The sequence below is a fragment of the Prochlorococcus sp. MIT 1300 genome, assembly GCF_034092375.1.
Lineage (GTDB): Bacteria > Cyanobacteriota > Cyanobacteriia > PCC-6307 > Cyanobiaceae > MIT-1300.
The window spans coordinates 1-57008 of sequence record NZ_CP139302.1; the positions used below are offsets into that span (position 1 = coordinate 1).

Genomic DNA, 57008 nt, shown 5'->3' on the forward strand with positions numbered 1-57008 from the left:
CTTTTTCCAAGAAGTGCGTAGATTCAGCCTCTATGGAACCAGAAGTAGTGGTCAAGGGTGAAGAGCTGTGGGGGAAGGTTCAAAAGACCCTGCAGGACAACCTTAGTAAGCCAACGTTTGAGACTTGGATCAGACCTGCAAGGTGCAAGGGATTTCTTGATGGTGAGCTTTGTTTAATTGCACCCAATACTTTTTCAAGTGATTGGTTGAGAAAGAATTACATAAAGACAATTGAAGATGCTGCTGAGCAAATCTATGGGGAGAAGGTAAGGGTCACAGTTTCTGCAGAAACAGATCAGCAAGGCTCTAACGAGTCGTTGGCGACAGGTCTTTTACCTAATACTTCTCGAAAATCATCTTCTTCTGCCAATAAGGAGAATACTAAACCTCGTAAAGTTTTGCCTGGGTTGAATTTGAGATATGTTTTTAATCGATTTGTAGTTGGACCTAATAGTCGAATGGCACATGCAGCAGCTTTGGCTGTTGCCGAGGCTCCAGGTAGAGAGTTTAACCCCTTATTTATTTGTGGGGGAGTTGGCTTAGGTAAAACACATTTAATGCAAGCAATAGGTCATTATCGATTGGAGATTGATCCTTCTGCGAAGGTAGCCTATATATCTACTGAGACATTCACGAATGATTTAATTCTTGCGATTCGCAAAGATGGTATGCAAGCTTTTAGAGATAGATATAGAGCCGCGGATCTAATCCTTATCGATGATATTCAATTTATTGAAGGCAAAGAGTACACCCAGGAGGAGTTCTTTCATACTTTTAATGCTCTTCACGAAGCAGGTAGACAGATCGTTATTGCAAGTGATAGACCTCCTAATCAGATACCAAGACTGCAGGAAAGATTGATTTCTCGGTTTTCGATGGGCCTTATAGCAGATATTCAACCGCCTGATTTAGAAACTAGAATGGCGATTTTGCAGAAGAAGGCAGAACAAGAGCGGATGAGACTTCCTCGTGATCTTATTCAGTTCATTGCAGGAAGATTTACTTCTAATATTCGCGAGCTTGAAGGAGCTCTTACTAGAGCAGTTGCATTTGCATCAATTACTGGATTGCCAATGACAGTTGAATCGGTAGCCCCAATGCTTGATCCAAATGGACAAGGTGTTGAAGTTACCCCAAAACAAGTCATTGATAAGGTTGCTGAGGTCTTTGAAGTTACTGCTCAGGAGTTGTTGAGTAGTAGTAGACGAAGACCTGTTAGTCAAGCTCGGCAAGTTGGAATGTATTTGATGCGTCAGGGTACTGGCTTGAGCTTGCCTAGAATTGGTGATGCTTTTGGAGGAAAGGATCATACAACTGTTATGTATGCAATAGAGCAAATCGAGAAAAAACTCTCCAGTGATCCACGGGTTGCATCGCAGGTACAACGTGTGAAGGATTTGCTTCAAATTGATTCTCGACAACGCCTTTAAAAGGCCTCAGCTATAGATACTCTTGGCAGCTTTTGATTGGCTCTATATAGGGACCCTAATTTTCCTATTGTTTATTTTAAATTGGTTTCGTTGCAAGATCCCCAAGCATTATTCTTGAAATTATTTGTTTAAATATTCCTAAAAGGTTTAGGGTCTTGGTCGAAACGGTTTCGAGTAGATATTGGAGGCCCTTCCTCTAGACCATCATTATAGGCAGTCGTTTCAAGAGCCTTGCGTAATTCTCTAGCAGCTAGTAATGGCATATCTCTAGGAACGGATATGCGATCTCGGAGATATCGCAGCCCTAAAGCTGTCCCTTTATTAGGTAAACAGGGTTTTTCTAAAACCATAAAGGTCAGAGCGGCTCTCAATGGTTGGTCAAAATCTTTTGAACCAATCGGATTTAAATCTAGTAGACGATTGCGATGTTTCAGTACTCTCCCTAATGCAACTATTTTTGGTTTAACTATTGAGGTTTTTTCTTGGTCAATCCAGGAAGTTTCTTGATTGTCTAATCCATTACCATTATCTATTGAGCTTGAAAAAAGTTTTTGAGTTGAGCTTTTGTTTTTCCAACAACCACCCATCTGAGGAGGAAGGTCATGTGCATGAGTATGGAAGTCCCCTTGAGTCCCTCGATAAACCTCGAGCTTTTCTAGTGCCTTGAACCATTGGTCAATTTGGGGATGCTCTTTGCGAAGATTTAGACCTTTGTAGTATGCGAGTGAGGCATTCATTCTTTCTACGTAAGGAATAAAGATGACATCAGTGCTACCTGGAATAGTTATATCGTTGAGGCTATTGTCTAACCAAGGACCACTAGTAGAGATGATCTCTGCTTCCATTTTTCGAGCAAATGTATGAAAATTTTGCTTGGCTTTTTGTTCTTGTAATGGAATTAAGGCAGGGTAGCAAAGCCAATTACACCAGCTCCTAAATAGCTGTCTTTCTAGGTTGCGCAATTTTAGTGATTTTGGATCTTCTAGTGGAAGTCCAAGTGGACCATAGGCTTTTTCTAATTCAAGAAGTATTCGATCGCTTTCAGTTATTAGATGATTGTCAATCTCTACTGCAGGAAGCATTCCTGATGGTACTTTTCTTAAATACCACTCCTCTTTATTTCCATAACATCTCATTGTGACTTTCTTTATCTGGTATGGAATTTTTTTCCATTCGAGCCATAGCCAAACTTTTTGACAGTAAGGACACCAAGCATGATTGTCTCTGTAGAGAGTTACTCTTATTTTGTTTTCAGGTTGACCAAAAAGACGTCGTGTGGCCTGAGAGTTTGTAGGGCCCTCAGCGTAATTGATCTCCTTAGGCGCAAGCTTTTTAAGATCTTCCCAGTTAAGTGCTTGAATGGAATCCATATAGGCGCTCCTTTTTTTGGATTTGTGTAAATATTCAATGTCTAATCCTTTCAGGGAACCATTACTCTCAGGACATTCATGAACACAAACTAACAACTAACCTGCAGTTGGGTATTTTTGAGCAGGTTTTGGTAAGAATTTTTGGCTTTTAAGAACAGTGATGACTACCTTGGGGCAGAACTTTGAGATTTGTGGAAAATATATGTAGTGAATGATGAGCTTTGAAGGATTTCTTCGACTTAATCGTTTTAGGGGCTGGCTCTGGCGGCCTTGCCGCTGCTAAACGTGCTGCAAGGCATGGCGCAAGAGTTGCAATTGTTGAGGGTGACCGGGTTGGTGGAACTTGCGTCATTCGAGGTTGTGTCCCTAAAAAACTACTGGTTTATGGAGCTTTATTTAGAAAACAATTGGAGGTGGCTTCTAGTTATGGAGTGGAAATTGGCGGGCTGAATTTTCAGAATAATATTTTCTTGTCTAATGTTCGAAATGAGGTTGACCGTTTAAATCGCCTACATGTTGATTTTTTAGCTAATGCAGGTGTTGAATTATTCCAAGCTTGGGGAAGTTTCTCGGGTCAAAATTCTATTGATTTATTGGATTCAAATAGTAAAAAGCCTTCTTTGAATAAAATTCATGGGAAAAGAATTCTTATAGCGGTGGGAGGACGCCCTTGGCGCCCTGAAATACCAGGAGCTTCACTTGGATGGACCAGTGATGATATGTTTCTTCAAGAGGACCTTCCTGAGAAGATGGTAGTTGTGGGAGGGGGATTTATTGCATGTGAATTTTCTTGCATACTCAATAGTTTAGGCGTCAAAGTTAGTCAATTTGTACGTAGTTCAAGCTTACTAAGAAGTTTTGATAGCGAATTGTCCAGCCATCTTGAGCATTCCATGAGAGAAAGTGGAATAGACTTCCACTTTGACACAGTTGTTAGCTCGATCGATGGCTGTCCTGGTGATCTTATTGTGAAGACTTCTAGCGCAACCTTTTTGTCTGGAGGTATCTTATTCGCCACAGGAAGGAAACCTTTTCTAGATAATCTAAATTTAAATGTTGCTGGCGTAGATGTTCACAATGGAAGGATAGAAATCAACAAAATGCATGAAACAAATGTTCCTAACATATATGCACTTGGAGATGTGACAGATAGATGGAATTTAACTCCTGTTGCAATAGACGAAGGAAGAGCTCTTGCGGATCGAATTTTTGGTGGAATTTGTCGTGATGTGAATTACCAGCTAGTTCCTAGAGCTGTTTTTAGTGATCCCGAGATAGCTACAATTGGCCTGAGTGAAGTTCAGGCAATAGAATCCCTTGGGGCATCTAATGTACAGATATATCGCAGCATGTTTAGGCCTATGTCTCAATCCCTTCACAAGAGTGGTCCTAAATGTCTTTTGAAACTCGTTGTTGATTCAAGAGATGAGAAAGTGATTGGTTGTCATATGCTCGGTGAGCATGCGGCTGAAATCATTCAGATGGCATCAATAGCAATAGGCATGGGGGCAACAAAAAAGGAATTCGACAATACTATGGCTTTGCATCCAACAATAGCCGAAGAATTTGTTACAATGGCATAGCTAATACCAAGTCAAATATTGTTTTAAGCTGGCTAGTTCTTTTTCTTGATATTAGAGTTAATTGAATATATGACTGCCTCCTTCGTTGTCTCTATATATGGGTCCTGCTTCTGCGAACCAACTGCCAGTAATCTAGTGTCTTATATATTATCAATACTGTTGAAAGTGGTAAAACCAAGCAAAACATTAATAGCCTAAATTCATTTTGAAGGTTAGAAACGTGTGGAAGCACCTGGTCTGTTAAATAGCAAAAGTATAGTCCCACTAAAAGTCCTCCTTCGAGGCGGCTGATTTGTCCTTTTGTCCAAAATATTGGCATGCATGCGAGTGTTGTAAGCACCATTACAGGCATGTCCCTTTGAATAAGCATCTCTTCAACGAAAAGTCCTTTGCTTCCAGAGACGATTGCGCAGCTACCAAGTACTAGAAGTTGATTTAGAAGACTACTGCCTACAACATTTCCGATTGCCAAGTCGGTTCTTCCTTTTAGAGCAGCCACCAATGAGGTGACTAGTTCGGGCATTGAGGTTCCAGCTGAAACTATAGTTAGACCTATTACAGCCTCTTTGACCCCTAGTTCAATAGCCACTGAGCTGGCGCCTATAACTAAAAGGTTGGATCCAAGGGCGAGCAGAAATATTCCTACTATTAAAAGGCAAATTGCTGGAAATATTCCTCTTTCTGCAAACTTTTCATTGATTTCTGGCTCAGCATTTTTCATTCCTTCTGGTTCTTCTCGCGCAGTACGTATCTCCCAGATGGTGTTGATAATTAATGCAATTAATAAGGCCAAGCCTGCTTGCCAAGTTATGCGACCTGCTGAGGCCATTCCCCAAACAGATGCTGAAACAGCTAGTAATACAGGTATGTCTCTTCGAACGAGACGACTTTCGACTTTGAGAGGAAGCACAAGTGCGCTGCTCCCTAAAACCACCATTACGTTAAAAATATTGCTCCCCACAACATTGCTTATTGCTAGTGCATCAGAACCTTTAAGTATTGAACTGACACTTACGAAGAGCTCAGGTGCGCTTGTCCCCAGAGAGACAACCGTTAGTCCTATGACTAGTTGAGGGATGCCCAAAATTAATGCCAGGGCTATGGACCCTTGTACAAAGAGCTCTCCTCCCCCAAATAAAAGACCTATTCCAATCAGCACCTCTAAAGCTGAGATTAGGAATGAAGGCATAGGAAAAAGTATTTTGGGATTATGTTCCTAGAAGCGACTGGCTTCAAGGATGAACTAATAGGCTAGTAGGAGAAAATCTTTATAGGCAATATGTTTTTGTTTTTGGTGGTGTTGAAACCCTCTGGCAGATTCCTTTATTACCCTTGTGTGAGTCTTCTAAGATTCATTTGTAAACAAGAGATCAACAGGCTAAGGACTTGTTTTATGTCTTGATCTTCCTTCAGGTCGTTTAGCCTTACTAGACATTAGCCTCATACTTTGAGATCAATAAGAGTAAAGACCTTTAAGCCGCATGCCTTTGAACATTCCCCAGGGACACCTCACCCTTCGCCAGCCTGATGACTGGCATGTTCATTTTAGAGATGGCTCTTTGATGAAATCTGTTGTTAGCAGTACTGCGCGAGTATTTAGAAGAGCCATAGTTATGCCGAACCTTTCTCCTCCTATTACTACTGTTGAGGCAGCTATTGCTTATAGAGAGCGCATATTGTCCTCAGTCCCAAAAGGAATTTCTTTTTCCCCTTTGATGACTGTTTATCTTACTGATAATCTTTCAGTAAATGTTCTTAGAGAAGGTTCCCAAAAAGCTGTCTTTACTGCGGCAAAGCTTTACCCAGCTAATGCTACAACCAATTCATCTATGGGTGTCACTAAGATTACTAATATTTATTCAATTTTCGAGACGATGGAAGAAATTGGCTTGCCATTGCTTGTTCATGGAGAGGTAACAGATTTAGATGTTGACATCTATGATAGAGAGGCTGTTTTTATTGACAAATACTTATCTCCAATACTAGAACGCTTCCCAAAACTTCGTGTTGTTTTGGAGCATATAACAACAGAACAAGCCGTTCAATTTGTTCAGACTGCTAGTGAAAATTTAGCCGCAACGATCACGCCTCATCATCTGCACATCAATCGAAATGCGATGTTTCTTGGAGGGTTGCGTAGTGATTTTTATTGTCTACCTGTCGCAAAAAGAGAGCGACACCGTATAGCTTTGCGAAAAGCTGCCACAAGTGGAAAACCTTGTTTTTTTCTGGGAACTGATTCAGCTCCTCATCTTCGTTCCTCTAAAGAGAGCTCATGCGGATGTGCAGGTATTTTTAACGCTCATTATGCGCTTGAAAGCTATGCCGAAGTATTTGAGGAAGAAAATGCTCTAGATCGATTGGAGGGCTTCGCGAGTGTGCATGGAGCAGCCTTTTATGGGATGCCTCTTAATGAGGACTCAATAAATTTAAAAAGAGTCTTTCAGGTGATACCGGAGCGGTTTGCTCTTCAGGAGGAGGCCGAGAAGATAGATCATTTGGTCCCCTTTCATGCTGGAGAGTCTTTGAGGTGGGTAGTTGAACCTATGGTTTAAAGGAAACAGGGGAGTTTTCGACGCCCGTGCAAATTCTCGATTGAAAGAGAATTATGCTTTGGATATCTTTGATGGACTTCCTTCAAAAATGATGGGAGCAGGGGGACTTGAACCCCCACAGTCGTTTAGGACCTGCGGATTTTAAGTCCGCTGCGTCTACCAATTCCGCCATGCTCCCTGAGGCTTAGGCCATCGGCCTAAGTTCCATCTTAGATTTCAATCAGCACTTTCGTCTCATAGTGTTTCTTCAGGAAGTACTCACCCAAGTTATGAACAGCTCTTTTTTGCTACTAGGAGGCTATGGATTGTTAGGATTTTTATATTTGGTTGTTGTTCCGCTTTTGCTTTATTACTGGATGAATAAACGTTGGTACAACATGGGCAAGTATGAGCGCCTAGCAATTTATGGAATGGTGTTTTTGTTTTTTCCAGGATTAATTCTATTTGCTCCCTTTTTGAACTTACGTCTTGATGGTCAAGGAGAGGTCTGACAATTGACACGCTCAAGGGTTATTCAACTAGGTATTTTATTTTTTTTATTAGGTGGATTGGGTTATGGCTCTTTTAGATTGTTTGGATTAAATGGTATTTCTTCAGGTATTGCCTCGGAGGCTGTTCTGGTTGCACTGGTCGTTGTATGGATAGGCTCCTATCTGTTTAGAGTCATCACCGGTAATATGACTTTCATGGAGCAGCGAAAACGTTACCTTAAGGCTTATGAAGAATTAACTACTGCTGAACTTAAGGCTCGATTTGATGCAATGTCTGAAGATGAGCAAATGCAATTAATGCAAGAGCTCGATCTTGAGAACAACAAATCTTCTTCATTCTCAGACGAATAGTCTGTAGACCCTCCTTCTCGATTTCATCTTTACTTAGTTTTGTTGAGGAAGCGCCTTGGAGAATCAATTAAATCAAAAAAGTAAAATCATTAGTTCATTTGAACTTTTGAATGATCAAGGTCGAATTGCTTTAATGCCATTTCTGATGGCTGGGGACCCTGACCTTGAGACTTCTCGCAAAGTGTTGTTAAAGCTTCAAGATGCTGGAGCAGACATCATTGAACTTGGAATTCCATATAGTGATCCGTTGGCTGATGGCCCTGTGATTCAAGCTGCAGCATCTAGAGCTTTGGCTTCAGGTACAACTATTTCAAGAGTTCTTGATATGTTGTCGGATTTACGATGTGAGTTAGAAATACCTATTGTTTTATTTACTTATAGCAATCCATTGCTCAATGTTGGAATGGATTGCTTTTGTGATCGAGCAGCAGAGGCAGGCGTTTCAGGTCTAGTTGTTCCAGATCTTCCTTTAGAAGAAGCTGAGAAACTTTCTCCTTTGGCTTCTGATAGAGGCATTGACCTTGTCTTGTTGGTTGCTCCGACTACTCCCAAAGAAAGAATGAAAACAATTTCTCGGAAAAGTAAAGGTTTTACTTATTTGGTTAGTGTTACAGGTGTTACAGGTGAACGCACTAATATGGAAAGCCGTGTTGAATTACTTGTTCATCAACTTAAGTCATCTTCTTTAAGCCCTGTGGCTGTTGGATTTGGTATATCAGGTCCTGAACAAATAAAACAAGTTAGAGAATGGGGTGCTGATGGGGCAATTGTAGGAAGTGCATTAGTTAAGAGAATTGCTAATGCTCAAAAAGGATTAGAAGTTCAGGCAGCAGGGAATTTTTGTGCTGAACTAAGAAGAGCTGCTGATGAGAAATGAATTCTTGAAAATAACAGTCAGGAGATGTCAAAAAAAAGTCCCGAACTATTGTCGGGACTTTTTTTGATTAAACCTTTGACTTAGAGCTCAACGCTTAATAGTCATTCAATCCAATTAATCTTCGTCATCTCCACCAACAGGAGTTAACTTTATCTGCTTTCGACCAAGCTTGATCTGAAAATCATCGCCAGGCTTTAGATCTTGGAGAGCAGTGTAAGCCTTACCTATTAAAAGATTTCCATTGCCTTGGACTGTAGCTATATAGCTAAGCTTACGGCCACCTTTGCCAACACCAGCAACACCTGTAGCTCCAAGGTTTACACCTTTAGCATCTAGAAGAGCTTCGTAAAAGGCGGTGAAGTTTAAACGCTCACTACCATTTTTCTTGGTTGAGACATAACCACATGCGCGAACTAGATCGGATTTGCTTACATCACCTAGCTCCTTAACTTTTGTTAGAAGGTCACTACCAGTGAGCATAGTCAGTAATTGAAATATCTACTTGAGTAACATAGCGTTTTTTTCTGGATTTGTGCAATCTTTCTAGGGTTACATTTCCTCTTATCTATATCACCCGGCCGAAATGGAGCGCTTTGTACTTTTTGGGACATACTGTGAGAATGCACTTGAAAAGCGTGGCCCTTTTCGGGATCAACACCTTAAAAGACTTAATACTCTTAAGCAGAAAGGAACACTCATCACCCTTGGTCCAACTAAGTGCACTAGATATGTTTTTGGGATTTTTGAGGCAACCAATGTTGAGACTGTTCAACAGCTTGTTGAAGAAGACGTTTACTGGAAGGAAGGCATTTGGACCTCTGCTGAGGTTTATCCCTGGGTCCAGGCCTTTTGAGCTTGACTCCATATCCAATCAGCAACAAGTTGATCACCTCCCTCGCCAAGGACTTCTTCATAGCTAGACATACTTCCTATCCCTTCTCGAGCAATTTTTGCAATAGCTTCTGGGTTATCTAATCCACGTTTTTGTAAAGCTTCAAGTCTAAGGGTTTTACTTCGTCTGATGACATTTCCTCCATTTATATGGCAACCTGAACAGTGTTGTATGAAAAGAGTCTCACCCTGAGAAGCTTCTAAGGCAAGACTGTTGAAGGGAGAGGTTAAAAAAACTGCAATAAATATTGCCAGTCTTAAAGTTTTTAGGAGTTGCTCTTTAAGAGGGATACTTGATTTTTTGAGTTGGTGCATAAGAAAATTGAAAGTAAATGCCTTCATTAGCTAATCATCCTAATGGTCTAATGGGTTATTTTAATGTTATGTATGTGCTCTAATCTAGTCGCAGTGCATCTAGGCTGGTATCTGGCTCTATTTTGAGCTGAAGATAAAAGTGCAGTTTGATCGGGGAATTAGTTGTATTTAACTTTCTTCTTGCTAAGCCTTCTCCTATCCTTAGCAGAGAGCTGTTAGTAATTAATTTTTAAGCTATGTCAGAAAAAGATCTTCAGAGATTTCTTCATAAGGTTGAGCAGCTAAAGCAAATGACTAATTCATTAGATGAAGTTGATGGACGACGTGAGCTTTTAGCTAGTTGCGTGAATCACAATCAAGTGATTGAACTGGCTAGATCTTGGGGGTATGAAATTGGACGAAGGTGGGGTGAAAAAGATCTAATTCCTCAGGAACTTTCAATTGAGGGACTGATAAAGTCTTGTAGAAGACAAAAAGGCGATGAATCAAAACATATCATTCATCAAGGCGATACATGGAGATTGGAATTAGTTCAATCCTTTGCTGCTTCCAGTCCTCAGGGGTTTTGGTATGACCAGTTAGAACATGAATGGATTTTGTTGCTTAGAGGTAGTGCAACAATAAAATTCAAAGACCCTGAGTTACTTTTAGAACTTAATGTTGGAGACCAGCTTCATTTGCCCCCTCATCGCTTACACCGAGTTGAACGTACTGATCCTTTGCCTGGAACATTATGGTTAACACTTTTTTGGGAAGCTAAAAACTAATTTGACTTACTTAACTTTCTTGCATTAAAAGGCTTAGGCCTTTATTCCTTAATCTTATTGGATTGATAATATTGTGTTTTAAATTAATCTTCAGAATTATCACGCATTTCTTGAAGGATTAGATCTAGTTGATCAAATGGATCAGCATCAATTTCCTCCTTTTTAGTAGTAGAGCTTTTGCTGTCTGTCCAGGAAGCTTCTATTTCACACAAGCATTGAGCGACACCTGCAATTCCCTTATGGCAGTACTCTTCTTTAAGGGAATCTAGGATTGAAGACATTCTTGTAGAACTTGATTGAAGGCTTAGCCCTAGGTCTGCTTGAGAACGTCCATGATGCCTTAACCAATCTTTTAGAAAAACTGAAAGGTCTTTTTCGATTTGAGAGGACCAATTAGACATTGCGTAAAAGATCGAAAACTTAGTATTTGGCGGAATAGAAATTTATCTCTAATTAGAAATCGTAAATGAAACCTATAAGACAACTATTCAATAGATATTACCAAGCGAATTGTCTAGTTGCAAGATGATTGATTTCATTAACTGTACTCTTTGATCTTTGTGGGGGCTCTTAAGAAGGGGGGTGAAAAATTGAGATGATAGAAAATACTTTTTAGAGTTTGAGTATTTAGGCGGGTAATGATATCTCTATAAGAAGCATAGGTGACTAAGCCTTTTGGTTCTTAGATTTTAAGCGTTGTTTTCAACAATTCCTCTTTGTATTCCTGTTTTTCTAAGTTTTCTAAGAGCTCTTTGTACCACTTGCCTGCAATACTCCCTACTGCAATTCATATGTCTTGCTACCTCTGCAAGGGTCCTCCATTCATTAGAACCATCTAGTCCAAATCGGAGAGTGACTATTGTCAGTTCTTTGGGAGTTAGGTTCGATTGATTTAGTAGATCCCAGGCCGAAGCACTTCTTTCTGCAATTTCTGCTAGTTCCATTGGAGGAAGTTCTTCGCTAGGAAGTAGATCGACTAGCTCAGAGGGATCAGATTTTGACTTGACAACTCCTTGGAGACTTACGGTTATGCTACGCATCTCACAGGCGAGCAAATCTTCTACTTCTTCAATTGGAAGTCTCAAGGATGTGGCTAATTGGTCTGAAGTGGGAGCCAATCCATTGCTTTGCATGAGTTTGGACTTTGCCGACCTTAGTTTTGTGAGTTTTTCATTGACGTTTACAGGTATACGAATAGTCCTACTTTGAGTGGAGAGAGCTCTATTAAGACCTTGTCTTATCCACCAATATGCGTAGGTAGAGAAGCGGTGCCCGCGCTTGGGATCATATTTTTCTACAGCTCTAGTTAAGCCAAGTGTTCCTTCTTGGATTAGGTCGAGCAGTTCTAAACCTTTACCTTGATATCGTTTTGCGAGATTTACTACAAGCCGAAGGTTTGCAGTGATCATTTGACTTTTAGCTTTTTCTCCTAGACGAATTATCCTTCGCTCTTCAGCTGAAAAGTGCTCTTTCTGGGCTTTCTCCTCATTGGTTTGGTTGCGGTTGGTTATAGCAACCATGGCCTGAACTTTTCGTCCCATTGTGAGCTCTTGCTCGGGCGTTAGAAGTTTATGCCGCCCAATCTCACTGAGATAAGCACTCAAAGAACTTCCCATTAGGAACTCTCGCCTTATTTGAAGTTAGACGCAAAATGTTTTGATTTTTATTGTGTAAGAAAGAGTTCGGAATTCATTATTTTTACTTTATTCAGAGGTTTTACTGGGATTCCTTGTGCCTTCGAGGCCCTCCTCTCCTTTGCGTGAGCACACTAAGTACATCTCTCCATGAAACACCGTGGTTAGAAAGAGCAACTTGTATGTGAAAAAGAAGGTCAGCCGCCTCATTTGCTATTGATTGAGCATCATCGTCTTTGCAAGCCATAACAAATTCGACACTTTCCTCGCCAATTTTTTTTAAGATTTTATTATCTCCTTTGTTCAAAAGGTGGTTTGTATAGCTACCTGCTTCAGGGTTGCAACGCCTTTGTTCAATAAGCTTGAATAACTCACTACATGCATCTGCTGGAGGCTGAAGTGCATTAGATCCTCCATTAGTTCTTTGCTCGCCTTCTTCGAAGAAGCAGCTTCGAGCACCTGTGTGGCATGCAACGGAACCGACTTGATCGATAGTTAGCAAAATCACATCAGCATCACAGTCGTATCTGATTCCTTTAAGTATTTGCTTGTGCCCACTAGTAGCACCTTTGTGCCATAACTCTTTTCGAGAACGACTCCAGTAGTGCACTTCTCCACTCTCAATTGTGCGCTCTATTGCCAATCGGTTCATCCAAGCAACCATCAGTACAGCACCATCAAGCCAGTCCTGTGTTACAGCAGGAATTAGGCCGTCTTGGTTGAAACGGAGTTGGTTGATGAAGCCTGTGCCATATTCCTGCATGTGTCCTCAAATTAAGCTGGATTGTGAATTAGAACTTTTCTTAGTTTCCTCGAGCAACTAATTGATGTCCATACCATCTTTCGGATATACCTGCCGCAAACACTTTGACCGGTACCCTTGTTGTCATAGGCAATGGAAACATCCCGGTCATTGTAGGTTTGTTCATGGTTATAGCCGTAGCTTCACTTTTTGGTTTGCTGCAAGAGAACTTGACGTCTATGGATTTGTTGTCGATTTTTCGAGTCTCAAACCTTTAGAACAAAAACTCAGAAATCAGTTTGATCATACTTTTTTAATTAATGCAGATGATCCGTTGCTATTGGAATGGAGGAAGTTGCATGAAGAAGGTGCATTAGATCTTCGGGTTATGGAAAATGTAGGAATGGAGGCTAGCGCTCAGCTTGTATGGGGTTGGGCAAATTCTCTTTTGTTTGATAGAGATGCTGGCCGAACGTGTTGCTGGCAGGTTGAAGCATCTGAGGATGATATAAATTCTGCTTCTTATGAGGCAATCCCAAGCTGGTTTCAATCTGAGAACCCTTTAATTACAGAAACTTGACTCTTTATTGTTACTGTGGCTGAAGAAGTCAAGGCTTTTGGAAATCGTTTACACCAATATTGCTTTTTCTATTTAATTTCAACTTGGCCCGATAGTATAGGCAATCCCTGGAATACCTTAATGCATTATTTACGAATAAAAGAGAATATTTGAAGGCAGTCTTATGGAAACTAGCTTCTTATATTCTCATACATTAGTCAATTTTTCCGCTATCAGCTAATTCTCAACTTTTCTCCCTCACTTACTACATTTATTCTTGCACCTGGAGGGTAGTTTCCCTTGAGTATTTCTTTAGCTATGGGGGTCTCCAAGTATCTTTGAATGACTCTTTTTAGAGGTCTTGCTCCATAGATAGGATCGTAGCCTTTATTTGATATCCATAGTATGGCTTCTTCAGATATCTCAAGGGTCAAATTCTTGTCTTTTAGCCTATCCCCTAAATTGCAAATTTGCATGGTAACTATTTTCGAAATGTCTGCCTTGTTAAGACTCTGAAAGATAATGGACTCATCAAGTCTGTTTAGGAATTCTGGCTTGAATTGTCTTCGCAGAGCAGTATTTACAAGATCTTGCATTTGAGCATATTTTTCTTGGTCCCCTCCCAATTCTATAATTGATTCGCTACCAATATTGCTTGTCAAAATAATTACCGCGTTTGTGAAATTGACTGTCTTTCCTTGGCCGTCGGTTACACGCCCATCATCAAGTATTTGAAGCATCACATTGAATACATCAGAATGCGCCTTTTCTATTTCGTCAAAAAGGATTACGGAGTAAGGTTTTCTTCTTATGGCCTCTGTTAGTTGACCTCCTGACTCGTATCCAATGTATCCAGGAGGAGCTCCTATTAACCTGCTTACTGTATGTTTCTCCATATATTCTGACATGTCAATTCTGATCATTGCTCTTTCATCATCGAAAAGCTCACTTGCTAAGGCTTTTGAAAGTTCTGTTTTGCCTACTCCTGTTGGACCAAGAAAGAGAAAACTTGATATTGGACGATTCGGATCACTTAATCCAGCTCGGGATCTTTGAATCGCATCTGCAACAGCAGTAACTGCTTCTTCTTGGCCGATTACTCTTTCATGTAATTTGCTTTCTAGGCTTAATAGTCTGTCCATCTCTGATTGTATTAATTTTGAGATTGGAATTCCTGTCCATTTTGCAATAACTTCAGCAATGTCATCTTCGCTTACCTCTTCTCGAAGAAGTGACTTTTCGCCTTTAACGTTTGATAGGGCTAAGGCTGATTCTTTTTCAGTGAGTTTTGTTTGTAGTTCTACAAGTGTGCCATATTCAAGTTGGGCAGCTTCATTCAGGTTATAGTTCCGCTTTGCCTGCTCGACTTGTAATTGGATACGTTCAATTTCTTCTTTTATTGAAGATATGGCATTAATTGCTGTCTTTTCCTTTTCCCATTGAGAATTTAGAATAGTTTGTTGATTAGATAATTCTTTTAATTCAATTTCTAGTTTGAATAGGCGATTTTTACTAGCTGTATCTGATTCGCGTCCAAGTGAAAGTTGTTCCATTTGAAGTTGCAATATCTTGCGGTCAATTTCATCTATTTCTTCTGGTTTTGAGGTGATTTCGGTCTTTAATCTTGAGGCGGACTCATCTACAAGATCAATTGCTTTGTCTGGGAGGAAACGTTCGGTAATGTAGCGATTACTTAAAATAGCTGCTGCTACAAGAGAGTTATCAGCAATCCTTACCCCATGATGAATTTCATAACGTTCTTTTAATCCACGCAGGATAGATATTGTGTCTTCAACTGTAGGTTGATTTATCAGGACTTGTTGAAAGCGTCTCTCTAGAGCAGCATCTTTTTCAATGTGTTGACGATGCTCATTAATTGTTGTAGCTCCAATACAATGTAGTTCTCCTCTGGCTAGCATTGGTTTTAGGAGATTGCTTGCATCCATTGAGCCACCAGTAGCACCTGCGCCTACAACAGTATGGATCTCATCAATAAATAGAACTATTTGTCCGTTAGAAGAAATTACTTCTTTTAGTACTGCCTTTAGTCGTTCTTCGAATTCTCCTCGATATTTAGCTCCAGCTATAAGTGCACCCATATCTAGAGATATTAGTTTTCGATTTTGTAAAGCTGTTGGTACATCTCCATTTACAATCCTTTGAGCAAGTCCTTCTACAATTGCAGTCTTGCCCACTCCCGGTTCGCCTATTAATACTGGATTGTTTTTTGTTCTTCTACTCAATATTTGAATCGTTCTGCGGATTTCTTCATCTCTACCGATAACAGGATCTAATTGTCCATTTTTAGCGGCAGAGGTTAGATCTTTCCCATATTTCTCGAGTGATTCATAGGATATCTCTGGGTTTTGATTGTTTACTTTTTGGCTTCCACGAATCTTTTTAATAGCTCTGTGGAGTTTCTCGTTGTTTAGTCCTTCTTGAGACAGTAGTACTTTGCAAATCCTCTCATCTGCTAGAAGTGCTATTAGTAGATGTTCTACTGAGATGAAACTATCTTCAAGTCTCTTTTTCCCCTGTTCTGCTTTCTCTAGAACTTTTATTAGGGATTTTCCAAGGTAAACAGAGTCGGGATCTCTTTGGAGTTTAGGTTGATTACTGATTTGTTTATCTAGATTGGTTTTGAGAGAGTTTATTGACACTCCTGAGTCCTTTAGGATTTTTACTATTAGTTCGCTCTCTTCAATAAGTGCAAGCATTAAATGCTCACTTTCAATTTGTTGGTGTTTAAGCCTTTGAGCTGCTTGTTGAGCTGAGGTTACTGATGCCCAGGCTCTTTCGGTAAAATCTTCTGCCTTCGGTTGCATGATGGTGTGTTTTCTCTTGGTTTAAACCGTACGGCAAGTTTTTTAAATTCTTACTGAGGTAAACCCATCATATTTGTACGGAGTTCTCTCTAATGTGCGGATATCACCCTTTAAATAATTAATTTAGGGGGCCCTGCAATCTATATAGATAATATTTTTATTCTTAAATAGCAATATAACTTCCTAGGACTTGCTTTGGCTAAAAGGATTAAATGGGTAAAGCCAGTTACGGTGTAGGTTTATTTAGTGTAGGTCTGGCGTATAGGTTTTATGATACTTATAGAGAACCAATCTATTATTCGACTGGCGATTGGATCTTCTTTAAGATCTTTTGAAGTAATTTTGAACCCATATGCTAGAGCTGCCTTAATTATAGAGTCTTCATCTTTGCAGTTTTTAAGTTCTCTGCGTAGTGAATCACTCCTTTCTGCGGATCTTAGGAAATTAGACAACTCTTCTCTGGACATAGGATTTTGGGACCTCTGATAACCTTAATGTTTGCAATTACTAGAAACAGTGTATTCAATATATTGAAGATCATCCAGTTTATTTTGACACTAAAAACAATTATTGCAAACAAAAACCTAGTCAAAGCAACCTCTTAAGTGAAGTTGAGTTTGACTAGGCTTGGAAGAGTATTTGAGTTTGACTCTTTAGCTTAAGTCCAATAAAGGAAAGAGCTAAATCAATTTGAACGATTTACTGAACCACAACTGTGCCTACCATTCCAGCGCCACGATGTGGCTCACAATAAAACTCGTAAGTTCCTGCTGAGGCAAAGGTCTTTTCCCAAGATTCTCCTGGAGCGAAGGCAAGATCAGGATGGCTCAGCTCTTCATGACCATCAAATACAGCATTGTGAGGGGCTAATTTGTTATTGACGAATTTAACGCTGTCTCCTGCAGAAATCGTCACACTGCTTGGTTCGAATGCAAGCATGCCAGCATCGGTTCCGAGCTTGACTTCAACGGTGCTTGCTTGGACGGAGGAAACGCTGAATCCCAGTACAAGTAGTAGTGCGCAGAATCCGGCCGCAAGAGAACGGAACGTAGAAATCATGGTTTTTACTATCTCTTGCAATACTTTAGCGCCTGTTAGGGGCTTTTATGCTTTTGGTAACCCTGAACGATCTAGAACAGTTTCAAGTCTTGGAGCAAAACTCTTTAACCCAAAGGTTTCTGGGGTTGTGAAAGGGTCATGAACAAAATGACGTTGCTTAATGCTGAATCGATCCCAATCTGTTATTTGCAATGGTAGAAACCTGACTAGTACTTTTATTAGCCAGTCGGTTAGTGGTAAGCCAGGTGTTTTTCTAAGACCTCTCCAAGCCCTTAATGTATCTACTGCTTTGTTTAGAGATATGGGTGATTGTCCTAGTACAAGCTTGGTTAAGGTGGGTTGATTCGAATTTTGGAAATGAGGAGGACTGGTTATAGAAAGATGCCCACAAATTGAGGCAATATCAGCAGCATGAATGAAGTGAAAAGTTCCGTTTATACGGATCCACCTGGCTAGCCATAACCATTTACTTGTTTCTATCAGACCTTCGGTGAGATAGCTAGTTGGGAAGATACTTTTCCTATCAACTTTTCCACCAAAAACCAGGGTAGGAAATACAGCAATAATTTTTGATGATAAAGGGTGTTTTTCAAGCTCTTGCAAACATCTGGCTTTTGTTTGAATATACTCGGTCCCATATAAAAATGCTTCCTTTAAGGGTAAAAGCCTTTTGTCCAAGATGCTTGCTGTAGAGAAATAAATTATTTGTTGTATTGCATTTGGGTCAAGATATTTAAGTATTGTTTTTACGGCTAATACATTTACATCATATGCTCGTTTTGGATCCCCCCAAGCTGTTGCTGTATGAATAACCCTAGTTACAGTCTTGAGCTCATTTGCGAAATTATTAGCATCCCGTATATCTCCTATAAGAAGTCTTATGCGAGGGTGATTCTTATCAATGGCTTTGAGTTTATTGGGATCTCTCAGCCATAAAAGGAGGTTGGCTTGGGAGTTTTCAATTAGCCAATGAGCAACATGTTGGCCAACACAACCGCTTGCTCCAGTTATAAGGATTCTGGGGAGGGTCAAGTTACGGCCCTGATTAGGTCATTTACACCTTTGCCTGCCTCAAAAAATACTTTGGCATTTTCTTCAGGGGTGCCAGGAAGAATTCCATGCCCCAAGTTCAGTATGTGTTTGCGACCTTTTGCCTTGAGAACAGCATCAACAATTCTTGAGCGGATAGCCTCTGGAGTTCCAAACAATAGTCCAGGATCAACGTTGCCCTGTATCCCTATGTGTTTCGGAAGCCTGCGACAGCCATCTGCCATGTCAACAGTCCAATCGAGTGAAACAATGTCAACGCCTGTATTACCCATTCGTTCGATCACACCGGCGCTCCCTGATATATAGAGAATCACTGGAGTATCAGGATGAGTCTCTTTTAAGAGCTCTACAACCTTTTTTTGGTATGGAGCAGCAAAAGTGTCGTAGTCGATGGGACTGAGCTGACCAGCCCATGAATCAAACATCTGCACGACTTGTGCTCCTGAGTCAATTTGATATCGCAAATATGTTGCGATTGATTTAGCGAAATGATCTAGGAGCTTGTGTAATAGTTCCGGTTCTTGGAAAGCCATAGCTTTAATGACCGCATAGTTCTTGCTGCTTTTCCCTTCAACCACATAAGCAGCAAGAGTCCAAGGGGCGCCTACAAATCCAAGAACGGCTGCTTTGTTGCCTACGCTATTCCTAAGTCGACCTAGTACTTCCCCTACGAATGACATCGATTGTTGTGGTTCCAGGGGACGAAGATTCTTGATTTGATCAAGAGTTTTGATCGGATCTTGAATTAGGGGTCCCTTGCTTTCAACAATGTCAAATTCAATCCCCATTCCTGGTAAGGGAGTGAGAATGTCCGAGAAAAGAATTACACCATCGGGCTGGAAAGCTTCGAATGGTTGCATTGATATCTCATAAGAGAGCTCAGGATTCTCAGAGCGCTCACGGAAACTTGGGTGGCGGTCCCTTAGCTCTCTATAGACCTTCATATACCGACCTGCTTGTCGCATCATCCATACAGGAGGACGCTCTACAGATTCTCCACGGGCTGCTCTGAGCAATAGGGGATCGGATTCGCTCATTATTTCTTTGAAGTCAAGGAGAAAATTTACTTGAGGCCGTTCCGGATTAAGGCCATTAGTCAAAACTAATGGACAGCTTCGTCACAGGTCTTTTGATTTGGATCAGGAATGAGCCTCATGGTTTGGGTCATGCTGAAAGACCAGAACACTTAGAGGAGGCAGGCAGAGGCTCAATGAATGTTCGTAATCATGACAACCCCATTCATCTGACATCTTCCCTCCCATATTCCCAAGATTGCTTCCGCCATAACAGGAAGCATCTGTGTTGAGAATCTCTTGATAAAAACCAGCTGTTGGAACACCTACTTTGTATTCCGATTGGCTTTGGGGTGTGAAGTTTGCAACTATCACAAGCCAGTCACCACCTTCCCTTTCTCTCCTCATGAAGCTAATAACCGAATTGCTACTGTCGTTGCAATCGATCCATTGGAACCCGTATTGATCGAAGTCGTCTTTCCATAGAGCTGGGTGTGATTTATAAAGGTTATTTAGGTCGTCAAAGAGCTTTTGTATCCCTTGGTGAGGCTCAAAATTTAGGAGATCCCACTGAAGGTCCCCCCAAACATTCCATTCGGACCTTTGGCCAAACTCCATGCCCATAAATATTGTTTTCTTCCCTGGATGTGTCCACATATAAGCAAAAAGGGCTCGAGTATTTGCATATTTTTGCCAATCATCTCCAGGCATTTTATGAAGAATATGGCTTTTTCCATGAACAACTTCATCATGACTTAAAGCCAACATGAAGTTCTCTGTATAGGTATACCAAATTGAAAAAGTAATATTATTTTGGTTGAATTGTCTAAACCATGGATCAAGTTCAAAGTAATCAAGCATATCGTGCATCCAACCCATATTCCATTTTAGGTTGAATCCCAGACCTCCAATATCTGTTGGTTTAGTAACCATTGGCCAGGTTGTGGACTCCTCAGCAATCGATAGGGCTCCTGGAAAATTTTGGAATAGTACGTGGTTTGCTTGCTGGAGGAATTGAACAGCTTCTGTATTTTCTCTGCCTCCACTTTCATTTGGTATCCATTCGCCTTCTGGCCGTAAATAATCTCTGTATAACATTGAAGCAACAGCATCAACACGAATACCATCAATATGAAATTGATCAAACCAATAGACGAGATTTGCAACAAGAAAGTTCCTCACTTCATTGCGGCTATAGTTAAAGATTAAGGTCCCCCACTCCTTGTGCTCACCTATACGGGGATCTGAATGTTCATATAGATGGGTTCCATCAAAAAAAGCTAGGCCATGTCTATCTTTTGGGAAGTGTCCTGGAACCCAGTCAAGGATGACTCCTATCCCTTCAGCATGGCAACGATCTACAAAAACTTTAAATTCATCTGGTGTTCCAAATCTACTCGTTGGTGCATACCAGCCAGTTACTTGGTATCCCCATGATCCATCAAATGGATGCTCAGATATGGGCATTAATTCAATATGTGTAAACCCCCTGGCCTTTACATAGGGAATTAATCTGTCAGCTACTTCTGTATAAGTAAGGAACCTAGCCCCAGGTTTCATGTCTGCGGCAGGTACTGGGGGACGTTTTACACCCTTCGCTTCAGTAAATGGTGCTTCTATCGCGGCATGCATCCAGCTGCCTAGATGCATTTCATAGACAGATATTGGCTGATCAAGAGGGTTAGTTTTATCTCTTTGAATTATCCAGTCTTCATCTTGCCATTCATATTTATCCAGACTTGTAATTATCGAACTGGTCGCTGGCCGAACTTCGTGTTGAAAGCCATATGGGTCAGCTTTTTGATAACAGTGTCCTTCCTGAGTTCGAATTTCATATTTATATAAAGACCCTTCTTGGATTGAAGGTACGAAAAGTTCCCAAATGCCTCCCTGACGTTTTTGCATGGGATGGTGGCGTCCATCCCATGAATTCATATCACCCAATACAGCAACGCTGCGAGCTTGGGGAGCCCACAAGCAGAACATAACTCCTTCCACACCTTGAATATTGGTGATATGGGCACCCATTCGACGCCATATGTGGTGATGATTGCCTTGAGCAAATAAGTGTCGATCTATTTCGCCCATCCATTCTTCACGGAATGCCCAAGGATCTCTTTGCTCGTGCTCTATTCCACCTCTTTTGACTTTGATTGTGTAGGAAGTACCAGGCTGATTATTGAGTGCATGTTCGAATAACCAAGGATGGTGAGGCGTTTTCATAACAGATGGTTTTCCATCAGTTACCAGTTCGACCTGATCTGCTTCTGGCATCCAAATCCGAACAATCCAGTTGTCAGCGTCTTGATGGGGGCCTAATAGGGAAAATGGGTCGTCGTGTCTGCATTCGGCTAATTTTTTTGCTTCTTCAACCATCCAGTTGACTGGAAAACTGGTGGTCATGGAAATAAAGCGAAATCAAATAGAAGTTTAGATCTCCTTGGGTACTTAATGTATTTCCTGTGCTGAGATCAGAGGAGTGAAAAGTAGCTTTGATTCGGAAAGAAGGAGCTGGATAGTTGTCACATTGCACTGTGGCCCAGGTGGTCCTGGCTCAAACCGGGTATCCCCAGGGTTGATTCCAATAGCAGGCCAGGCTGATCCAGCTATTGAGATTCGGAGCTGTTCTCCAGGTCTTATATCTGCAAGTAGTGGTTGGAGTAATACTTTCCTAAGTTGAAGTTCAGTTGAACATTTTCCTATTATTCGTAAAACCCCTGTGGAAAGTTGTTTTACGTTGTTTCCGTTTTTATTTACAACGGAAAGTCCTACTGCCAGGTCAAAGCTTTCCTGATCTGAACTAGCAATTATTTCTAGAGAAGGTCTGCCTTTTAGTTGCTGTAATTTTTGAAAAGGAGAACTAGTAAATGTTGCCACATCTGCTCTGTTATCAATATTGCTTCTATCAGTAGGGCCTGGATTAGGGCTTAAATGACCTCCAGTAGATGGCACAGGTCGCCATGGGTCGTGAACAATTTGTACTATTCCTTCGCCTGTGTCTTCTGGTATTAGCTTCCCATCTGAAGAATTAATACAAGCAAGCCCTGTACTAAATAGACTCCAAGAAATTCCTAAAGCTTCTTCTTTTGCTTCTTCGTTATATACTTTCCATTCCTTCTTCGTGATATTCCAGAGATACTTTTTCTTTCTAGTTCCACTTGAGCTTCCTACTTTATCTTTTAAATGCTTATTAAAGAATCTCAAATGAATTTCCTGAACCTCTTCCCACCATTCAAGGTGAGTGGCTGGACCTATATGTAGCTCAGGACTTCCGCCACATCTACAGGACTCTTGATACATATCGAGTATTCCTAATAAATGAGGATCCCACCAGCCTCCTATTAGTAATAGAGGTTGTCTTAGCCAAGTTGTTAATGGCTTATGTAGTACCCATTCATGGTCATTATGTGGGCATTGATTTAGCCATTTTAATGTTATCCCTTTAGGATCATATTTTTCCAGGATTGATTTGCCTTTAAGTAAATAGCTACCATCATTAAGGCTTTGATAGAGTTCATGCCAATGACTTTCTTGACCTTTTCGCTTGGCTTGAAGTGCTGCTAATTGGATTCCCCAAGCAAGATTTAAGTGCCACCAATGTGCCCCTCCCTCACAACTCCAGTGATCACGTTCATTGAACCCAGTCATGGCAGGTGCCATGCAATCTGGAGGCTGTGCACCAGTAACCGCAGTTAATTGAGTGAGACCCTGATAAGAGAAGCCGTATGTGCCAAGACGCCCATTGCATTCCTTTAGGTCTCTAACCCAGCTTTGTGTTTGGGTTGTGTCGGAAGCTTCTTGTTTAAATCCAATGAAGTCCCCCATTGACTCCCCCTGGCCTCGGACATCTTGGACAACAACTAAATATCCATGGCTTGCCCACCATGATGGATGTGCATAGGTAATAGTTGAAGCAATTGTTCTGCCATAAGGTTGTCTCATTAATAAGGCTGGCCATGGACCACCTCTCTGAGGGGACCAAATTCTTGCTTTGAGTTTGACACCATCTTGAAGTGTCATGGAGGAATCCCTCCATAGAACCAAACCGCTTTCAGTAGGCTTCTTATCGAACATCAGGGCAGTTCATACCTGCTACGTAAGTCATTAAAATCTCTGCATCGAGCATGCTTAGATTTTTTTTGCGAGCGATCTCTTTGATCGCTTTTTGGGAGTTTTTAGAAATTCCTTTTTCGTTGAGGAGTTTGAAGTGTTGACATAGAGCACGAGCTTCTTCCGGGTTTTGTTTGACGTTTTCAAGTAGTGAGGCTTCTACTCTTAGATACTGATTAGAGCCTGTGATGGCTACTAATACTAGTGAGGCCAAACATGTCAAAGCCCTTTTTGTATTGCCGAGAATATATTTCATCTTTCTAAGTGTGGAGTGAGGGTTTGTTGATGAGTTTTAATGTTTGCCTGGATTTTGCTAACTCGATTAAAGCATGAGCTTTGGCCAAATTTAATAATGGTTTTCTTCTAACTCCTAGTTGCCTTTCTAATCTACCGGTTTTTTTAATCAGTTCCTCAGGCGTTGAAGTTGCTAAGACTTTAATTGTAGCTAATCCAGCATGAACTAATAAAGCCGCTTCTTCAAATTTTACTCCTATGTCTAACATAAGTTGAGCAATTCCTCTTAATCGCCTTAAATTTATGGGTGAAGATTTACCTGTTCGGACTAGACTATCTATCTCAGGATTGGTTAGATCTCGTAGTTCTTTCCAAGTAGTGAGTCCTTCCTTGACTAACTGATTATGTTCATCACGAAAATGCTTAGGGAGGGAATCTATATGGTCATCATTATCCATTGTTTTTTTGAGGTACTGGAAGAATTAACTCTTGACTTAGATCTCTTACAACTTCAGTAAGTATCACAGGACGACTAATTCCATCTTCTACTGGTTGAACTTGTCTAAGGCGTACATGTACTATGCCGCCTTTTCGTCCACCTCCTTTGATGTTGCCAGCAATCTTTTTTATAGATGGTTCAATTGCTTCTTCAGGAAAGTCTAAAGATGCTTGAGCAACTACTAGGTCATCTCCGTTGTCAAAAACAACCGGTGCATATATTGCTCCTTCAACATCTAGCGGGGGCTTGTAACTGGCGGCAAAAGCCCAGGTGCTTACTGCTAGCAGGAAAGTGAAAATCGTTGCACCTACTAGTCGAAATTTTGCACCCCAGCCAATTATGAAGGAGATTAAAGTTATTCCACTGAGGGCTAAGGCTCCCCATAAAAGCCATGTGGACGACACTTGGACAAGCTCAGGCAGGTTCATGGGCTGGTAAAGAGCTGGTTCACTTCTTATAGTTCAGATACTCCCTTAAAGATTACAAAAAAGCGATGGGAGTAGGGACTAAATACTTAAATTTGAAAAAATGGAGTTTCAGAGGGACTCTGGTAGTTTTTTTTGGATCTTGTCTTTGGGTTGGTTCTGATTGGACGGCCGGTAAAGCTTTTCGCTTTTTTAAGCCTCAAATTGAGCAAAAGCTTTCTGGTTCAATTGGCCGGCCTGTAAGGATTGGTCCCTATGAGGGACTAAGACCATGGGGGATAGCCATAGGTCATACCAAATTTTTGCCAGGTCTAAAGGATTCCTCTTCCTTAGAGGCATCTGCGTTGACCGTCAACTTTGCGCCTTTAAAGAGTTTGTTGCGTTGGCGACCAGTTGCAATGATTAAGCCTAAGGGCACGGTTTTGAATTTACTTCGAAACAAAGATGGACAATATTGGGTAAAAAGTGATTTGAAATCAGGCCAACCTTTCTCGTTAGACTTGTTTTTGGATTTAAGGGACGCTGCAAGGGTTCGGATAAAACATGCTCAACTTGACTTACTTTTAAGTGGTCAAAGTACGTTCCAAATTGCTGAAAAGAGGGCGGTTGGTTCTGTTTATGTAGGATTGCCGAATGAAGGTAAACTTTTACTTACTGGTAGCAGCTCTTGGGATCAATTAGAACTTAATGCACATGCTAGATTTGAGAGCATTAATTTGCAACCACTTCAAGGATTATTCGATGAGAAATTGTCTTTAGCTATTGAGGGACTGATTGGTGGCGATGTTCAGTTGAATATTAAAGAAGAAGGAAAGTTTTCCTGTAGAGGAGGACTTAATTTGGTGAATTTTAATCTTAAAGGCAGACCCTTGAGGAATTTTCTTTCTTCAAAAAAAGCTACTATTGAATGTAGTAAGGATATCGTGAGATTTAAGGAGAGTCAATGGATTTATGGTCCTTGGAAGATTGGTTTAGAAGGCTATCTTCCAATAATAAAGGACAAAATTTCTAAATTAAATATAAGTGGTTCTGCTTCTTTAAAAAAATTTAGTGAGGATGGACTATCTTTCAGAGCAGGCTTGCCGCTGGAGTTCAGTGAAAAAGGTTTTATTCTTGGAGATTTGAATGCTGATTTAGGTTTAAAGAGTTTTCCTTTAAGTCATCTTGAAGAAATTTTAGGTTTCTCTATGGCTGGAAATCTTTCGGCAAAGGGACAAATTAAAGGCCCCCTTACTGGATTAACTTCTGATTTTTCGCTTCGAGTTTTAAACCCACAAGTTGGAGGCTTTCGACTTCAAGAGGAGTGGATAGGCTCTCTTGCTGGGGAATTAGCTGGTGGTGGCAGTCTTCAAATGAAATCAACTTCTGCAGTTTTACCAGGGACACTTAAAGCGAAATTGAGGAAGAATTGGTTACCAGAAAAACTAACTATTTCTCGTAAAGACGGTACTCTTTCACTGCAGCAAAAGGGTGATGGTTATCGCTGGAAGTTGAAAGATTTTAATCTTGAAGGAGTTGAAATCGCTATTTCTCCAAAAAAGAGTTTTGAAGCTATTTATGGTTTAGTTTCTGGTCAAGGTGGTTTGGGATTAGGCCAGTTTGGTTTTGATGGCCAGATTGCCATGTCTTATTTGAGGTTTATGGGATTTAAGTTGCAGGAAGCAAAGCTTCAAGGAAGTCTTGTAGAGCGTAATTATAAGTTAACAGCAGAACTTTCTCCTCCTACTCAGGGCTCATTCTTGTTAAGTGCTGATGGTCGAATTGGCGGTTCTATAAGATCAATAATCAAAATGAAAGAAGTTAGTCCCCGTTGGATGGTAAACAATGCTTTGCAATTTTCAGTTATCAACTCTGGTGTTAAGCCTGCCTTTGGTAATGCAAAAGATTTAGGTGCTTCATTCATTAATACATTTGGGGGCTCATTAGATGATTTGCTTAGAGCATTGTCCGAATCTGAGAAGTCTCTAGTTAACTCTGATCATAAAAGTCAAAATAAGAACTTTGTTAATACAGAAGATCTTCGAGGAAAGATTGATGCAAGTGTTGAACTGAAAGGACCTGACTTAAGGAAATTAGATCTGAACCTTCAGGTTGGTGGTCATATTTGGAAAAAGGAAGAAAGCGCAAAAGTGGCTCTTAGAAAGAAGCCGTTTTTGGTAAGACTTAAAGGCCCATTAGCTGGGGGGGTAGGAGAGTTTTCGCTTTTGGATTTTCCATCTTCTACCTTGTCCTTATTAGGGCCAATTACTCCTAGATTTAATTCTTCTTTAGGTATTAGAGGTAAATATAAACTTGATACTAAAACCCCTGAATTTAATGGAGAGTTACTATTCAAAGACGAAAGGTCTTCAGATAATGAAATCATTTTAGACAGAGGAAAGGTTTTGTTTCGCAGAAATGTCTTCGAAGTGGATGTAGCGCTTAGAAATGTTTCCTCTAAAGAGGCTGTAAGTTTTAGAGGCTTTCTCCCAATTGATCCCCTTTCACAAATTGACCTAAAGGTTGAGACTAAAGGAGATGGACTAAAGCTACTGAATGGATTAACAGATGGATCTGTTTTGTGGAAGAGTGGAAGAGCTGATCTTGAGTTTCTATTAAAGGGAAGCAGAATAGATCCAAAGTTTGAAGGTTCATTAACTTTAAGTAAAGGTTCGCTAGAGGTTCTTGAAGAAGTCGTAGAGGATTTAGATGTTTCGTTAAACTTAAACCCTAAAAGATTAGAATTGAAGAGACTTCAGGCCAGGATTGGCTCAAATGGCACATTAAAAGGTAATGGTGCTCTTCCAATTTTTCTTGCTAATAAAGAAGATGACTTGTTGAATCTAGGTATTAAAAAGGTAAGGTTAAGGTTGCCTACCGCTAATGTCGAATTGGCTGGTGACGTTAAGCTCAAAGGTGCATTACTTAACCCAAGTTTTGGAGGAGAACTGTCTATAAGTGATGGGTTTATATCTCCAGTTCGTTCAGCATTTGCTACTTCTAGAAGGCCTACCTTTAACTCAAATCCATCAAATAGAACTCCACTAAAATCATCTTCAATGCCTAAGGATGAAATTCCCAGTATGCTGGAGAAATGGGATTTTAATCAGCCTTTAGTTCTACTTAGTAACGAAGGCGAGGCTCCTATGAGCACAAAGATTCGGTCTGCCATGCCAAATTTTCCTAAGCTGAGCTTCGATAACTTTAATTTGCGTCTTGGCCCTAACCTACGTATAACATCTCAGCCTCTGGCGGATTTTCGAACTGAGGGATTGCTGAAGTTAAATGGACCGCTTGACTCAACTATGAAAGCTAGTGGAGTAGTAAGGCTACTAAACGGTCGAGTCAACCTGTTTACTACGACTTTTAACCTGGACCGTAGATCACCAAATGTGGCAGTCTTTACTCCATCATTAGGTTTTGTTCCTTATATTGACGTAGCACTTATTACAAGAGTCTCAGAAAAAAATATTTCTGAGGCAGGTAAGATTACTTCATCAAGTGATTTTTCAAGTAACGGATCTGGTGGTGTAGGTGTTGGTGGATTTCGTTTAATTAAAGTAAAGGTTGAAGCATCTGGTCCAGCTGATCGTATTACTGAAAACTTTAAGTTGAGCAGTACGCCACCAATGCAACGTGATGAGATATTTGGCTTAATAGGTGGGAATTCTTTGAGAGAACTCCTAGGAGGGGAAGAACAAAATATTTTAGCTAATGTGATTGGTAAATCTGTTCTATCTCCAGTCTTAGGAAATATCTCTGGAGCATTTAGTGAGAGATTACAAGTGGCTTTATATCCAGCATATGTAACTCCTGATCCATCCAAAAAAACAACTGAAACTCAATCTGGGAGTCAAGAGCAAACCCCTACTGGTCAGTCTAATCAACAAGCTTGGGTTACTGAAGTAGGTGTCGATTTGACTGAAAGGTTTAATCTTTCTTTTCTTGCTACCCCAAATAGAAATGATATTCCATCTCAGACAACTCTGAATTATCAGGTCACCCCAAGTCTCGGTTTAGTTGGTTCTTTGGACAGAGAAGGCACTTGGCAGAGCCGATTACAACTCTTTTTTCGTTTCTGATCAGTGCTTAGAACTTTTCAACATTTTATAGGGATTGATCTGGGAGGTACTGCTATAAAAATTGGTCGATATGACCAGAAAGGAAAATCTTTTGCAGAGGCTGAGTTTATGACTCCTCAACCGCCTATGCCTGGTGCTGTAACTGTTGCACTTTGTGAGGCTGTTAGTTTTATCGATCCAGACAAACAGGCGAAACATGTAGGCATTGGTCTCCCTGGTCCAATGGACTCAAAAGGAAGGACTGCGAGAGTTTGTATTAATTTGCCAGGATGGGTCGATGTTCCTTTAGCTGAATGGCTGGAGCCACGATTAGGGAGACAAGTCATCCTTGGTAATGATGGGAATTGCGCATTACTTGGTGAGGCATGGAAAGGTGCTGCAAAGGGTTTTGAGGATGTTTTGTTGTTGACTTTGGGAACAGGTGTTGGTGGGGGAGTGATGCTTGGCGGCAAGTTATTTAAAGGACATAATGGTGCGGCGGCAGAGCCAGGTTTAATTGGTGTAAATTCAAATGGTCCAAACTGTAAAAGTGGGAATAAAGGGTCTTTGGAGCAATATGCAAGCATCAACGGATTACGCCTTCTTACAGATATTCCTCCTAGGGAGTTAACTCGAAAAGCAGCTTTAGGAGATGTTTCAGCAATTCGAATATGGGAAGATTATGGTCGAAACCTTGGTGTTGGGATTAGTTCTTTGGTTTATATGTTTGCTCCCCAGTTAGTCCTTTTGGGAGGTGGTTTGGCAGGAGGTGCTGTTTACTTTTTGCCTTCGGTGATACGTGAAGTTGAGGAACGAGTTCAGCCTGTTAGTAGGGAGGGAGTGCAGATTAAGATCTGTTCATTGGGCAATCGAGCAGGCTGCCTTGGTGCTGCCCGTTTTTCTATGACGAATCTGATTGATTCCGGCATAGAAGATTAAGCGGGATGATTAACCAACCTTGTTGCTGAGATGAAAACTTCAACTTCTGTTCCCGAACCTTCAAAAGATCTATTGCATCGAGCTCAGAAGCTTCGATTAGCGGCTAATTCGCTTGCTCAAAAGTCTGATACAGAGCGCCGTAAAGCTTTGTTGGCAATGGCAAATCAACTTGCTGTGAGGGCAAGTGAGATTGTTTCTGCAAATAAGGAAGATTTAGAACGATCCTCTGCTGAGGGTTTATCTCCTGCATTAATTTCAAGGCTGAAGTTAGATGAGGAAAAACTTACTTCTGCTATAGAAGGTGTACGAAGGGTGGCGGAGTTGAATGATCCTTTAGGGATTCGACAGCTTCATAGGAAATTAGATCAAGGATTAACTCTAGAGCGTGTAACTGTTCCTCTTGGTGTTCTTGGAGTCATATTTGAAGCTCGTCCTGATGCATTAATTCAGATTGCATCTTTAGCAATTCGCTCTGGTAATGGTGCTCTGCTGAAAGGCGGAAGCGAGGCAAGTCATAGTAATGAGGTGATTATGGATGCACTACAGGAGGGGCTCAATTCTTCTGTAGTGGATCCTCAAGCATTAGCTCTTTTGACCACAAGGAGCGAGAGCCTTTCTTTGCTCCGGCTTGATGGTTTGGTTGATTTGATAATTCCTCGAGGTAGTAATGAGTTGGTTCGCTTTATTCAGGACAACACGCGCATACCAGTTCTTGGTCATGCAGATGGTATTTGTCACCTTTTTGTGGATTCAAATGTTGATCTTGATCAGGCCTTAACCATCGCAATGGATAGCAAGACTCAATATCCAGCTGCTTGCAATTCAATTGAAACACTACTCCTTCATCAAGACATAGCTAAGGAGTTTCTGGTAAAAGCAATACCCAGATTTATGGATGCAGGTGTTCGTCTGCTTGGAGACCCTATTGCTCAGGAGTATGGCATAAATGAAGCTGCAACAGAAATAGATTGGTCAACTGAGTACTTAGATTTAATACTTTCAGTCCGAGTTGTGAATGATTTAGATATGGCATTAGACCACATTCGTTGTTATGGCTCAAGGCATACTGAGGCAATAGTTAGCAATGACAAAAAGGTATCAGAGCGATTTATGCAAGCGGTTGATAGTGCAGGCGTGTTTCACAATTGCTCCACTCGTTTTGCTGATGGATTTCGCTATGGCTTTGGAGCTGAGGTCGGTATTAGCACTCAGACTCTGCCTCCTAGAGGACCTGTTGGTTTAGAGGGATTGGTAACCTATCGATATAGATTGCAAGGTGATGGACATATCGCTGCTGACTTTGCTTCTGGTAAAAGACGCTTCATTCATGAAGATCTACCAATATGACTTGTCAACTTCCGAATGGGACTATACATGTTAAGGATATTCATTTGTGGGCACATGTAGGAGTTTATGAGGATGAACGAAATTATGGCCAGTGGTTTTTATTGGATTTCAGTTTATGGATAGATTTAGACAGGTCAGCTAATGATGATGATCTTGATGCTACAGCAGATTATAGTATTGCGATTAGAGAACTACAAAGACTTGCCTTTCGCATAAGTTGCCTAACTTTGGAACATTTTAGTGAGGAGATTTTTATTTTATTAGAGGATTTGTACGGTCCTATTCCTATGTGGGTTTTATTGCGAAAATGTTCAGCACCTGTTCCAGCATTCTTTGGCACAGTAGGTGTTGAGAGAAGGCGAAATTTTCCTTTTGTAACTTAAGTATGAATAGACTTCGACGTCCTTTAGTTCTAGTTCATGGTCTATGGGATAAGCCAAGTATTTTCAATCGTTTTATTCAAGAGCTCGACTGTCCTGGTGAAAAGATATTCGCACCTTATTTAGAACATAAATTTGGGCGGGTTGGATTAATGGAACTGGCCAATAATTTAAATCTTCAGATATGTAGAAGGTGGGGAGATGAAACGTTAGTCGACCTTTTTGGTTTTTCTATGGGAGGCCTAGTTGGCAGGATTTGGCTTCAGGACTTTGGCGGAGCTAGTCGAACACATCGATTTCTAAGTGTTGGATCTCCACATAGAGGAACATTTGCCGCTCAACTTGTGCCGTATGCTTTTTTCCCAGGCATAGCTGAAATGAAAAGAGGCAGTGCTTTGATAAGAGGCTTGAATTATGACTTTTCTAAATTAAAAGATGTAGTTTGCCATAGTTTTTATTGTCGATTTGATTTGATGGTTTTGCCCGGTTGGGAGGCTTTATTGCCTGTGGGTTCAATTGACTTGATACCAGTACTAACTCATCAACAGTTAATTTCAGACCGTAAGGCGTTAAGGATATTTTCTAACACTCTTTTGCGGAGCTAGTTAGTTAGACCTGAATGGCGGATTAGAGCCTCGCTTGTAGGGGCCCTTCCTCTAAAGAAATGGAATATTTCATCTGGAGACAAGCTTCCGCCTAGGCTTAGAAAAGTTTCTCTAAAGCTCTTACCCATTGAGCTAATAGCCTCTTTTTTGTCTAATCCCACTTCTTCAAATGCAGCGAATGCATCTGCACTTAATACTTCTGCCCATTTGTATGAATAATATCCTGCTGCATAGCCACCGGCGAAAATATGACTAAAAGAACAGAGGAGCTGATCTTCTTCAATGGGTGCAATTACCGATGTGTAGGTTGAAATTTGGCGCCTTAGCTGATCTGGTGTAATACCAAGCTTCAAATTCCATTGACTATGTAGTCGTAGATCAGTTAGAGCAAAATGTACTTGCCTTAGAGTTGCCAGACCAGCATTAAATTTATTATTAAGAACTAATTTATTGAATTCTTCTTCTGGGAGCTCCTTTTTGGTCTGCCAATGGCGAGCCATCCCAAAAAGTGTTGTTCTATCTAAACACCAATTTTCCATAAATTGACTCGGTAATTCAACTGCATCCCATTCGATATTATTTATGCCTGCCGCTTGTGGATAGTTGATAGTTGTGAGCATGTGTTGTAGTCCATGCCCAAATTCATGGAAGAGAGTTTTGACTTCTTCAAAACTCATAAGGCTTGGTGTCTGTCCCACGGGAGGTGTTTGATTGCATACCAGATAGGCGACAGGTAAAACAGTTTCGCCAGAGTTGAGTTTTCGTCTTGTTAGGCATTCATCCATCCATGCCCCACCCCTTTTGCTTTCAGGCCTACTAAATGGGTCTAAGTAGAAACTTGCTAGTGGTTTGTCATTGTGATCAAAGATCTTGAAGTAACGAACATCTTTGTGCCAAATAGGTGCTTCGCCGTCAGCTTGTTTTATAGAGATTCCAAAAAGTCGTTCGCATAAATTGAATAGGCCATCCAGAACTTGTGGGAGTGGGAACCAAGGGCGAAGAGCCTCCTGATCAAGGTCTAGTTTTTCTTGCCTTAGCTTTTCTGACCAAAAGTTAATGTCCCAAGCAGCCAATTCTGATGCTTCTAAAGCACCATGTCTTTTTGCACAATTTTGAAGCTCTTTTAATTCTTTCTGTGCTGTTGGTATAGCAGCTTTTCTGAGTTCTTCTAAGAGGGTTTCAACTGCCTCGACATTACTTGCCATTTTGCTCGATAAACTCAATTCTGCCCAGTTCTTGTATTTCAGTCTTTCTGCTTGTTGTTGTCTCAGAATTAGTATTTCTTCTATTAGGCCAGAGTTGTCAATTTCTCCATTACTAGCTCGGCTTACAAATGCTTTGTATAGAACTTCCCGCAGTTCACGATTTTCCGCGTGTGTTTGGAATGGAAGATAACGTGGCATATCAAGCCCAACCCTCCAAGGGCCTTTTTCTTTTGAGGGTTCTTCTCCGTTATTAGTGTCTCCTGCTGTCTTTGCAGCATCAGCAAGTATCTCCAATGCTCTGTCGGGAAGGCCTTGGATTTGGGATTGTTTTGTTAGTAATAGGCTCCAACTTTGAGTTGCATCTAGAACATGATTACTAAAAGCAGTTGATAGTTGAGCGAGCTTTTCGCTGGCGCTATTAAATTCTTCCTTTTGTTTTCCACGAAGTCCAACACCACGTTGATCCATTGACAATATTTCTGCAGTTAATACCCTTACTTGAGTTGCATTTAAGCTTTCTAATGGGTTATCCCTAAGCTCGCAAAGGGCCTTGTAAATTACTTGGCTTTGGCCAAGCATATTGCTAAACCTAACTACCTCAGGTTGTTGTCTAGCGTGCGACTCCCTAAAACTTTTGGAATTGCATACAGCATTTAGGTGAGAGACTAATCCCCAGCTCCACCTAAGTTTTTCTGTTATTAAATAGAGAGGTTTCATTACTTCGTCCCATGTCATGAGCTCTTTGACTTGGAGTTTCTTCTCTAGTTCCTTTTCTATCTTTTCTACTTCCTTATTTAGTTGGCTAAGAAGGGAAGGAATATGTTCATTAACTTCTTCTGGTGTTATGGCGGAATATTCGGGTAAACCTTCTCCTTTAAGTAGTGCAGGTTTTTTTGAGAAAGTAGTATTAAAGTTCATTTTTAATTAATTGATAAAATTTGGGCAATTGAATTTGTGCTATGAGTTAATAGCCGGTTAGCAAGTGCGTTAGTAGATGTTTCATAAAGATCAATAGCAAAACGGGGCCAGAACCCAATTAACAAAGTAGGTATTATTAGGCTTAAGCTAATAATAAGCTCTCTTGGATTTAAATCATCTACTAGCGCAAGAGCAGGAATTCTAGGGCCAAAGAATACTCTTCGGCACATGGAGAGTAGATAAATTGGTGTTAGAACTAGACCAATTGCAGCTAATGAAATAGTTATGGATCGAAAAAGAGATGTGAAAAGATCTTGACTTGTTATTCCTAGAAAGATTGTTATTTCACTGACAAAACCACTCATGCCAGGCAGTGCAAGAGATGCCAAGGAGCTAGCAAGGAAGAATGCAAATGTTATTGGCAAAACTTTTGCTAGTCCTCCCATATTTGGGATTGAGAGGGTTTTGGTTCTTTCGTAAAAAGTTCCAGTAATAAAAAACATTGCTGCAGCAATTAATCCATGACTAATCATTTGGAGCATTGCACCACTTATGCCTAGGGCATCTACTGCGCCAATTCCTAGAAGAACAAAACCCATATGACTAACAGAACTACAAGCTATTCTTCTTTTTACATTATCTTGTGCAAAAGCATTCAAGGCCCCATAGACTATGTTTACTATGCCTATGATAATTAGTGCCGGGGCAAGTTGTAAATGTGCTTCTGGTAAGATTTGAACATTGAATCTCAATAATGCATATCCACCCATTTTTAATAAGACACCTGCCAAGAGCATTGATACTGGCGCATTGGCTTCTCCATGGGCGTCGGGGAGCCAAGTATGTAGAGGAAATATAGGTAGCTTTACACCAAAGCCTATTAGAAAACCTAGATAGCAAAGAATACCTAGGCCACCCTGATATGTTTTGTTAGTAAGTTCAGATATATTGAGTGTAAATTCACCGCCAGATAGTGCAAGTGCAAGTCCACTTATAAGAATTAGGAGAGAAGCTAAGGCCGTATAAAGTATGAACTTAGTGGCTGCATATAGCCTTCTTTTCCCTCCCCAGATCGCTATGAGTAGGTATACAGGAACTAATTCTAGTTCCCAAGCGAGGAAGAAGAGAAGAAAATCTTGAGATAAGAAAACTAGTCCTTGTGCAGAGGCTTGAAGTAATAGCAGAGCAAAGTAAAGTCTCGATCTGCTTTTTATTTGCCAACTTGCACAAGCAGAAAGCAGGGTTATTAATCCGCTAAGCAGTACTAGAGGGGCTGATATCCCGTCGACACCTAGAGACCATTCCAGACCTATAAACGGAATCCAATTAATTCTTTCGATTAGTTGTAGCCCGCTTTCACTGTTGTTAAAGAGGCGGCCGAATGCCGCCAACATAAGAGCAAAATCCGCAGCTAAAAATCCAATTGCGATGTTTCGAGGTGCCTTAAATGAGTCATTGGCCTCATCGTTTGGCAAAAGAGGCATTAATAGTGCCCCTCCAATAGGGAGGAGCACTATTAGGGAAAGCCAGGGGAAATTAGGCTGGGACGCGACCGATATCGGCAAATTGGCGTCCATTAAGAGAAAGAGGTTCCTATTGAACTTATCAGCTTCTGGGTGAAAACGTGAGTAAATCTACTCATCTTCTTCGGGATGCCAATTGCTGCCTTCTTTCTGTAGGTTTAGCACTGGCGCTCTACTTGCCACACCAGCAGCTTCCCAAGCTTTAACCATTGCTTGGCTTACTGCCTGTCCTCTGTCTTCAGGGCAAAGAGCAATCAAGCTTGGTCCTGCCCCACTAATTGAACAGCCCCAAGCTCCAGAATCTAGAGCTGCTTTACGGACCTCAATGCCTCCTTTGATCAACCTCCATCGATAGGGCTCATGAAGCCTGTCGTGCATTCCATCTGCTATTAGATCTCCATTGCCTGTACGAAGCCCTTGGAGAAGGAGTGTTAGGGCGCCTAGATTTATTACTGCATCTCCAAGGGGGATGCTTTTGGGCATGGCACGTCTTGCTTCACTAGTGCTTAGACGGATAGAAGGAATTGCTATTACAGCTTTTATAGAATTTAGCCATTCACATCTAACTACTCTCCATCGTTCGGAAGCAGCTTTAGCTGTAATGCATAGTCCCCCAAGTAGTGATGGGACCACATTGTCAGGATGGCCTTCAATATCAATTGCAAGTTCTAGAAGTTTTTCTTTCCTAAGAGGATCACCCATAAGAGCATTGGCTCCAACTAACCCTGCAACAATTGCCGTAGCGCTACTGCCCAAACCCCTAGCAGGTGGAACAGCAAGTGTTACGCGTGCCTCAAGGCCTACAGGCTCAAGACCTGCTGCTTTCCAAACCCTTTGAGCTGCTCGATAAACCAGGTTGTCCGGTCCACCTCGAAGATGGCTCCCTTCCGTTCCTTCAATAATTAGTTCAAACCTTTCTCCATTTCCCTCTATTCGTTGCATAACAAACCGATTATTTAGTTCCAGCGCTGCACCTAGACAGTCAAATCCAGGACCTAAGTTGGCAGTTGTAGACGGAACGTCCACTATTACTTTTTGACCGATTCTTGGCTGCACCATCCAATTTTTCTGCTCAGATCAGTGTGCTTTTTGACTCTGTGAGCATTTTCGCCCTACATGCTGCACTGAATAGACCGGCTTCTGGGTCTATTAAAGCTATTACTGGTAATTCTTCAACAAAAGATTTAAATCTTCCTTTCTCTCGAAGAGCATCAAGGAATGTTGCAGATAGCAGGCCCTTTAGATTCTTCTGGGCTGTACCACCACCTATCCATAGGCCACCAGTACAAAGTTCTTGAAGAGCAAGATCACCTGCAGCGGCCCCATAAGCACTTAGCCAGAATCTAAGGACTTCTTTCATGACAGGGTCTCCCCCCTTGGCTGCAGAACTAACCATTTTGGGCAAGTCGGGACGCTTATTACTATTGCTTTCTTGCAAGCTTTGACCCCATTGCTCGGCATGATTTTTTAATGAGTGAGATGCTACATCGGACTGTTGTAAGCGCCAAAGTGCTATTAGCCCAAGTCCATTTCCACTGACAACTCTTTCTACTGAAAGCCTCCTTAGTCCAAGTTCTTTTTTGATCCAATTCGCTAGAAGCCATTCTTGATCTGTGCGAGGTGCAAATTCTCGATGCCCCCCTTCACTTGCTAAAGAAATGAGGCCATTTTTAGTAGGCAATCCACGAGCGATTCCAAGACCAGTGCCAGCGCCAATAATTGCAACAGGTCCTTTTAGAAGAACATGCTTAGTTGAAGTTTGAATAGATTTTTTTTGGTTACCTTTGAAGAATGGTAAGCCGAAAATTAAAACTTCAAAGTCATTTATCAACTCTAGTCTTTTGAGGTTAAATGTATTGCAGATCTCTTGTGCGTCCAACTGCCAGGACAAGTTAGTTATGTTCGCGTAGCCATTTTTTACCCGTCCTGCTACTGCAATACATCCATAAGTTGGTTTTTCTAGAGAAGATGGAAGATTTTTTAAGAAATCCTCTCCCATTGATTGAAGAGATGGCCATTCAGCAGATAAATATTTCTTGGAGTGAAGTTTGTGTAATTCACCGTTCCATTTATAAACGGCCAGCAGAGTTTTTGTTCCTCCTAAATCTCCTGCAAGAAAGTTAATATTGGCTTTCATAAGATTGTAGAACTATTAGCCTTTTTCTAGGCTGAACAATGAATAGTAGATTTGCAAGCCTTCGCATATTACTTAGCTGTTGAAGAGGTCTAATGGTAGAGGTCCCCAGGTGAAGGTTGGCTCAGTTGGGTCTGTATGGTGACTACTAATTAAAATACCTTCTCCTAATCCTTCTTCATGACGAATGCGAATTTCACCGCTGGATTGATTGGCTTTCAAGAATACTGGACCTTCTTCCTCTGGAGCTTCTACTAATTCCATAGGAGGCCATACAAGGATTCTTTCAATTTGTCTAATGGTCATTAATGACTGATTTGCTGATGGTGCCATAATCCCTAATGTGAACCATTCTGCTTTTGCCATTTCCATTTGAAGCTCTTTTAGTAATTTTTCTTTCTGCTGCTTCTTCAAAACCGGGGCCGTTCTGAGTTCATTTAGATCTCGAAGAGATTGTATATCGTGCTGGCTCATGATACTTTAGAAAAATTTGATGTGAATTCGATAGCTTTATAGCCTTTAATTGACTCCAAAAAGTAAGAAGTTGGCCTAATCTTTTAATAAATATATTCTTTTTAGACTCGAGGAAAGGCTAGTTTTGATTAACCCTACCCAATTTTGATATCTGGTTTTGCAATATTTGTGAAAAAGAGGTTAGTGACATGCTCCCAAGATCCTCTGCTTTAAGAGTTCGCACAGAAACTTCTCCTTTCTCTTGCTCTTTATCTCCAATTATTAGAAGGAAGGGAACCTTCTGAAGTGTATGTTCTCTTATTTTAAAGCCAACTTTTTCATTTCTTAAGTCGAGTTGAACCCTAAAACCACTTTTGGATAAATTGTTGTATGCCTCTTGGCATGCATTGGAGTTTCGGTCTGTTATACCCATAATCACAACTTGAATGGGGGCTAGCCACGCCGGAAAACGACCCGCATAATGTTCAATTAAAATGCCAATGAAACGTTCAAAAGAACCTAATATTGCTCTGTGAAGCATGACTGGTGTTTTTCTCTGACCCTGTTCGTCAATGTAAGATGAACCTAGTCGTTCTGGCATTGAAAAATCAACTTGAATTGTGCCACATTGCCAAACTCTGTTTAAACAGTCCTGTAGGGAGAATTCTATTTTAGGACCATAAAAGGCACCTTCCCCAGGGAGTAAATCCCAGTCTAAATTTTTTGCGTTTAATGCATCACTTAATGCCTTCTCAGATTTGTCCCAAATCAGATCACTGCCTACACGCTTTTCTGGCCTCGTTGATAGTTTGATAATGATTGAGTCAAACCCAAACGAACGATAGACTTCAAATACCAAGTCAATAAAGGTAGAAACTTCACTTTGGATTTGATTTTCTGCACAAAAGATATGTGCATCATCTTGGACAAAATTTCTGACACGCATTAAGCCGTGCAATGAACCTGAAGGCTCATTTCTGTGGCAGGAGCCAAATTCTGCGAGTCTTATAGGAAGTTCTTTATAACTTTTAAGTCCCTGATTGAATACTTGTACATGACATGGACAATTCATTGGTTTAATTGCATATTCTCTATTCTCAGATGTTGTTGTAAACATATCCTCCTTGAATTTCTCCCAGTGACCTGATTTTTCCCAAAGAACTCGGTCAACTGCTTGTGGAGTTTTTATTTCTTGATATCCATTAGAGCGAAGCAAATTTCTAATATATTGTTCTAGAACTTGATAAATTGACCATCCTTTTGGGTGCCAAAATATCATTCCAGGTGACTCCTCTTGAGTATGGAAAAGGCCTAATTGTTTTCCGATCTTTCTATGGTCCCTTCTTTCAGCTTCTTCAATACGGTTGAGATAAGCTTTTAGTTCTTTTTTTGAACCCCATGCCGTGCCATAAATACGTTGCAACATCTCATTTTTAGCGTCACCCCGCCAATACGCCCCAGATACTTTCGTTAGCTTGAACGAACGTAAATGCCTAGTATTTGGGACATGGGGCCCTCGGCACATATCTATATATTCCTGATGTTTATATAGTTTTATTGTTTCATTATTTGGTATTGAATCTACTAATTCTACTTTGTAAATCTCATTGCGCTTTAAGAATGTTTCTCTAGCAGCTTCATGAGAAACAACTTCAACCATTACGTCATAATCCTGTTCGATAAGTTTATTAATTCTAGCTTCTATTTGAACAAGGTCGTCAGGCGTGAAAGGCTCCTTATAAGAGATATCGTAATAAAAGCCATCTTTAATCACAGGCCCTATAGCCATTTTGGCTTCTGGAAAGAGTTGTTTTACTGCGTGTCCGACCATATGCGCGAAAGAATGGCGAACAATATCAATCCCTTCGTCATCCTTAGTGGTAATTATGCTGACATTGGCATCACTATTTATGGGTATGCATGTGTCAAGCAGCTCCCCATTAACCTTGCCAGCAACGGCTGCTTTAGCTAGTCCAGGACCAATACTTTCAGCTATTTCCATTATTGTCACTGATGATCGGAAGTTTTTTTTGCTCCCGTCTGGAAGTGTGATCGCTGGCATGATTAAGTTCCTCTTCGTTTAATTATTGACAGTGAGTTAAGAGATTTTTCTATACATCTCTTTTTGAATGAGCTTGTTTTTCTTGCCAAGCCATTTCTTTGTTTTGTTAGAACTAGCATTCTGTTATCAGGAAGCCCATAGCTTCACGAACACGTTTCAAAGTTGCCTGAGCAACTTCTTCGGCTTTTTCCTTGCCATTATTGAGAATACTCTTTAGCTCTAGAGGGTCTGAGATTAGTTCCGAATAGTTCTTTTGTATGGGGGTTAGAGCTGATATGGCTGCATCTGAAAGTAATGGTTTGAATTTGCCCCATCCCATTTCAGCACATTCTTTTGCTGCTGCTGTTTTATCAACCCCAGATAGGAGTGAGTAAAGGTTAAGAAGATTATTTGCTTCTGGCCTATCTGGATTATCAAATTCTAAACCTATTTCAGAGTCTGTTTTTGCTCTTTTTATTTTCTTAGTAATTACATCTGGCTTATCTAATAGTCCAATTCGACTATTTTCATTTGGATCGCTTTTGCTCATCTTGCGACGACCATCTAACAGGCTCATTACTTTTGCTCCTTGTTCACTAATCAGTCCTTCAGGGACTTTGAGAACAGGGTTTTCTTCGGAACCGAAACGTGCGTTAACTCTTTGTTGGGCTATATCTCTGGCGAGTTCTAAATGTTGTCTTTGATCTTCTCCGACCGGTACCAGATCTGCATCATAAAGAAGGATGTCTGCTGCCATTAGTAATGGGTAATCGAGAAGGCCTACTGAAACATTATCTCCTTGTTTGACAGCCTTCTCTTTGAACTGGATCATTCTTTCCATCCAGTTCAAAGGAGTTAGGCAGTTAAGTAACCAGCAAAGCTCGCTATGAGCCGGGATCTGACTCTGTACAAAAACTGTTGAACGTTGTGGGTCTATTCCACAGGCTAAATAGAGTGCAGCTGTTGAGAGGGTGTCTTTAGCAAGTATTAGAGGATCATGAGGAACAGTTATTGCATGAAGGTCAACTACACAAACAAAGTTCTGATGGCTTTCCTGTAGGTCTACCCAATTGCGTATAGCTCCAAGCCAGTTTCCCAGGTGAAGAACACCTGTTGGTTGCACCCCTGAGAGAACTCGCTTTGGCGACATGTTTTTTAATCCTCTTTTGTTTGACTTGAACTCTGCTCTTCAGTTGGTTTCTCTTGTTGAATTGTGGAATCAGTTGATTGATTTTGGTCATCTAAATTTTTAATTTCGCTTTGGGAATCGTCTATTTCATTGGTTTCTGCTTTTGGTTCGGTTGGTTGGGGTTTAGCAGGTCTTGCGAAAGGGTTTGGTTTAGGTCCTTTGTTAATGCTTTGCCTATCAGAATCAAAACGGTTTCTTCTAGCTCCTTGTGGGCCATCTTCCCTTCGATTAGGACCTCTTGATCCTTGTGAACGATGCTGAGAAACTAGCTCATTTAGTTTCCCTTCTTCAAGCATCTGCCCAAGTGTACGGAGGGCAAACCCAAGCACAGCAACTGTTGAACGAAGATTAAATGCCTCTTGTAATGCTCTCGCTGAGCGCATTTCATTATCACTTAGGCGAATTCGGAAGCCACCTGGTTCCCTATTCCCCGGTCCCCTACCCCCTCTAGAACCACCTCTAGGCAGCTCTCGTGAGGCCTCTCTCTGATTTCCGTTTTGCTGAGGTTCGCTGAAGGAGTCACCCATGGCCGGCTACCTATTGTCAGGGGCAAGTGTGACGCATCATTGGTGCTCTGGCGATGCATTTGTGGCGCTGCTTCAGCAGATACACATCTTGAGTTTCTTTTTTTAGCCCCAAAATGCCTTCTAGATTCATTTGGATTTCTTTAAAGAATGGGGCTTTTACAAGTTCTTTTATAAAAATTCAGCCATTTGAAATTTGCTTGGGGCTTGAACTGAGCTAATACATCTAAAGACGCAGCGGCTCTGTGACAAAAATCTCGTTGCCTCAAAATCTTATAACCAGCTTTTCGGTCCAAGTCAGGCGGATGAGTTTTTGGGTAGTACTTGTTTTTCTTGGTCAATGGGTTATTGGTGATTGGTTACATCTCCCTGGAGGTGGCTTAGGAATTCTTATTGGAGGTATTGGCATTTGGTGGTTATTTAAACCTGATGGGCCAACCTTTGAGTCCCCTGATTCTTTTCAAGGATGGTTAAAACGATGTAAGGAGGTCCTTTCACAATTTGATGATCTTGAGGAGCAGCCTCTTTTGGGACAAAAAAGATCACGGGAGGTTGCTTTAGAGAAGATTATTAATAGATCAGGACCTCAGTCTATTGGTTTAGTGGGTTCAATAGGCTCTGAATTTCCGGAAAAACATGATGTTGAGAATGCTATTTCTGGCCCTCATCCACTAGAACTTGATTGGGCATGTCCTTTGCCATTGGAAGACAACTCTTGGTCTTTGCCAGAATCACTTTCTGACAAAGACCTGTTGTTATATGCCTTGCCATTGCCGTTAAGAGCAGTTGATTTGCTTTGGTTGGAGAAAGTTCCTCCTGAGCAGCATTCCTGGGTTTTGGTTCATTGGGATGATTCTGAAACTTGGACTGATCAGTTAAAAGGTCTTCATGCTCAATTGCCTTCACGGTGGGCAAAGAGGGTTATTCATTGGCAGAAGTCCCAACCAGAAAACTTGAGAGAAGTACTTAGCCCTTTGAGACGTGTCCTTGATTCCCCTAAGAGGAATATTGATCTAACTCGTCAAAGATTGCTCTCCAAACTTCATAGCTCTTGGCAACAAGAGTTGGAGCTTTTAAGAAGAAACAAGTTAAGGGCAATTCAACAAAGGACTCAGTGGCTTGTTGCTGGAGCGGTTTTTGCTTCTCCAGTTCCATCCACTGATTTGTTGGCTGTAGCAGTAGTCAATGGTTTGATGCTTCAAGAAATGGCAAAAATATGGTCTTGCCCATGGAAGCCAGAGGTATTGGAAGTAGTAGCAAAACAACTTGCTACTGCAGCTGTTGCTCAAGGTGTTGTTGAGTGGAGTGGCCAGGCTTTGCTTGGTTTTGCAAAGCTGCATGGGGGCTCATGGCTTGCTGCAGGAACTCTTCAGGCTCTTAGTGCTGCATACCTCACTCGAGTGGTAGGACGATCAATGGCTGATTGGATGGCATTAAATAATGGAATTAGTGAGCCGGATTTGGAGGCATTGAAATCACAGGCATCAAAACTTGTTGAGAAGGCTGCTGAAGATGAGCGTGTTGATTGGACTGCATTTCTAAAACAGGCAGCAAGTTGGCTTATTGACCAAGAAAAAGGTTTTGCAGCTTCTCAGCCTGGAGCGGTTGGCAGTTAAGCACTATGATCCACCAGGAAATTAAAATTAAGGTAAACAGTCTCTTGACTGACTTGACTAAAAGACTTTCCAAATAATAGGTTTATTAGTACTAATTCATGGAAACTTTAATTGAATTAATTTAAATCTTCCTAAGTTTTCCTTTATTCATTCATTTTATCTTTGGAGTAATTAAACAATAATGACTTCTTCTCTAAAGTGTATTCATAAGACTCTGATAGGGTTTGTTTGTAGTGTTATGCCTTTAATGGTGTCATGTTCTTCGATAAAGAATGAGTCTAATATCTCGGGGAAACCTCTTGTTCTGACAACATTTACAGTGTTGGCAGATATGGCTAGGAATGTAGCTGGTAATCGACTTTCTGTTAAGTCAATTACTAAGCAAGGTGCTGAGATACATGGCTATAAACCAACCCCAAGCGATTTAGTTCAGGCTTCGTCTGCTAGCTTAATTGTGGAGAACGGATTTGGCCTAGAGCTTTGGGCTGAAAAATTTATATCATCTGCTGGTGATATACCAACAGTGGTCCTTAGTGAAGGAATGAAGCCGTTATTAATAGAGGGTGATGTATATTCTGGAAAGCCTAATCCCCATGTTTGGATGTCGCCTAAGAGGGCTATCTATTATGTTGACAAATTAGTTTTAGCTTTCAGCAAGTTGGACCCTTCTGGTTCGGATATTTATATACGAAATGGTAATGCTTACAAAGCTAAACTTCAAAAGCTTGATGATCAACTTCGTAAGTCTCTTGCAAGTATAAAACCCTCTAAACGTGTATTGGTAACTTGCGAAGGTGCGTTTAGCTACTTGGCGAAGGATTATGGTATGAAAGAAGCATATTTGTGGCCTGTTAATGCAGAGAGTCAGGTTACCCCTAAAAGAATGAGTCGCTTAATTGCCAAAATTAAAGAGAAAAATATTCCTTCTGTTTTTTGCGAAAGTACAGTCAGTTCAAAGGCCCAACGCGAAGTTGCAAGGTCGAGTGGGGCAAGGTTTGTAGGTACTTTTTATGTGGACTCTTTGTCAAAGGAAGATGGCCCTGCCCCTACTTTGCTAGAACTTCACCGGCACAATTTACGATTGATTCGTGAAGGCTTGGCTCAAGAGAATTAACAATGATGAATACTTCTTCTAAAAGTAACAGCAGCAATGACTTTTTCCGCATAGAAGCTGATCAGATATGTGTGGATTACAACGGCACGGTGGCTCTCTATGACGCGAGCCTGAAGTTAAAGGGAGGTTCGATATGTGGGCTTGTAGGGATGAATGGTGCGGGAAAGTCGACTTTCTTTAAAGCCTTAATGGGCTTTGTTCGTCCATCAAGAGGGAAGATTTTGATCAATGGAATGGGGGTTCGGAATGCACAGAGAGATCAAGCCGTAGCTTATGTGCCTCAGAGTGAAGGTATTGATTGCTCTTTCCCTGTAAGTGTTTGGGATGTAGTGATGATGGGACGTTATGGCGCAATGAATTGTTTAAGAATTCCTAGGCCATCTGACAGGAAAGCTGTTCTGCATGCTCTTGAAAGAGTGGAACTTTTAGATTTAGCTGATAAACCAATAGGCTCACTTTCTGGAGGGCAACGCAAGCGAACTTTCCTTGCAAGAGCTATAGCTCAAAGGGCATCAGTTTTGCTTTTAGATGAGCCTTTTAGTGGTGTGGATATTCGCACTGAAAAACTTATGGCTGAACTTTTTCTGCAGTTTCGAAAAGAAGCTAGAACAATCTTGATTTCTACACATGATTTAAGTCATGTAAGAGATTTTTGTGATCTGGTTGTCTTAATCAATAAGACTGTTTTGGCTTATGGAGAGACTTCTGAAATATTCACTTCGGAAAACCTAACCATGACTTTTGGAGGTATGCCCCCGGAGTTGTTGTCAGGAACTACAAGCCTTGAGGGTTTTGAGAGATGAACGAAATTATTCTTTCTTCAATTTCATACTCATGGCTTACTGAACCTTTATCCCATGACTTTATGCGAAGAGCATTAATGGTTAGTGCAATCGTTGGGGGAGTCTGTGGATTGCTTTCTTGTTATATGACTTTAAAGGGGTGGGCTCTTATGGGTGATGCTGTCTCTCATGCAGTAATGCCTGGTGTAGTTGTAGCGTATGCGTTGGGGTTACCATTTTCTATAGGCGCGTTTGTTTTTGGGGTTGGATCGGTAGCCTTAATAGGCTTTATTAAGCAGAAGTCAAGAGTTAAAGAAGATACAGTAATTGGCCTTGTATTTACAGGTTTCTTTGCTTTGGGCTTGGTGTTAGTTTCGAAAATAAAAAGCAATATAGATCTGATGCATATTCTTTTTGGGAGCCCCCTTGGTATTTCCAGAAGTGATGTAAACCAGACGGTTATTATCTCGGCAATTGTTATTTCAGTCCTTTTATTATTTAGAAGAGATCTAATGCTGTATTGCTTTGACCCTACTCATGCAAGATCTATTGGAATAAATACAGGACTTTTGCATTATCTTCTTCTTTCTGTGCTTTCATTGGCGGCGGTAGCAGGCCTTCAAACAGTTGGGATAATTCTTGTAGTTGCAATGCTAATTACACCAGGGGCAACTGCATATTTGTTGACTGATCGCTTTGACAGAATGACAATAATTGCTATATCTAGCAGTGTTATATCCAGTGTAATAGGTGTATATATTAGTTATTGGTCAGATATAGAGACTGGGGGGTCAATTGTTTTGGTTCAGACTTGTATCTTTTTAATAGCATTTTTGTTCGCCCCTAGATATGGCATTTTTAAATTAAATGATTCTTTCGGTCGATGACCGTGACTAGCCAATTCAGTTCCCCCAAGGAAGGGAATGATTTCCTTAGTCGCCACTGGCCTTGGTGGGGACTTTTGCCTCTTTACCCTTACGGCTATAAAAGAACGGTTTTTAAAGAGCTGGTTCCTGATCAGCTTTGGGGTTTGGAACAACTTCAAGGCCTTTATTACGTGGCTGTTCCTGTTCGACTAATAGTTGCAAAAGTCCCAGGTGGTTTGATGTTGGTTAATCCTCTGCCACCAACTAAGGAGTTGACTGCATTTTTGAGAGAACTCATCGAAAAGCATGGTCCTGTCCTGTCAATTGTTCTCCCAACGGCTTCAGGCCTAGAACACAAAATTTCATTACCTGCATTGGCAAGATTTTTTCCTAAGGCGGAATTATGGATTTGTCCAGGGCAGTGGAGTTTTCCATTTCAGATGCCTTTGGCATGGTTAGGAATACCATCTGCTCGTACAAAAACTTTGTTTGAAGATGGTCTGCCACATGAGGAAACTTGTGAATGGATTCCTTTAGGGCCTTTGGATATTGGTTTAGGAAGGTTTCAAGAGGTTTCTTGTTTCCATAAGGCTTCACGAGCACTTCTTGTGACGGATTCTTTGGTGGGGATTAGTGCCGATCCCCCAGCGCTTTTTAATGAAGATCCAACACCACTGCTTTTTCATGCGCGTGATCGAGGAGATGAACCTTTAAAGGATTCGCCTCATTCAAGGAGAAAAGGCTGGGCAAGATTAGTTTTATTTGCTTCTTTTTTGCGCCCTGCCCAATTAGATATTCCACCTCTTTCGAAAGTTCTTAGATATGCCTTTAGACCTGGAGTTCGATCTCCAAGAGCTCATTTTGGCATCTTTCCATTTGAATGGAAAGATGGGTGGGATACTGCTGCTATGCAATTATTAGGAGAGAAAAAACCACTCCTTCAAATAGCACCTGTTTTGGAACGTTTAGTTTTCCCTAGGGCAAGGGAAAGCTTTTTGGAATGGCTAGATAAATTAAATAGGTTGGAAAAACTAAAATGGCTAGTTTCTGCTCACCACTCTCCTTTAGTGGAATTTAATAATAGACAAGCTAGAGAACTTAAAAGAAAAATTTCTAACAGAGAATGGGCTCCAGATGATGGAGATTGGGGATTCTTAGGAGGATTAGATAAAACTCTTCTTGATAGGGGTGTTGTTCCTAAGAATCCTTTGAAAGCTTTTAAAGATTGAGGTCCTCTTCATTTACTGACATTGATTCATCTGCAAACATTGTTTCTTCCAATTCTTTGCGTTGTTCCATTTGCCTTAGGAAATACCCTGTCATCATTGCTGATGCAAGCAGACTTGCAAAGTGATCTCTGCTTGAAGTTACCTTTACTTCAAATTGCTCCCCTGGCAGCATTCCAAGTAGGCCTTGGACATTGTGGCGAATAATGTCTTGAATGTCGCTACTTGCTGATTTCGCAACCCTCTGGAGTACATCAGGGGATTGATCCTGTAAATACTGGATCAGCGCGTTGCTTTCATGACTGTCGCTGTTGTCAGTGGTTATGAACTCCGGGTTGAACATCCCAGTGTGCTCTACATCACGATACTGACATTAACGCAGTATCCTCTTGATGTTTGATTTTCGGAGGGGTGGGGAACCGAATTGGGCCGAAATTTTCCAATGGCCAATATCTCCATATTGCTGTACCTATAAGAGATTTTTCGGGTAATGGGCCCCAAAAGTGAGAATCTAAACTGTTGTTTCGGTTGTCACCTAGTACCCAAAGTTCGTTTTCAGGAACCTTAATTGGCGACATTTGGTAATTCATTGGACTATTAAGCCATGGTTCTTGAATTAATTGTTTGTTTCTCCATAGGTGTCCATCACGGATTTCTATTACGTCTCCTGGAAGACCAACTAATCTTTTGATTAAAGCTGAATTTTGCTCATAGCCTTCTGCTAGGAGCCTTTCAGGAGGGTGAAAAACAACAACGCTACCCATCCTGAGATGCTTGTTTTGACTCTTTGCAATTCTTGGGCGTATTTTCTCGACTAGGATTCGATCTTGAATTTGCAATGTTGGCAACATCGATCCTGAGGGGATCCATCTAGGCTCAACAACTTGCCATCTAACTAATAAAGCTATAGCTGCCCATATCAATAGGTTCGCAAAGCTGCCTCTGGTTTTGCTTTTTTCTTTTGGGAGAGGTTGGTTCATTGATTTTGGTTGTTAAGACTTTCCTGAAGAAGCATGTTGTCCGAGGATTGGGTTAGTTAAGGCTGAAACACTGTCAATTGCTCGAACCAACCTTTTTGTTTCGTTAAGGCTATTAGAAGCCTTGCTCCTTAAAGGGATGAATCATGTAGTCCTTTGCCCCGGGAGTCGTTCTACTCCTTTAGCGCTTGCTGTAGGCAGATTGGCTGGTGAAGGCAAGTTGGCGCTTACAACAGCGATTGATGAGCGCTCGGCTGCTTTCCTGGCTCTCGGTATTGCCGCTGGCAGTGGCACCGCTCCTGCCGTAATTACAACTTCAGGTTCTGCAGTGGCTAATTTATTGCCTGCAGTTGTAGAGGCTGATCGGTCTTGCCAACCGTTGTTGTTAATTACTGCCGACAGGCCTGCCCGCCTTAAGAATTGTGGAGCTAACCAAACCGTTAACCAAGAACAATTCCTTCTCCCTGCGACGAGACTCTTCAGGCAAGGACCATCTGCTGGAATTCATCTTTTTACAGATGATTTACTAGCTTTTTTTGTTGAAGAAGCTTGGGCTGGATGTCATGACTTTTCTGGGCCAGTTCATTTAAATCTACCTATTGAGGAACCTTTGAATGTTTCTGCCAATGAGCAAACCCAAGTGTTAAATGGTTGGGTTCCAGAGAATTATCGATCTAATGCAAAACCGCAAAGTGTTTTAAAGGGAAAGCAAGGAGGTATATCTAATGATTTCCCTGTTTTAGATCCTTCACGCTCTGGATTTATTGTGGTTGGTCCTTGGAGAGGAAAGAGAAAGGACTTAATTGCTTTTCAGAGGGCTGTTCATGATTGGCAGAAAATAAGTGGTTGGCCTGTATTAGCAGATCCGCTCTCAGGCATTTCCTCTAATCAAAAGGGACTTATTAATAACTGGGAATTGCTTTTGCCAAATTCTCTCCCTATGCCACAAGAAGAGATACAAGTTCTACGCTTGGGACCTCTTTCAGCTAGTCGGAACCTAGAACTTTTGTTGAATAGAGCAAGAGGGGGCCAAGTCTTAATTAGTGAAGGCGATGCTAGAAATTTGGATCCACTTAACTTGGCTATTCAGTGGAGCCAAGGCTTCACATCCTGGTTAGAATGCTTTAAGAAAAAACAGAATTTTCAAGGAAACAATGCAGTCAATTCGGAAACTGAGCTATGCAAACAATGGCTTAAAATAACTAAGACAACTCAAGATTGGTTAGATAAACATCTACCTTTAGAGGGAATGATTACTGAGCCTTCTTTGGCTAGATGGATTCCTCGCATTTTGCCTATAGATATTCCAATAATGCTTGCCGCTAGTAGTCCAGTAAGAGACTGGCTTTCTTTCTCGGGTGTAAGTTGTTTGTCTAGAAGATGCTTTGGTTTTCGTGGTGCATCAGGTATAGATGGGACTTTGTCTCTTGCAATGGGATTGGCTAAGGTTCTAGGCCGTAACTTCTTAGTTACTGGTGACATTGCTCTACTTCATGATAGTAATGGATGGTTATTTTCCAGTCAGAATTTGATTCCATTAACAGTGCTTTTAATTGACAATGGTGGTGGTGGTATTTTTCATCAGCTTCCTTTGCAGGTAGAGCCAAAGGAATCTTTCGATCGTCTTTTTGCAATGCCTCAGAATGTTGACCCTTTAGCATTGGCAGAGGCTCATGGTGTTCCATATCGCCAGATTTCATGTTTGGATGATTTGGCTCCATCTATTGAGTGGAGCCTCAGTCAATCAGGACCTGTTTTATTGAGAGTTTGTACAAGCCCTAGTAATGATGCTTTCTTAAGGCAAGAGTTACGAAGTGGCTTGGAAACTTGTTTGAAAGAGTTTTCCAAAAACAATTCAGTCGACATTTGATGTAAATGCCTAAAGACTTTGCTCCTAATGAATCATCCCCAAGGCAAGTTTTACCAGGGGAATTAACAGTCCCTTGGGAATCTTGGGGGACCTACCATGATGTTTTATTAGATAAATCAGCTGATGGTATAGCAAGGGTTGCAATTAATCGTCCTGAGAAACGCAATGCTTTTAGACCTCGCACAGTAATGGAGCTTTGTGATGCTTTTACTAGGATTAGAGATGATAAGGATATAGGTGTTGTTCTATTTACTGGTGTAGGGCCTTCAAAGGATGGTGGCTATGCCTTTTGTTCAGGAGGCGATCAAAGTGTTAGAGGTGATGGTGGTTACCTTGATGAGGACGGGTTGCCAAGGCTAAATGTCCTTGATTTGCAGAGAATTATTCGTAGCCTCCCTAAGGTTGTTATTGCACTTGTCGCTGGTTATGCAATTGGAGGTGGGCAAGTTTTACATTTACTTTGTGACCTAAGTCTCGCGGCGGAAAATGCCGTTTTTGGTCAAACAGGTCCAAAAGTTGGAAGCTTTGATGGAGGTTTTGGGTCTGGTTATTTGGCAAGGGTGGTTGGCCAACGAAAAGCCCGTGAAATATGGTTTCTATGCCGAAGATATGGTGCTCATGACGCATTGAGAATGGGATTGGTTAATGCGGTATTCCCAATAGATCGTCTTGAGAATGAGGGGGTTTTGTGGGCACGTGAGATTTTGCAGCACAGTCCAACTGCCATAAGGTGTTTAAAAGCTGCTTTTAATGCTGAAACTGATGGACTTGCAGGGATTCAAGAACTTGCAGGTCAAGCAACCCATCTTTTTTATAGAACTGATGAAGCAAAAGAAGGAAAAATTGCATTCTTAGAAAAAAGAATGCCTGATTTTTCCGATTCAGGTTGGCTCCCCTAATCAAAATGACGGCTTCCAATTAGAGTCGCGCGGCAGAGGTGTTTTTTTCAATGCGGGTGTTGTTTGCGGCTGCGGAATGCTCGCCGATGGTGAAAGTCGGAGGAATGGGTGATGTTGTTGGCTCATTGCCACCGGCTTTAGCAAGGTTGGGCCATGACGTTCGATTGATTATTCCTGGGTATGGGAAGCTTTGGAGTTCATTAGATATTCCAGATGAACCAATATTTCGTGCACAAACAATGGGGGCTGATTTTGCTGTTTATGAGACCAAGCACCCTTTGAATGGTCTACCACTGTATTTGGTGGGCCATCCGGCTTTCGATCCTGAAAGAATTTATGGCGGTGATGATGAAGACTGGAGGTTTACATTCTTTGCAAGTGCTACTGCAGAATTTGCTTGGAACTCCTGGAAACCACAGGTTCTTCATTGTCATGATTGGCATACAGGAATGATTCCTGTTTGGATGCATCAAGACCCTGAAATTAGTACTGTATTTACTATTCATAACTTGAAATATCAAGGGCCTTGGCGTTGGAAGCTTGATCGAATGACTTGGTGCCCTTGGTATATGCACGGTGACCACACAATGGCTGCAGCATTGTTATATGCTGACAGTGTTAATGCAGTTTCACCTACATACGCGAGAGAAATTAGGACATCTGAATATGGTGAAAAATTAGAGGGATTACTTAATTACATTTCTGGGAAACTAAGAGGAATCCTTAATGGTATAGACCTTCAGGAATGGGATCCTGAGACAGATAAGTCTTTGGTCGCAAATTTTAGTGCTGATGATTTATCTGGCCGTAAAGAAAATAAAAAGGCTCTTCAAGAGAGAATGGGTTTAGAAGTTAATAAGGACAAATATCTATTAGGAATGGTTAGCCGTTTAGTAGATCAAAAAGGTGTTGATCTTTTACTTCAAGTAGCTAAACGCTTACTTGCCTATACTGATTCTCAGATTGTAGTTTTAGGAAGTGGAGAGAGGGGCCTAGAATCAGGGTTATGGCAACTGGCAACCGAAAATCCAGGACGAATGGGAGTATTTTTGACTTATGATGATAGCCTCTCTCGCCTTATTTATGCTGGCAGTGATGCATTCCTAATGCCAAGTCGTTTTGAACCTTGCGGGATTAGCCAATTGTTAGCAATGCGCTATGGCTCTATTCCAATAGTTAGAAATGTAGGAGGTCTTGTTGATACTGTAAAACCACATGATCCTACTGCTAACAGTGGCACAGGCTTTTGTTTTGATAGATTTGAACCAATAGATTTTTATACTGCTTTAGTTAGGTCTTGGGAAGCATTTAGGCATCAAGATAGTTGGAGAGAACTTCAGATACGTGGAATGAAAAAGACGTATGGCTGGGATCAATCGGCCAGAGATTATGAGGCAATGTATCAAGATGTCTGTGGTAATAAAGAGCCTACTCCTGACGCTGCTGAGGTGGAGCTCTTTTCAGTTGGGCAAGAGGCAGATCCTTCCTTGCAGATAAATCAAGGGGCTTTTAGAAAGGCTTGATTGACAATGTCGATCAATTACCTTCATTTAGGACCATTTGTTAACTAGTGGTCGAACTGTTTTAACTTAGGTTCAATGAAAGATCTTTTGCCTATACCTTATAAGAATCCTTGGTCCTCACTTAGGAAGAATATATTTGCTGTTTTGGCCGATTTGCGCTTGAGAGTGCTTGAAGTCTGGCGCTTAAATTGGCAAGGGGATTTGCCTGCACCAAGCTTTGTTCCGGTTAGTCTTTTAAGATTTTATTGGCCTATAATTTTCCTAAGTTTTTTAGCATTACTTTTATATTTGGGTAATATTATTCCATCATTTTCTTCTTTAGAAGATTTGGATGATGCTTCAAATATTGTTGTGGAGGAGAAGCCTTTCTCGGACCCTGCTGCATTACTTTTGCAAGAGCCACCGAACAATAGTGACTCATTAACTAGTACAGATGATGATTTGATTAATCAGTTGATTAGCGATGAACAGTATGCCAAGAATGACAAATATATGAAGGTTCTATCGGTGGACAAGGACCCTATAGGAATTCTCAAGACAGTTGAAATGATGTCTAGAAGAAATGGCTTAGTCCTTGTTGTTTCATCTCTATGGTCAGGACTGACTCCCGAAGGCAAGGTTCAATTGGCGAACCGTTTTCAATTTGATGTTGAAAGCCTAGGGTTTGAAGAGGCTGAGTTACATGATGAGGTTGGTCATTTACTTGCTAGAACTTCAAGAGTAGGAGTAGGAATGATCATTTTTAATTTAGGTGGCGAATAATGGCTATATCTTTTAGGCAACTTAACGAGTTATGGGGCCTTCCATCAAACGATTCTTCTCTTTTGCTTGATCAGGCATTAGGGCCTATTTCTATTGATAGTAGGAACTTTGATAGTGGAAGTTTTTTTGTGCCGCTGAAGGGTGAACATTTTGATGGTCATGATTTTCTGCTTGAAGTCTTCGAGAGAGGCGCGCAGGGAGCTGTTGTTTCATGTTACACAGAAAATATTCCTGATGGACTGCTCCACTGGGTAGTTGAGGACACTTTGTATGCCTACCAGCAACTAGCAAACTTACACCGCTTGGATGTAGGTACACCTGTTGTTGCGATAACTGGCTCGACAGGAAAGACAACTACAAGGGAGTTGATTAGAGCAGCTCTTTCTACTACTGGTGAGGTATTAGCGAGCGAAGGGAATAATAATAATGATATTGGAGTACCACTTACTTTGCTGCAGAGTTCCCCTTGTCATTTTGCAGCAGTGATTGAAATGGGTATGCGAGCTCGTGGAGAGATTGAACGTCTTTCATATTGCACACAGCCAGATATAGCTGTCATTACAAATATAGGAAGTGCACACCTTGGGCTATTAGGAAGTCGACAAGCCATAGCAGCTGCAAAATGTGAAATAACTTCTTTTCTAAGACCAGATGGTTTGCTATTAATACCAGCGGGCAATGATTTGCTTGAGCAAGAACTTTCGAAATCTTGGACTGGAAGAGTCAAACGTGTGTCTCTTGAGTTAGAACAGTCTCCGGATGATATTTATGATAAAGATCTTTGTTCCGAGACTTGTCCATTGCCTGATTTGATTGGTCAAGTCGATTCAGGTTCTAGGACTCTTAAATTAAATGGGTTGCAATATAAGTTGCCTTTAGAAGGAAGACATAATGCTTTGAATTTTATGTTTGCTATTGCTGTAGCAATGGAATTTGGTATAAATCAATCCCTGCTTAAGAATCTAGAGGTGATTGTCCCCGGTGGTCGAAGTCGAAAGGTGAATATTGGTGGGTTGACTGTCTTAGACGAGACATACAATGCCTCTCCTGAGGCAATGTATGCATCCTTGACTCTTTTGATGAGTCAACCAGGAAGGCATTTTGCCGTCTTAGGAACAATGTATGAGCTTGGAAGATATAGTGCATCTCTTCATCAATCTGTTGCACAGTTTGCAGTTGATTTGGGCTTGGATGGACTTGTAGTCTTGGCTACTGGCATCGAGGCAGATGTTATGGAATCGGTTGCATCTTCTTTGAGATACTTTGCAGTTGTACCTAGCCCTGAAAAAGCTATAGATGTATTAGAAGATTGGCTAAAACCGGGAGATGTTATTTTGTTAAAAGCGAGTCGAAATGTTGGAATGGAAAGCCTCCTTCCCTTAATCAAAGAGCTCTTTGGTTAAGGGAAGGAGGCCGTTTTTGATGACCACCCTTCTTTAATTAGTTGCTTGCTTCTGCCTATCGCTAAGGAACCATTAGGAACATTTTTAGTTAGTGTTGAACCTGCTCCAACTGTTACGTCTTTACCAAGTACTATTGGTGCTACTAAAACTGAATTTGCCCCAGTCTTAGTATTATCCCCAATTCGAGTTTGGTGTTTATTTCTACCGTCATAATTAGCTGTAATTGTCCCTGCGCCAATATTTACCTTGCTTCCGAGTTGTGAATCACCTATATAGCTAAGGTGATTTACTTTTGTCCTTTCTCCAATATGACTCTTCTTTATTTCAACGAAGTTACCAATGCGACAGTGACTTGAAATTGTTGATTGAGGACGCAAGTGAGTGAAGGGACCTATAAAAACATCGTGGTCAACTTTTGAGTTGTCAATTACTGAATTAAGGACCTTGACTCTGTCTCCTAATTCAACATCCTTCAATAGGGTCCCTGGCCCTAACAAGCAACTATTTCCCACCTTGCATTTCCCTCTGAGATGGGTCTGTGGTTCGATTAAAACATCTTTACCAAAAGTACATGACTCACTAATTGTGCAACTAGATGGGTCGGTAAAAGTTACACCTTCATTCATCCAATAATTTCGTAGGCGTTCTTGGAGTAATGCCTCACAAATAGAAAGTTGCTTACGATTATTTATTCCCAACACCTCATTGACATCTTCCACTTCTGTATGTACCGCTAGAGACATCATTTTTATTGTGTCTGTAAGGTATAGTTCTCCTTGATTATTCTTGTTAGATAAGTTTGGTAGGATTTCCTTAAGTTTGCTCCATTCAAAACAATAAATACCTGCATTGGTTAGATGATTATCTAGTTGTTCTTTTGTGCAATCTCGATCTTCTATGATTGAACGTACTTGGTTTTCTTTAGTTGTAAAAACTCGTCCATAACCTTTTGGATTCTTTTGAGTGGCTGTAAGTAACGTCACGTCTGCGGATTTTTTGGTATGAGTATTTACTAGTTTTTTAATAGTATCAACTTTGAGTAATGGGACATCACCACTTAAGACTAATAATTGGCCATCAAAATCCTTTAAAACAGGCAGTAATTTTTGTAGGGCATGCCCAGTACCATTTTGTGGACTCTGTTGTATAAATTCTAGTCCCTCGATATGATTTAGGCTTTCTCTGATTTTATCTTCTTGGTGACCAACTATTACTATACGTCTATTTACATTTAAGCCATTACAAACAGCTAGAACTCTTTCTATCAATGTCCTACCTGCAAGCTGTTGTAGTACTTTTGGTAGAGAGCTTTTCATACGTGTTCCTTTTCCGGCTGCCAATATTGCGACTACAAGCATGATTGTTTAGGTAGATGAGTGAAATCTAACCTTCCAAGGCTTCCTAACCAGAAAACCAGCGTTTTCTCCAGGAGGTTGTGCTTTCAAGGGAGCAATCTAATTGCTCTTGTTTTCGCCTAGCGAGAATTTCTTGACAACTATCTTTGCCGGTCAAATCACGATATGGAATGGCAGCTCGCGTAAGGAGATGCTCTTCTTCCATCAGGTTAAGGTTTTTTGGTGAGCCTTCCAAAGCCTTGCTATTGCTTTCTGTTGTCACTGGGAGTATTCCAATAGTGCCTTCACTCCAAGAATTGCTTTTTGGGCAGGTATTTCGTAAAGATCTCAAGCTAAGCCCCGCTCTTCTAAGGCTCGCCCTAACAGCTGCTGCTCTGCAGTAAGTGATTAGTTGGCCCCCAGGCGCTAGCCTTTTGACAAGATTACTTAGGAATTCTTCACTCCACAGCTCGGGACATTTCCTGGGTGAGAAGGCGTCATGCAGTATTAGTTGCGCTTGGAAATCTTTTGGAAGAAGATTAATTTGTTCACGTGCAT

General features: G+C 41.0%; 53 protein-coding genes and 1 tRNA gene (1 of these 54 running past the window's edge). 24 read left to right on the forward strand and 30 right to left on the reverse strand.

The annotated features are described in order from the left end of the window. Positions 1 to 32 precede the first annotated feature (32 nt). Positions 33 to 1430, forward strand: coding sequence for a chromosomal replication initiator protein DnaA (dnaA, locus tag SOI83_RS00005; protein WP_320676512.1), 1398 nt, complete (start codon positions 33 to 35; stop codon positions 1428 to 1430). Positions 1431 to 1558: 128 nt separating this feature from the next. Here the strand turns inward: dnaA and SOI83_RS00010 are convergent, their stop codons facing one another. Next, positions 1559 to 2800 carry a glutathione S-transferase family protein gene (locus SOI83_RS00010; RefSeq protein ID WP_320676513.1) on the reverse strand — a complete coding sequence of 414 codons (1242 nt, stop codon included), beginning with the start codon at positions 2798 to 2800 and terminating at the stop codon, positions 1559 to 1561. A 221-nt stretch (positions 2801 to 3021) separates the two neighbouring features. Between SOI83_RS00010 and gorA the strand changes: the two genes are divergently transcribed. After that, positions 3022 to 4383 carry a glutathione-disulfide reductase gene (gene gorA, locus SOI83_RS00015; RefSeq protein ID WP_320676514.1) on the forward strand — a complete coding sequence of 454 codons (1362 nt, stop codon included), beginning with the start codon at positions 3022 to 3024 and terminating at the stop codon, positions 4381 to 4383. A gap of 91 nt (positions 4384 to 4474) precedes the next feature. On the opposite strand, the gene SOI83_RS00020 is transcribed toward gorA, so the two are convergent. Next, positions 4475 to 5572, reverse strand: a complete 1098-nt coding sequence (locus SOI83_RS00020) for a calcium/sodium antiporter (protein ID WP_320676515.1) — start codon at positions 5570 to 5572, stop codon at positions 4475 to 4477. A 292-nt stretch (positions 5573 to 5864) separates the two neighbouring features. Between SOI83_RS00020 and pyrC the strand changes: the two genes are divergently transcribed. Next, the gene (pyrC, locus tag SOI83_RS00025) at positions 5865 to 6938 is read left to right on the forward strand and encodes a dihydroorotase (protein WP_320676516.1); all 1074 of its coding nucleotides are present in this window, start codon (positions 5865 to 5867) and stop codon (positions 6936 to 6938) included. 92 nt (positions 6939 to 7030) lie between these two features. On the opposite strand, the gene SOI83_RS00030 is transcribed toward pyrC, so the two are convergent. After that, positions 7031 to 7116, reverse strand: a tRNA-Leu gene (locus tag SOI83_RS00030). Between the two features lie 91 nt (positions 7117 to 7207). On the opposite strand from SOI83_RS00030, the gene ndhL reads away from it, so the two are divergent. From ndhL to trpA, 3 genes are read left to right on the forward strand one after another with little or no spacing between them, the layout of a single operon-like run. After that, positions 7208 to 7429, forward strand: a complete 222-nt coding sequence (gene ndhL, locus SOI83_RS00035) for an NAD(P)H-quinone oxidoreductase subunit L (protein WP_320676517.1) — start codon at positions 7208 to 7210, stop codon at positions 7427 to 7429. 3 nt (positions 7430 to 7432) lie between these two features. After that, positions 7433 to 7780, forward strand: a complete 348-nt coding sequence (locus tag SOI83_RS00040; protein WP_320676518.1) for a DUF3007 family protein — start codon at positions 7433 to 7435, stop codon at positions 7778 to 7780. Positions 7781 to 7835: 55 nt separating this feature from the next. Then, complete coding sequence (trpA, locus tag SOI83_RS00045) at positions 7836 to 8657, forward strand: tryptophan synthase subunit alpha (RefSeq protein ID WP_414153415.1); 822 nt, start codon at positions 7836 to 7838, stop codon at positions 8655 to 8657. A gap of 114 nt (positions 8658 to 8771) precedes the next feature. Here trpA and SOI83_RS00050 read toward each other — a convergent pair whose 3' ends face one another. Beyond that, positions 8772 to 9137, reverse strand: coding sequence for an AbrB family transcriptional regulator (locus tag SOI83_RS00050; RefSeq protein ID WP_320676519.1), 366 nt, complete (start codon positions 9135 to 9137; stop codon positions 8772 to 8774). A 103-nt stretch (positions 9138 to 9240) separates the two neighbouring features. Between SOI83_RS00050 and SOI83_RS00055 the strand changes: the two genes are divergently transcribed. Continuing rightward, positions 9241 to 9510, forward strand: coding sequence for a YciI family protein (locus SOI83_RS00055; protein ID WP_320676520.1), 270 nt, complete (start codon positions 9241 to 9243; stop codon positions 9508 to 9510). On the opposite strand, the gene SOI83_RS00060 is transcribed toward SOI83_RS00055, so the two are convergent. Then, a complete protein-coding gene (locus SOI83_RS00060) occupies positions 9486 to 9890 on the reverse strand; it encodes a c-type cytochrome (RefSeq protein ID WP_320676521.1) in 405 nt (134 codons plus the stop codon). The two genes, SOI83_RS00055 and SOI83_RS00060, sit on opposite strands and share 25 nt — an antisense overlap. A gap of 209 nt (positions 9891 to 10099) precedes the next feature. Between SOI83_RS00060 and SOI83_RS00065 the strand changes: the two genes are divergently transcribed. Further along, positions 10100 to 10630, forward strand: coding sequence for a Nif11 domain/cupin domain-containing protein (locus SOI83_RS00065; protein WP_320676522.1), 531 nt, complete (start codon positions 10100 to 10102; stop codon positions 10628 to 10630). Positions 10631 to 10713: 83 nt separating this feature from the next. Here SOI83_RS00065 and SOI83_RS00070 read toward each other — a convergent pair whose 3' ends face one another. From SOI83_RS00070 to hisIE, 3 genes are all read right to left on the reverse strand, one after another. Beyond that, a complete protein-coding gene (locus SOI83_RS00070) occupies positions 10714 to 11031 on the reverse strand; it encodes a hypothetical protein (RefSeq protein WP_320676523.1) in 318 nt (105 codons plus the stop codon). 288 nt (positions 11032 to 11319) lie between these two features. Then, positions 11320 to 12246 (reverse strand): sigma-70 family RNA polymerase sigma factor, encoded by a 927-nt coding sequence (locus SOI83_RS00075; protein WP_320676524.1) that lies wholly within the window; start codon positions 12244 to 12246, stop codon positions 11320 to 11322. Between the two features lie 100 nt (positions 12247 to 12346). After that, entirely contained in the window at positions 12347 to 13027 is a 681-nt protein-coding gene (gene hisIE, locus SOI83_RS00080) for a bifunctional phosphoribosyl-AMP cyclohydrolase/phosphoribosyl-ATP diphosphatase HisIE (RefSeq protein WP_320676525.1), read from the reverse strand. Positions 13028 to 13091: 64 nt separating this feature from the next. On the opposite strand from hisIE, the gene SOI83_RS00085 reads away from it, so the two are divergent. After that, on the forward strand, positions 13092 to 13586 hold the full coding sequence (locus SOI83_RS00085) for a 6-carboxytetrahydropterin synthase (protein WP_320676526.1): 495 nt from the start codon (positions 13092 to 13094) through the stop codon (positions 13584 to 13586). A 212-nt stretch (positions 13587 to 13798) separates the two neighbouring features. Here SOI83_RS00085 and clpB read toward each other — a convergent pair whose 3' ends face one another. The 10 genes from clpB to SOI83_RS00130 all read right to left on the reverse strand — a co-directional run bounded on the left by clpB (position 13799) and on the right by SOI83_RS00130 (position 24783). Next, the gene (gene clpB, locus SOI83_RS00090; RefSeq protein ID WP_320676527.1) at positions 13799 to 16390 is read right to left on the reverse strand and encodes an ATP-dependent chaperone ClpB; all 2592 of its coding nucleotides are present in this window, start codon (positions 16388 to 16390) and stop codon (positions 13799 to 13801) included. A gap of 239 nt (positions 16391 to 16629) precedes the next feature. Then, on the reverse strand, positions 16630 to 16857 hold the full coding sequence (locus SOI83_RS09670) for a Nif11-like leader peptide family natural product precursor (protein WP_414153416.1): 228 nt from the start codon (positions 16855 to 16857) through the stop codon (positions 16630 to 16632). 232 nt (positions 16858 to 17089) lie between these two features. Next, complete coding sequence (gene petE, locus SOI83_RS00095) at positions 17090 to 17449, reverse strand: plastocyanin (RefSeq protein ID WP_320676528.1); 360 nt, start codon at positions 17447 to 17449, stop codon at positions 17090 to 17092. A 45-nt stretch (positions 17450 to 17494) separates the two neighbouring features. Then, a complete protein-coding gene (locus SOI83_RS00100) occupies positions 17495 to 18481 on the reverse strand; it encodes an NAD(P)-dependent oxidoreductase (protein ID WP_320676529.1) in 987 nt (328 codons plus the stop codon). Next, on the reverse strand, positions 18478 to 19536 hold the full coding sequence (gene hemE / locus SOI83_RS00105) for a uroporphyrinogen decarboxylase (protein ID WP_320676530.1): 1059 nt from the start codon (positions 19534 to 19536) through the stop codon (positions 18478 to 18480). The genes SOI83_RS00100 and hemE overlap by 4 nt, the downstream gene beginning before the upstream one ends. A 102-nt stretch (positions 19537 to 19638) precedes the next feature. Continuing rightward, positions 19639 to 21915 carry a 1,4-alpha-glucan branching protein GlgB gene (gene glgB / locus SOI83_RS00110; protein WP_320676531.1) on the reverse strand — a complete coding sequence of 759 codons (2277 nt, stop codon included), beginning with the start codon at positions 21913 to 21915 and terminating at the stop codon, positions 19639 to 19641. Between the two features lie 45 nt (positions 21916 to 21960). Then, positions 21961 to 23532, reverse strand: coding sequence for a CocE/NonD family hydrolase (locus SOI83_RS00115; RefSeq protein ID WP_320676532.1), 1572 nt, complete (start codon positions 23530 to 23532; stop codon positions 21961 to 21963). A gap of 43 nt (positions 23533 to 23575) precedes the next feature. Beyond that, the gene (locus SOI83_RS00120; protein WP_320676533.1) at positions 23576 to 23878 is read right to left on the reverse strand and encodes a hypothetical protein; all 303 of its coding nucleotides are present in this window, start codon (positions 23876 to 23878) and stop codon (positions 23576 to 23578) included. A 4-nt stretch (positions 23879 to 23882) separates the two neighbouring features. Next, entirely contained in the window at positions 23883 to 24314 is a 432-nt protein-coding gene (locus SOI83_RS00125; RefSeq protein ID WP_320676534.1) for a DUF4332 domain-containing protein, read from the reverse strand. Then, positions 24307 to 24783, reverse strand: a complete 477-nt coding sequence (locus SOI83_RS00130) for a DUF2518 family protein (RefSeq protein WP_320676535.1) — start codon at positions 24781 to 24783, stop codon at positions 24307 to 24309. The genes SOI83_RS00125 and SOI83_RS00130 overlap by 8 nt, the downstream gene beginning before the upstream one ends. 65 nt (positions 24784 to 24848) lie before the next feature. Here SOI83_RS00130 and SOI83_RS00135 point away from each other — a divergent pair, with 65 nt between their 5' ends. The 5 genes from SOI83_RS00135 to SOI83_RS00155 are packed head-to-tail and all read left to right on the forward strand — an operon-like array spanning position 24849 to position 32091. Beyond that, on the forward strand, positions 24849 to 28841 hold the full coding sequence (locus tag SOI83_RS00135; RefSeq protein WP_320676536.1) for a translocation/assembly module TamB domain-containing protein: 3993 nt from the start codon (positions 24849 to 24851) through the stop codon (positions 28839 to 28841). A gap of 3 nt (positions 28842 to 28844) precedes the next feature. Beyond that, positions 28845 to 29759, forward strand: a complete 915-nt coding sequence (locus SOI83_RS00140) for an ROK family protein (RefSeq protein WP_320676537.1) — start codon at positions 28845 to 28847, stop codon at positions 29757 to 29759. A gap of 30 nt (positions 29760 to 29789) precedes the next feature. After that, positions 29790 to 31106 (forward strand): glutamate-5-semialdehyde dehydrogenase, encoded by a 1317-nt coding sequence (locus SOI83_RS00145; RefSeq protein WP_320676538.1) that lies wholly within the window; start codon positions 29790 to 29792, stop codon positions 31104 to 31106. Continuing rightward, positions 31103 to 31489 (forward strand): dihydroneopterin aldolase, encoded by a 387-nt coding sequence (locus tag SOI83_RS00150; protein ID WP_320676539.1) that lies wholly within the window; start codon positions 31103 to 31105, stop codon positions 31487 to 31489. The genes SOI83_RS00145 and SOI83_RS00150 overlap by 4 nt, the downstream gene beginning before the upstream one ends. Before the next feature lie 2 nt (positions 31490 to 31491). Continuing rightward, the gene (locus tag SOI83_RS00155; RefSeq protein WP_320676540.1) at positions 31492 to 32091 is read left to right on the forward strand and encodes an alpha/beta hydrolase; all 600 of its coding nucleotides are present in this window, start codon (positions 31492 to 31494) and stop codon (positions 32089 to 32091) included. On the opposite strand, the gene SOI83_RS00160 is transcribed toward SOI83_RS00155, so the two are convergent. From SOI83_RS00160 to SOI83_RS00195, 8 genes are all read right to left on the reverse strand, one after another. Continuing rightward, entirely contained in the window at positions 32088 to 34214 is a 2127-nt protein-coding gene (locus SOI83_RS00160) for a M3 family metallopeptidase (RefSeq protein WP_320676541.1), read from the reverse strand. The genes SOI83_RS00155 and SOI83_RS00160 overlap by 4 nt on opposite strands. A 2-nt stretch (positions 34215 to 34216) precedes the next feature. Next, a complete protein-coding gene (locus tag SOI83_RS00165) occupies positions 34217 to 35791 on the reverse strand; it encodes an NAD(P)H-quinone oxidoreductase subunit 4 (RefSeq protein ID WP_320676542.1) in 1575 nt (524 codons plus the stop codon). A gap of 57 nt (positions 35792 to 35848) precedes the next feature. Then, complete coding sequence (thrB, locus tag SOI83_RS00170; RefSeq protein ID WP_320676543.1) at positions 35849 to 36796, reverse strand: homoserine kinase; 948 nt, start codon at positions 36794 to 36796, stop codon at positions 35849 to 35851. Positions 36797 to 36809: 13 nt separating this feature from the next. Beyond that, complete coding sequence (locus SOI83_RS00175) at positions 36810 to 37874, reverse strand: glucokinase (RefSeq protein ID WP_320676545.1); 1065 nt, start codon at positions 37872 to 37874, stop codon at positions 36810 to 36812. Between the two features lie 72 nt (positions 37875 to 37946). Further along, positions 37947 to 38345: a DUF1824 family protein gene (locus SOI83_RS00180; RefSeq protein WP_320676546.1), complete on the reverse strand. Its 399-nt coding sequence runs from the start codon at positions 38343 to 38345 to the stop codon at positions 37947 to 37949. A gap of 118 nt (positions 38346 to 38463) precedes the next feature. Then, the gene (gene thrS / locus SOI83_RS00185) at positions 38464 to 40386 is read right to left on the reverse strand and encodes a threonine--tRNA ligase (RefSeq protein WP_320676547.1); all 1923 of its coding nucleotides are present in this window, start codon (positions 40384 to 40386) and stop codon (positions 38464 to 38466) included. 112 nt (positions 40387 to 40498) lie between these two features. Continuing rightward, on the reverse strand, positions 40499 to 41515 hold the full coding sequence (trpS, locus tag SOI83_RS00190) for a tryptophan--tRNA ligase (protein ID WP_320676548.1): 1017 nt from the start codon (positions 41513 to 41515) through the stop codon (positions 40499 to 40501). A gap of 5 nt (positions 41516 to 41520) precedes the next feature. Next, on the reverse strand, positions 41521 to 42081 hold the full coding sequence (locus SOI83_RS00195) for a hypothetical protein (protein ID WP_320676549.1): 561 nt from the start codon (positions 42079 to 42081) through the stop codon (positions 41521 to 41523). Between the two features lie 302 nt (positions 42082 to 42383). On the opposite strand from SOI83_RS00195, the gene SOI83_RS00200 reads away from it, so the two are divergent. The 5 genes from SOI83_RS00200 to SOI83_RS00220 all read left to right on the forward strand — a co-directional run bounded on the left by SOI83_RS00200 (position 42384) and on the right by SOI83_RS00220 (position 47685). After that, a complete protein-coding gene (locus SOI83_RS00200) occupies positions 42384 to 43694 on the forward strand; it encodes a YcjF family protein (RefSeq protein ID WP_320676551.1) in 1311 nt (436 codons plus the stop codon). Positions 43695 to 43932: 238 nt separating this feature from the next. Further along, positions 43933 to 44808 carry a metal ABC transporter substrate-binding protein gene (locus tag SOI83_RS00205; RefSeq protein WP_320677757.1) on the forward strand — a complete coding sequence of 292 codons (876 nt, stop codon included), beginning with the start codon at positions 43933 to 43935 and terminating at the stop codon, positions 44806 to 44808. 5 nt (positions 44809 to 44813) lie between these two features. After that, entirely contained in the window at positions 44814 to 45611 is a 798-nt protein-coding gene (locus SOI83_RS00210) for a metal ABC transporter ATP-binding protein (RefSeq protein WP_320677758.1), read from the forward strand. Further along, complete coding sequence (locus tag SOI83_RS00215) at positions 45608 to 46477, forward strand: metal ABC transporter permease (protein WP_320676553.1); 870 nt, start codon at positions 45608 to 45610, stop codon at positions 46475 to 46477. Before SOI83_RS00210 ends, SOI83_RS00215 begins: the two co-directional genes overlap by 4 nt. Continuing rightward, positions 46474 to 47685, forward strand: coding sequence for a DUF4336 domain-containing protein (locus SOI83_RS00220; RefSeq protein WP_320676555.1), 1212 nt, complete (start codon positions 46474 to 46476; stop codon positions 47683 to 47685). The genes SOI83_RS00215 and SOI83_RS00220 overlap by 4 nt, the downstream gene beginning before the upstream one ends. Here the strand turns inward: SOI83_RS00220 and SOI83_RS00225 are convergent. Together SOI83_RS00225 and lepB are read right to left on the reverse strand one after the other, a co-directional pair. Beyond that, positions 47675 to 48025 (reverse strand): DUF760 domain-containing protein, encoded by a 351-nt coding sequence (locus SOI83_RS00225; protein ID WP_320676556.1) that lies wholly within the window; start codon positions 48023 to 48025, stop codon positions 47675 to 47677. The genes SOI83_RS00220 and SOI83_RS00225 overlap by 11 nt on opposite strands. Positions 48026 to 48041: 16 nt before the next feature. Further along, positions 48042 to 48662, reverse strand: a complete 621-nt coding sequence (gene lepB, locus SOI83_RS00230; protein ID WP_320676557.1) for a signal peptidase I — start codon at positions 48660 to 48662, stop codon at positions 48042 to 48044. Between the two features lie 46 nt (positions 48663 to 48708). On the opposite strand from lepB, the gene menD reads away from it, so the two are divergent. From menD to SOI83_RS00255, 5 genes are all read left to right on the forward strand, one after another. Beyond that, the gene (menD, locus tag SOI83_RS00235) at positions 48709 to 50529 is read left to right on the forward strand and encodes a 2-succinyl-5-enolpyruvyl-6-hydroxy-3-cyclohexene-1-carboxylic-acid synthase (RefSeq protein ID WP_414153453.1); all 1821 of its coding nucleotides are present in this window, start codon (positions 48709 to 48711) and stop codon (positions 50527 to 50529) included. A gap of 5 nt (positions 50530 to 50534) precedes the next feature. Beyond that, positions 50535 to 51428 (forward strand): 1,4-dihydroxy-2-naphthoyl-CoA synthase, encoded by an 894-nt coding sequence (gene menB / locus SOI83_RS00240; protein ID WP_320676559.1) that lies wholly within the window; start codon positions 50535 to 50537, stop codon positions 51426 to 51428. A 50-nt stretch (positions 51429 to 51478) separates the two neighbouring features. Next, positions 51479 to 52951, forward strand: coding sequence for a glycogen synthase GlgA (gene glgA / locus SOI83_RS00245; protein WP_320676561.1), 1473 nt, complete (start codon positions 51479 to 51481; stop codon positions 52949 to 52951). Between the two features lie 75 nt (positions 52952 to 53026). Next, positions 53027 to 53713: a hypothetical protein gene (locus SOI83_RS00250; protein WP_320676564.1), complete on the forward strand. Its 687-nt coding sequence runs from the start codon at positions 53027 to 53029 to the stop codon at positions 53711 to 53713. Beyond that, positions 53713 to 55116 (forward strand): UDP-N-acetylmuramoyl-tripeptide--D-alanyl-D-alanine ligase, encoded by a 1404-nt coding sequence (locus SOI83_RS00255; RefSeq protein WP_320676565.1) that lies wholly within the window; start codon positions 53713 to 53715, stop codon positions 55114 to 55116. The genes SOI83_RS00250 and SOI83_RS00255 overlap by 1 nt, the downstream gene beginning before the upstream one ends. On the opposite strand, the gene glmU is transcribed toward SOI83_RS00255, so the two are convergent. Both glmU and SOI83_RS00265 read right to left on the reverse strand, forming a co-directional pair. Continuing rightward, on the reverse strand, positions 55113 to 56474 hold the full coding sequence (gene glmU, locus SOI83_RS00260) for a bifunctional UDP-N-acetylglucosamine diphosphorylase/glucosamine-1-phosphate N-acetyltransferase GlmU (protein WP_320676566.1): 1362 nt from the start codon (positions 56472 to 56474) through the stop codon (positions 55113 to 55115). The two genes, SOI83_RS00255 and glmU, sit on opposite strands and share 4 nt — an antisense overlap. Positions 56475 to 56517: 43 nt before the next feature. Further along, a protein-coding gene (locus tag SOI83_RS00265) for an MnmC family methyltransferase (protein ID WP_320676567.1) crosses the window boundary here: on the reverse strand, positions 56518 to 57008 show its 3' portion. 448 nt of this gene lie beyond the right edge of the window; 491 of the gene's 939 nt are visible here — the last part of the coding sequence; its start codon lies off the right edge, out of view — the gene reads right to left on this strand; its stop codon occupies positions 56518 to 56520.

What these genes read in the sequence shown, in the direction of transcription:
- SOI83_RS00215 (WP_320676553.1), top strand. Translation starts at nt 45,608, where the DNA reads ATGAACGAAATTATTCTTTCTTCAATTTCATACTCATGGCTTACTGAA.
- SOI83_RS00220 (WP_320676555.1), top strand. Translation starts at nt 46,474, where the DNA reads ATGACCGTGACTAGCCAATTCAGTTCCCCCAAGGAAGGGAATGATTTC.
- glmU (WP_320676566.1), bottom strand. Translation starts at nt 56,474, where the DNA reads ATGCTTGTAGTCGCAATATTGGCAGCCGGAAAAGGAACACGTATGAAA.
- petE (WP_320676528.1), bottom strand. Translation starts at nt 17,449, where the DNA reads ATGATTTCTACGTTCCGTTCTCTTGCGGCCGGATTCTGCGCACTACTA.
- SOI83_RS00165 (WP_320676542.1), bottom strand. Translation starts at nt 35,791, where the DNA reads ATGGACGCCAATTTGCCGATATCGGTCGCGTCCCAGCCTAATTTCCCC.
- menB (WP_320676559.1), top strand. Translation starts at nt 50,535, where the DNA reads ATGCCTAAAGACTTTGCTCCTAATGAATCATCCCCAAGGCAAGTTTTA.
- clpB (WP_320676527.1), bottom strand. Translation starts at nt 16,390, where the DNA reads ATGCAACCGAAGGCAGAAGATTTTACCGAAAGAGCCTGGGCATCAGTA.
- hisIE (WP_320676525.1), bottom strand. Translation starts at nt 13,027, where the DNA reads ATGCAGGAATATGGCACAGGCTTCATCAACCAACTCCGTTTCAACCAA.
- ndhL (WP_320676517.1), top strand. Translation starts at nt 7,208, where the DNA reads ATGAACAGCTCTTTTTTGCTACTAGGAGGCTATGGATTGTTAGGATTT.
- SOI83_RS00135 (WP_320676536.1), top strand. Translation starts at nt 24,849, where the DNA reads ATGGGAGTAGGGACTAAATACTTAAATTTGAAAAAATGGAGTTTCAGA.
- SOI83_RS00120 (WP_320676533.1), bottom strand. Translation starts at nt 23,878, where the DNA reads ATGAAATATATTCTCGGCAATACAAAAAGGGCTTTGACATGTTTGGCC.
- SOI83_RS00195 (WP_320676549.1), bottom strand. Translation starts at nt 42,081, where the DNA reads ATGGGTGACTCCTTCAGCGAACCTCAGCAAAACGGAAATCAGAGAGAG.
- SOI83_RS00010 (WP_320676513.1), bottom strand. Translation starts at nt 2,800, where the DNA reads ATGGATTCCATTCAAGCACTTAACTGGGAAGATCTTAAAAAGCTTGCG.
- trpS (WP_320676548.1), bottom strand. Translation starts at nt 41,515, where the DNA reads ATGTCGCCAAAGCGAGTTCTCTCAGGGGTGCAACCAACAGGTGTTCTT.
- SOI83_RS00055 (WP_320676520.1), top strand. Translation starts at nt 9,241, where the DNA reads ATGGAGCGCTTTGTACTTTTTGGGACATACTGTGAGAATGCACTTGAA.
- SOI83_RS00075 (WP_320676524.1), bottom strand. Translation starts at nt 12,246, where the DNA reads ATGGGAAGTTCTTTGAGTGCTTATCTCAGTGAGATTGGGCGGCATAAA.
- SOI83_RS09670 (WP_414153416.1), bottom strand. Translation starts at nt 16,857, where the DNA reads ATGTCCAGAGAAGAGTTGTCTAATTTCCTAAGATCCGCAGAAAGGAGT.
- SOI83_RS00205 (WP_320677757.1), top strand. Translation starts at nt 43,933, where the DNA reads ATGCCTTTAATGGTGTCATGTTCTTCGATAAAGAATGAGTCTAATATC.
- thrS (WP_320676547.1), bottom strand. Translation starts at nt 40,386, where the DNA reads ATGCCAGCGATCACACTTCCAGACGGGAGCAAAAAAAACTTCCGATCA.
- SOI83_RS00070 (WP_320676523.1), bottom strand. Translation starts at nt 11,031, where the DNA reads ATGTCTAATTGGTCCTCTCAAATCGAAAAAGACCTTTCAGTTTTTCTA.
- dnaA (WP_320676512.1), top strand. Translation starts at nt 33, where the DNA reads ATGGAACCAGAAGTAGTGGTCAAGGGTGAAGAGCTGTGGGGGAAGGTT.
- SOI83_RS00145 (WP_320676538.1), top strand. Translation starts at nt 29,790, where the DNA reads ATGAAAACTTCAACTTCTGTTCCCGAACCTTCAAAAGATCTATTGCAT.
- SOI83_RS00160 (WP_320676541.1), bottom strand. Translation starts at nt 34,214, where the DNA reads ATGAACTTTAATACTACTTTCTCAAAAAAACCTGCACTACTTAAAGGA.
- SOI83_RS00210 (WP_320677758.1), top strand. Translation starts at nt 44,814, where the DNA reads ATGAATACTTCTTCTAAAAGTAACAGCAGCAATGACTTTTTCCGCATA.
- SOI83_RS00255 (WP_320676565.1), top strand. Translation starts at nt 53,713, where the DNA reads ATGGCTATATCTTTTAGGCAACTTAACGAGTTATGGGGCCTTCCATCA.
- SOI83_RS00155 (WP_320676540.1), top strand. Translation starts at nt 31,492, where the DNA reads ATGAATAGACTTCGACGTCCTTTAGTTCTAGTTCATGGTCTATGGGAT.
- SOI83_RS00050 (WP_320676519.1), bottom strand. Translation starts at nt 9,137, where the DNA reads ATGCTCACTGGTAGTGACCTTCTAACAAAAGTTAAGGAGCTAGGTGAT.
- SOI83_RS00125 (WP_320676534.1), bottom strand. Translation starts at nt 24,314, where the DNA reads ATGGATAATGATGACCATATAGATTCCCTCCCTAAGCATTTTCGTGAT.
- SOI83_RS00130 (WP_320676535.1), bottom strand. Translation starts at nt 24,783, where the DNA reads ATGAACCTGCCTGAGCTTGTCCAAGTGTCGTCCACATGGCTTTTATGG.
- SOI83_RS00060 (WP_320676521.1), bottom strand. Translation starts at nt 9,890, where the DNA reads ATGAAGGCATTTACTTTCAATTTTCTTATGCACCAACTCAAAAAATCA.
- SOI83_RS00175 (WP_320676545.1), bottom strand. Translation starts at nt 37,874, where the DNA reads ATGAAAGCCAATATTAACTTTCTTGCAGGAGATTTAGGAGGAACAAAA.
- lepB (WP_320676557.1), bottom strand. Translation starts at nt 48,662, where the DNA reads ATGAACCAACCTCTCCCAAAAGAAAAAAGCAAAACCAGAGGCAGCTTT.
- glgB (WP_320676531.1), bottom strand. Translation starts at nt 21,915, where the DNA reads ATGACCACCAGTTTTCCAGTCAACTGGATGGTTGAAGAAGCAAAAAAA.
- SOI83_RS00150 (WP_320676539.1), top strand. Translation starts at nt 31,103, where the DNA reads ATGACTTGTCAACTTCCGAATGGGACTATACATGTTAAGGATATTCAT.
- glgA (WP_320676561.1), top strand. Translation starts at nt 51,479, where the DNA reads ATGCGGGTGTTGTTTGCGGCTGCGGAATGCTCGCCGATGGTGAAAGTC.
- thrB (WP_320676543.1), bottom strand. Translation starts at nt 36,796, where the DNA reads ATGGTGCAGCCAAGAATCGGTCAAAAAGTAATAGTGGACGTTCCGTCT.
- pyrC (WP_320676516.1), top strand. Translation starts at nt 5,865, where the DNA reads ATGCCTTTGAACATTCCCCAGGGACACCTCACCCTTCGCCAGCCTGAT.
- SOI83_RS00250 (WP_320676564.1), top strand. Translation starts at nt 53,027, where the DNA reads ATGAAAGATCTTTTGCCTATACCTTATAAGAATCCTTGGTCCTCACTT.
- SOI83_RS00225 (WP_320676556.1), bottom strand. Translation starts at nt 48,025, where the DNA reads ATGTTCAACCCGGAGTTCATAACCACTGACAACAGCGACAGTCATGAA.
- SOI83_RS00020 (WP_320676515.1), bottom strand. Translation starts at nt 5,572, where the DNA reads ATGCCTTCATTCCTAATCTCAGCTTTAGAGGTGCTGATTGGAATAGGT.
- SOI83_RS00180 (WP_320676546.1), bottom strand. Translation starts at nt 38,345, where the DNA reads ATGAGCCAGCACGATATACAATCTCTTCGAGATCTAAATGAACTCAGA.
- SOI83_RS00200 (WP_320676551.1), top strand. Translation starts at nt 42,384, where the DNA reads ATGAGTTTTTGGGTAGTACTTGTTTTTCTTGGTCAATGGGTTATTGGT.
- hemE (WP_320676530.1), bottom strand. Translation starts at nt 19,536, where the DNA reads ATGAGCGAATCCGATCCCCTATTGCTCAGAGCAGCCCGTGGAGAATCT.
- SOI83_RS00085 (WP_320676526.1), top strand. Translation starts at nt 13,092, where the DNA reads ATGTCCATACCATCTTTCGGATATACCTGCCGCAAACACTTTGACCGG.
- SOI83_RS00065 (WP_320676522.1), top strand. Translation starts at nt 10,100, where the DNA reads ATGTCAGAAAAAGATCTTCAGAGATTTCTTCATAAGGTTGAGCAGCTA.
- SOI83_RS00115 (WP_320676532.1), bottom strand. Translation starts at nt 23,532, where the DNA reads ATGACACTTCAAGATGGTGTCAAACTCAAAGCAAGAATTTGGTCCCCT.